The organism is Ruminococcus flavefaciens ND2009 (assembly GCF_000621785.1).
GTDB lineage: Bacteria > Bacillota > Clostridia > Oscillospirales > Ruminococcaceae > Ruminococcus > Ruminococcus flavefaciens_C.
Genome location: NZ_KK211346.1, coordinates 432,439 through 490,109 on the forward strand (window position 1 = coordinate 432,439; position 57,671 = coordinate 490,109).

57 protein-coding genes and 1 other RNA gene (2 of these 58 only partly in view) are annotated in these 57,671 nt (G+C 44.6%); 47 read left to right on the top strand and 11 right to left on the bottom strand.

Features of this window, described 5'->3' with window-relative positions; all coding sequences use genetic code 11:
* Window positions 1-1,029, bottom strand: partial view of an alanine/glycine:cation symporter family protein gene (locus T488_RS0108765; protein WP_028520453.1) — the 5' portion only. 213 nt of this gene lie to the left of the window's left edge; 1,029 of the gene's 1,242 nt are visible here — the first part of the coding sequence; the start codon lies at window positions 1,027-1,029; its stop codon lies beyond the left edge, outside the window.
* A 117-nt stretch (window positions 1,030-1,146) separates the two neighbouring features.
* On the opposite strand from T488_RS0108765, the gene T488_RS0108770 reads away from it, so the two are divergent.
* The 3 genes from T488_RS0108770 (at window position 1,147) to rnpB (ending at window position 3,431) form a co-directional block, all read left to right on the top strand.
* On the top strand, window positions 1,147-1,599 hold the full coding sequence (locus T488_RS0108770) for a PH domain-containing protein (RefSeq protein ID WP_028520454.1): 453 nt from the start codon (window positions 1,147-1,149) through the stop codon (window positions 1,597-1,599).
* Window positions 1,589-3,052 carry a PH domain-containing protein gene (locus tag T488_RS0108775; RefSeq protein ID WP_028520455.1) on the top strand — a complete coding sequence of 488 codons (1,464 nt, stop codon included), beginning with the start codon at window positions 1,589-1,591 and terminating at the stop codon, window positions 3,050-3,052. Before T488_RS0108770 ends, T488_RS0108775 begins: the two co-directional genes overlap by 11 nt.
* Before the next feature lie 32 nt (window positions 3,053-3,084).
* An RNA gene (gene rnpB / locus T488_RS18815) (RNase P RNA component class A) lies at window positions 3,085-3,431 on the top strand.
* Window positions 3,432-3,468: 37 nt separating this feature from the next.
* Here rnpB and T488_RS0108780 read toward each other — a convergent pair.
* The 3 genes from T488_RS0108780 to T488_RS0108790 form a co-directional block, all read right to left on the bottom strand.
* Complete coding sequence (locus tag T488_RS0108780; protein WP_028520456.1) at window positions 3,469-4,332, bottom strand: AraC family transcriptional regulator; 864 nt, start codon at window positions 4,330-4,332, stop codon at window positions 3,469-3,471.
* Window positions 4,333-4,399: 67 nt separating this feature from the next.
* Window positions 4,400-4,654 (bottom strand): hypothetical protein, encoded by a 255-nt coding sequence (locus T488_RS0108785; protein WP_028520457.1) that lies wholly within the window; start codon window positions 4,652-4,654, stop codon window positions 4,400-4,402.
* Window positions 4,655-4,704: 50 nt separating this feature from the next.
* Window positions 4,705-5,526 carry a DNA-3-methyladenine glycosylase family protein gene (locus T488_RS0108790; protein ID WP_028520458.1) on the bottom strand — a complete coding sequence of 274 codons (822 nt, stop codon included), beginning with the start codon at window positions 5,524-5,526 and terminating at the stop codon, window positions 4,705-4,707.
* A gap of 111 nt (window positions 5,527-5,637) precedes the next feature.
* Between T488_RS0108790 and T488_RS0108795 the strand changes: the two genes are divergently transcribed.
* From T488_RS0108795 to T488_RS0108815, 5 genes are all read left to right on the top strand, one after another.
* Window positions 5,638-6,525: a TPM domain-containing protein gene (locus T488_RS0108795; protein ID WP_028520459.1), complete on the top strand. Its 888-nt coding sequence runs from the start codon at window positions 5,638-5,640 to the stop codon at window positions 6,523-6,525.
* 23 nt (window positions 6,526-6,548) lie between these two features.
* Window positions 6,549-8,405, top strand: coding sequence for an ABC transporter ATP-binding protein (locus tag T488_RS0108800; protein ID WP_028520460.1), 1,857 nt, complete (start codon window positions 6,549-6,551; stop codon window positions 8,403-8,405).
* Between the two features lie 39 nt (window positions 8,406-8,444).
* Complete coding sequence (locus T488_RS0108805; RefSeq protein WP_028520461.1) at window positions 8,445-9,137, top strand: GTP pyrophosphokinase; 693 nt, start codon at window positions 8,445-8,447, stop codon at window positions 9,135-9,137.
* Between the two features lie 146 nt (window positions 9,138-9,283).
* Entirely contained in the window at window positions 9,284-9,586 is a 303-nt protein-coding gene (locus T488_RS0108810; RefSeq protein WP_028520462.1) for a hypothetical protein, read from the top strand.
* A 99-nt stretch (window positions 9,587-9,685) separates the two neighbouring features.
* Window positions 9,686-9,919, top strand: coding sequence for a YdbC family protein (locus tag T488_RS0108815; protein ID WP_028520463.1), 234 nt, complete (start codon window positions 9,686-9,688; stop codon window positions 9,917-9,919).
* A 30-nt stretch (window positions 9,920-9,949) separates the two neighbouring features.
* Here the strand turns inward: T488_RS0108815 and T488_RS0108820 are convergent, their stop codons facing one another.
* On the bottom strand, window positions 9,950-10,813 hold the full coding sequence (locus tag T488_RS0108820) for an undecaprenyl-diphosphate phosphatase (RefSeq protein WP_037297621.1): 864 nt from the start codon (window positions 10,811-10,813) through the stop codon (window positions 9,950-9,952).
* Window positions 10,814-10,875: 62 nt separating this feature from the next.
* A complete protein-coding gene (locus T488_RS0108825) occupies window positions 10,876-11,544 on the bottom strand; it encodes a Crp/Fnr family transcriptional regulator (RefSeq protein ID WP_028520465.1) in 669 nt (222 codons plus the stop codon).
* Window positions 11,545-11,647: 103 nt separating this feature from the next.
* Between T488_RS0108825 and nrdD the strand changes: the two genes are divergently transcribed.
* The 11 genes from nrdD to T488_RS0108880 all read left to right on the top strand — a co-directional run bounded on the left by nrdD (window position 11,648) and on the right by T488_RS0108880 (window position 23,745).
* Window positions 11,648-11,914: an anaerobic ribonucleoside-triphosphate reductase gene (nrdD, locus tag T488_RS0108830; RefSeq protein WP_028520466.1), complete on the top strand. Its 267-nt coding sequence runs from the start codon at window positions 11,648-11,650 to the stop codon at window positions 11,912-11,914.
* Between the two features lie 74 nt (window positions 11,915-11,988).
* Window positions 11,989-12,540 carry an NADH peroxidase gene (locus T488_RS0108835; RefSeq protein WP_028520467.1) on the top strand — a complete coding sequence of 184 codons (552 nt, stop codon included), beginning with the start codon at window positions 11,989-11,991 and terminating at the stop codon, window positions 12,538-12,540.
* 163 nt (window positions 12,541-12,703) lie between these two features.
* Entirely contained in the window at window positions 12,704-15,475 is a 2,772-nt protein-coding gene (locus tag T488_RS0108840; RefSeq protein ID WP_037297816.1) for a glycoside hydrolase family 3 protein, read from the top strand.
* 3 nt (window positions 15,476-15,478) lie between these two features.
* A complete protein-coding gene (locus T488_RS0108845) occupies window positions 15,479-15,820 on the top strand; it encodes an arsenate reductase family protein (protein WP_028520469.1) in 342 nt (113 codons plus the stop codon).
* 184 nt (window positions 15,821-16,004) lie between these two features.
* A complete protein-coding gene (locus T488_RS0108850) occupies window positions 16,005-17,342 on the top strand; it encodes an SPFH domain-containing protein (RefSeq protein ID WP_028520470.1) in 1,338 nt (445 codons plus the stop codon).
* 58 nt (window positions 17,343-17,400) lie between these two features.
* Window positions 17,401-18,666, top strand: a complete 1,266-nt coding sequence (locus T488_RS0108855) for a hypothetical protein (RefSeq protein ID WP_196243292.1) — start codon at window positions 17,401-17,403, stop codon at window positions 18,664-18,666.
* Between the two features lie 33 nt (window positions 18,667-18,699).
* A complete protein-coding gene (locus T488_RS0108860) occupies window positions 18,700-19,782 on the top strand; it encodes a hypothetical protein (RefSeq protein ID WP_028520472.1) in 1,083 nt (360 codons plus the stop codon).
* A gap of 12 nt (window positions 19,783-19,794) precedes the next feature.
* The gene (locus T488_RS0108865; protein WP_028520473.1) at window positions 19,795-20,289 is read left to right on the top strand and encodes a hypothetical protein; all 495 of its coding nucleotides are present in this window, start codon (window positions 19,795-19,797) and stop codon (window positions 20,287-20,289) included.
* A gap of 113 nt (window positions 20,290-20,402) precedes the next feature.
* A complete protein-coding gene (glmS, locus tag T488_RS0108870) occupies window positions 20,403-22,241 on the top strand; it encodes a glutamine--fructose-6-phosphate transaminase (isomerizing) (protein ID WP_028520474.1) in 1,839 nt (612 codons plus the stop codon).
* 42 nt (window positions 22,242-22,283) lie between these two features.
* A complete protein-coding gene (locus tag T488_RS0108875) occupies window positions 22,284-23,114 on the top strand; it encodes an HAD-IIB family hydrolase (RefSeq protein ID WP_347496306.1) in 831 nt (276 codons plus the stop codon).
* Window positions 23,107-23,745 (top strand): class I SAM-dependent methyltransferase, encoded by a 639-nt coding sequence (locus tag T488_RS0108880; RefSeq protein WP_028520476.1) that lies wholly within the window; start codon window positions 23,107-23,109, stop codon window positions 23,743-23,745. Before T488_RS0108875 ends, T488_RS0108880 begins: the two co-directional genes overlap by 8 nt.
* Window positions 23,746-23,777: 32 nt before the next feature.
* Here T488_RS0108880 and T488_RS0108885 read toward each other — a convergent pair whose 3' ends face one another.
* Window positions 23,778-24,422 (bottom strand): sporulation protein YunB, encoded by a 645-nt coding sequence (locus tag T488_RS0108885; protein WP_242838320.1) that lies wholly within the window; start codon window positions 24,420-24,422, stop codon window positions 23,778-23,780.
* A 119-nt stretch (window positions 24,423-24,541) separates the two neighbouring features.
* On the opposite strand from T488_RS0108885, the gene T488_RS0108890 reads away from it, so the two are divergent.
* The 15 genes from T488_RS0108890 (at window position 24,542) to T488_RS0108960 (ending at window position 39,011) form a co-directional block, all read left to right on the top strand.
* The gene (locus tag T488_RS0108890; RefSeq protein WP_028520478.1) at window positions 24,542-27,112 is read left to right on the top strand and encodes a translation factor GTPase family protein; all 2,571 of its coding nucleotides are present in this window, start codon (window positions 24,542-24,544) and stop codon (window positions 27,110-27,112) included.
* A gap of 231 nt (window positions 27,113-27,343) precedes the next feature.
* On the top strand, window positions 27,344-28,741 hold the full coding sequence (locus tag T488_RS0108895) for a pyruvate carboxylase subunit B (protein WP_028520479.1): 1,398 nt from the start codon (window positions 27,344-27,346) through the stop codon (window positions 28,739-28,741).
* 12 nt (window positions 28,742-28,753) lie between these two features.
* A complete protein-coding gene (locus T488_RS0108900; RefSeq protein WP_028520480.1) occupies window positions 28,754-29,137 on the top strand; it encodes an OadG family protein in 384 nt (127 codons plus the stop codon).
* 2 nt (window positions 29,138-29,139) lie between these two features.
* A complete protein-coding gene (locus T488_RS0108905) occupies window positions 29,140-29,541 on the top strand; it encodes a biotin/lipoyl-containing protein (protein ID WP_028520481.1) in 402 nt (133 codons plus the stop codon).
* A 12-nt stretch (window positions 29,542-29,553) separates the two neighbouring features.
* A complete protein-coding gene (locus T488_RS0108910; RefSeq protein WP_028520482.1) occupies window positions 29,554-30,774 on the top strand; it encodes a sodium ion-translocating decarboxylase subunit beta in 1,221 nt (406 codons plus the stop codon).
* Between the two features lie 108 nt (window positions 30,775-30,882).
* A complete protein-coding gene (locus tag T488_RS0108915) occupies window positions 30,883-31,644 on the top strand; it encodes an alpha/beta fold hydrolase (protein ID WP_028520483.1) in 762 nt (253 codons plus the stop codon).
* A gap of 174 nt (window positions 31,645-31,818) precedes the next feature.
* Window positions 31,819-33,039, top strand: a complete 1,221-nt coding sequence (locus tag T488_RS0108920; RefSeq protein WP_028520484.1) for a phosphoglycerate kinase — start codon at window positions 31,819-31,821, stop codon at window positions 33,037-33,039.
* A gap of 61 nt (window positions 33,040-33,100) precedes the next feature.
* Complete coding sequence (locus T488_RS0108925; RefSeq protein WP_051536406.1) at window positions 33,101-33,310, top strand: hypothetical protein; 210 nt, start codon at window positions 33,101-33,103, stop codon at window positions 33,308-33,310.
* A 16-nt stretch (window positions 33,311-33,326) separates the two neighbouring features.
* The gene (gene tpiA / locus T488_RS0108930; protein ID WP_028520486.1) at window positions 33,327-34,103 is read left to right on the top strand and encodes a triose-phosphate isomerase; all 777 of its coding nucleotides are present in this window, start codon (window positions 33,327-33,329) and stop codon (window positions 34,101-34,103) included.
* Between the two features lie 192 nt (window positions 34,104-34,295).
* Window positions 34,296-35,066: a hypothetical protein gene (locus tag T488_RS0108935; RefSeq protein WP_028520487.1), complete on the top strand. Its 771-nt coding sequence runs from the start codon at window positions 34,296-34,298 to the stop codon at window positions 35,064-35,066.
* Window positions 35,067-35,180: 114 nt separating this feature from the next.
* Window positions 35,181-36,701 carry a 2,3-bisphosphoglycerate-independent phosphoglycerate mutase gene (gpmI, locus tag T488_RS0108940; RefSeq protein WP_028520488.1) on the top strand — a complete coding sequence of 507 codons (1,521 nt, stop codon included), beginning with the start codon at window positions 35,181-35,183 and terminating at the stop codon, window positions 36,699-36,701.
* A gap of 124 nt (window positions 36,702-36,825) precedes the next feature.
* Window positions 36,826-37,869 carry an FAD:protein FMN transferase gene (locus T488_RS0108945; RefSeq protein ID WP_028520489.1) on the top strand — a complete coding sequence of 348 codons (1,044 nt, stop codon included), beginning with the start codon at window positions 36,826-36,828 and terminating at the stop codon, window positions 37,867-37,869.
* Entirely contained in the window at window positions 37,862-38,221 is a 360-nt protein-coding gene (locus tag T488_RS0108950; RefSeq protein WP_028520490.1) for a NusG domain II-containing protein, read from the top strand. The genes T488_RS0108945 and T488_RS0108950 overlap by 8 nt, the downstream gene beginning before the upstream one ends.
* Window positions 38,221-38,724, top strand: a complete 504-nt coding sequence (locus T488_RS0108955) for a Gx transporter family protein (RefSeq protein ID WP_028520491.1) — start codon at window positions 38,221-38,223, stop codon at window positions 38,722-38,724. The genes T488_RS0108950 and T488_RS0108955 overlap by 1 nt, the downstream gene beginning before the upstream one ends.
* A 65-nt stretch (window positions 38,725-38,789) precedes the next feature.
* Window positions 38,790-39,011, top strand: a complete 222-nt coding sequence (locus T488_RS0108960) for a hypothetical protein (protein WP_028520492.1) — start codon at window positions 38,790-38,792, stop codon at window positions 39,009-39,011.
* 31 nt (window positions 39,012-39,042) lie between these two features.
* Here T488_RS0108960 and T488_RS0108965 read toward each other — a convergent pair whose 3' ends face one another.
* On the bottom strand, window positions 39,043-39,558 hold the full coding sequence (locus tag T488_RS0108965) for a cob(I)yrinic acid a,c-diamide adenosyltransferase (RefSeq protein WP_028520493.1): 516 nt from the start codon (window positions 39,556-39,558) through the stop codon (window positions 39,043-39,045).
* A gap of 102 nt (window positions 39,559-39,660) precedes the next feature.
* Here T488_RS0108965 and T488_RS0108970 point away from each other — a divergent pair, with 102 nt between their 5' ends.
* Both T488_RS0108970 and T488_RS0108975 read left to right on the top strand, forming a co-directional pair.
* Window positions 39,661-40,449, top strand: a complete 789-nt coding sequence (locus tag T488_RS0108970) for an HAD-IIB family hydrolase (RefSeq protein WP_028520494.1) — start codon at window positions 39,661-39,663, stop codon at window positions 40,447-40,449.
* 180 nt (window positions 40,450-40,629) lie between these two features.
* Window positions 40,630-41,847, top strand: a complete 1,218-nt coding sequence (locus tag T488_RS0108975; RefSeq protein ID WP_028520495.1) for a 6-phosphofructokinase — start codon at window positions 40,630-40,632, stop codon at window positions 41,845-41,847.
* A 38-nt stretch (window positions 41,848-41,885) separates the two neighbouring features.
* Here the strand turns inward: T488_RS0108975 and T488_RS0108980 are convergent, their stop codons facing one another.
* Together T488_RS0108980 and T488_RS0108985 are read right to left on the bottom strand one after the other, a co-directional pair.
* Window positions 41,886-44,744, bottom strand: coding sequence for a glycoside hydrolase family 9 protein (locus tag T488_RS0108980; RefSeq protein ID WP_028520496.1), 2,859 nt, complete (start codon window positions 44,742-44,744; stop codon window positions 41,886-41,888).
* Between the two features lie 74 nt (window positions 44,745-44,818).
* Complete coding sequence (locus tag T488_RS0108985; protein ID WP_028520497.1) at window positions 44,819-45,121, bottom strand: YerC/YecD family TrpR-related protein; 303 nt, start codon at window positions 45,119-45,121, stop codon at window positions 44,819-44,821.
* Window positions 45,122-45,565: 444 nt separating this feature from the next.
* On the opposite strand from T488_RS0108985, the gene lon reads away from it, so the two are divergent.
* From lon to lysA, 3 genes are read left to right on the top strand one after another with little or no spacing between them, the layout of a single operon-like run.
* Window positions 45,566-47,908, top strand: a complete 2,343-nt coding sequence (gene lon, locus T488_RS0108990) for an endopeptidase La (protein WP_028520498.1) — start codon at window positions 45,566-45,568, stop codon at window positions 47,906-47,908.
* A 21-nt stretch (window positions 47,909-47,929) separates the two neighbouring features.
* Window positions 47,930-48,538: a ribosome biogenesis GTP-binding protein YihA/YsxC gene (yihA, locus tag T488_RS0108995; RefSeq protein WP_028520499.1), complete on the top strand. Its 609-nt coding sequence runs from the start codon at window positions 47,930-47,932 to the stop codon at window positions 48,536-48,538.
* A gap of 24 nt (window positions 48,539-48,562) precedes the next feature.
* A complete protein-coding gene (gene lysA / locus T488_RS0109000; RefSeq protein WP_028520500.1) occupies window positions 48,563-49,861 on the top strand; it encodes a diaminopimelate decarboxylase in 1,299 nt (432 codons plus the stop codon).
* 34 nt (window positions 49,862-49,895) lie between these two features.
* Here lysA and T488_RS0109005 read toward each other — a convergent pair whose 3' ends face one another.
* Window positions 49,896-50,834: a TIGR01212 family radical SAM protein gene (locus tag T488_RS0109005; protein ID WP_028520501.1), complete on the bottom strand. Its 939-nt coding sequence runs from the start codon at window positions 50,832-50,834 to the stop codon at window positions 49,896-49,898.
* A 160-nt stretch (window positions 50,835-50,994) separates the two neighbouring features.
* Between T488_RS0109005 and T488_RS0109010 the strand changes: the two genes are divergently transcribed.
* The 8 genes from T488_RS0109010 to T488_RS0109045 form a co-directional block, all read left to right on the top strand.
* Window positions 50,995-51,501, top strand: a complete 507-nt coding sequence (locus tag T488_RS0109010) for a shikimate kinase (protein WP_028520502.1) — start codon at window positions 50,995-50,997, stop codon at window positions 51,499-51,501.
* 193 nt (window positions 51,502-51,694) lie between these two features.
* Complete coding sequence (locus tag T488_RS0109015; protein WP_028520503.1) at window positions 51,695-52,432, top strand: AAA family ATPase; 738 nt, start codon at window positions 51,695-51,697, stop codon at window positions 52,430-52,432.
* Between the two features lie 38 nt (window positions 52,433-52,470).
* On the top strand, window positions 52,471-52,872 hold the full coding sequence (locus T488_RS0109020; protein ID WP_009984662.1) for a methylglyoxal synthase: 402 nt from the start codon (window positions 52,471-52,473) through the stop codon (window positions 52,870-52,872).
* Window positions 52,873-52,939: 67 nt separating this feature from the next.
* Window positions 52,940-54,274, top strand: a complete 1,335-nt coding sequence (gene hisS / locus T488_RS17500; RefSeq protein ID WP_037297633.1) for a histidine--tRNA ligase — start codon at window positions 52,940-52,942, stop codon at window positions 54,272-54,274.
* Window position 54,275: 1 nt separating this feature from the next.
* Window positions 54,276-56,057, top strand: a complete 1,782-nt coding sequence (gene aspS / locus T488_RS0109030) for an aspartate--tRNA ligase (RefSeq protein ID WP_028520504.1) — start codon at window positions 54,276-54,278, stop codon at window positions 56,055-56,057.
* Window positions 56,050-56,508 carry an NUDIX domain-containing protein gene (locus T488_RS0109035; protein WP_028520505.1) on the top strand — a complete coding sequence of 153 codons (459 nt, stop codon included), beginning with the start codon at window positions 56,050-56,052 and terminating at the stop codon, window positions 56,506-56,508. The genes aspS and T488_RS0109035 overlap by 8 nt, the downstream gene beginning before the upstream one ends.
* A 231-nt stretch (window positions 56,509-56,739) precedes the next feature.
* Window positions 56,740-57,048, top strand: a complete 309-nt coding sequence (locus tag T488_RS0109040; RefSeq protein WP_028520506.1) for a hypothetical protein — start codon at window positions 56,740-56,742, stop codon at window positions 57,046-57,048.
* A 32-nt stretch (window positions 57,049-57,080) separates the two neighbouring features.
* On the top strand, window positions 57,081-57,671 hold the 5' end (the start) of the coding sequence (locus T488_RS0109045) for a V-type ATP synthase subunit I (RefSeq protein WP_028520507.1). It continues 1,383 nt past the right edge of the window; only the first 591 of its 1,974 coding nucleotides appear in the window; the start codon lies at window positions 57,081-57,083; the stop codon falls past the right edge of the window.

Below are 57,671 nucleotides of genomic sequence, written 5' to 3' on the forward strand. Positions count from 1 at the left end.
AATCACTGTGCAGAAAGCGAATACAGTCATGACAGCAGCGAGTATAGGTTCGGTATTTTTGCCTGTAATTGACGAAAAAGCCTGCGTAATATCGTTTTCTGCACCGCTGCACAGAAGTGTAAGTGCTGTAAGTGTACAGCAGAGCATGGTATCCGTGAAGACCTCCAGCATACTGCACATTCCCTGATTTTTGGCGGATCGGCTGGTTTCAGATGAACTGTGAAGGAGTGGGGAACTCCCGAGACCTGCTTCATTGGAGAAGACACCGCGCCTTACGCCGGCAGAAACAGCAGCAGACATGGTGTATCCTACTGTTCCTCCGACTGTCTGTTTAAAGCCAAAAGCCCCGCCGATGATCTCTGCAAAGGCTTCGGGAAGCCTTTCGGCATTCATAGCTATCACTGCAACACATATGACCGCATAGACTAATGAAACGGCAGGAAGAAGCAGCTGAGCGGCATTCCCTATCCTGGAAGCTCCTCCTCTGACGGTAATAATAACCACAATAAAAATAATAAATCCCAGAACAACGGGAGATATATCTGTACATTTTCTGATACAGCCGCTCATGCTGCTTATCTGTACCATGCCTCCCATACCAAATGACGTCAGAATGCAGCAAACAGAAAAAATGACGGCAAGCAGCCTGCTTCCGAGCCCTTTTCTGAGGTACGCCATGGGACCATGGATTTTATTATCGCTGTATATTGCAGATAGATAGTTCTCCGCATAGACTGTAGCCATTCCCAGGAATGCTGATACCCACATCCAGAATACCGCGCCTGCTCCGCCGATCGCAAGGGCAGATGCTACACCTGTGATATTGCCAGTGCCCATTGCAGCTCCAAGCGCCATACAGGAGGTCTTCAGCTGTGAACGGACTTCTTTTCCGCTTCTGATCTTATCCAATATGTACGGGAACATTCCCAATTGTATAAACCGAAGCTTTACCGTAAAAATTATCCCTGTCAGAATAAGCAGGCATACAGTGGGAGCTCCCCATACCACAGCGTTTATTCTTTCCGCCATATTCGCACTCTTTCCGCGATTTTATCGCAATAAAGTTTACAATTTGTTTTAAAATTATGTTTTACATTAAATAGTATTTGTGTTATAATAAAAATATACTGCGAAAGGGGGCGGAAAATGAAACAATTCTATCCTGACAGGCATTGTCTTACAACTATGAGACTTTTGATAACTGCGGCAGTGGTCATTATTCTGTTTGCCATCAGATACTTCATACCTGTAGATAAGATAGTTATGCTCAGTATCATCGTAATTATTGCTATTGCCTGCTTTGAGATGTTCGTACATCTTCCTATGTTTTTCAATTCCATCAGCTATTCCGCCACCAGTACAGAAGTTACCAAGAGCAGCGGCGTTTTTATAAAAGTACACCAGTCGGTGCGCTATTCCTCAATTCAGTATACGACAGTTATAAGCAGCCCTTTTTCCCAATATACAGGCTTTAACTTTATAATATTCTTTGTTTACGGCGGACAGCTGAGGCTGCTTTTCCTTAAACAGGCAGATGCACAGGAGATAATCAGGCTTTCGGGAAGCGTCAGCGTAAAGGGGGATAAGTATGTGCCGTGAACATCCTCTGAAGATACTCAAATATTCGGTAAAGAATATCTGGCTCCTGATCTTTCCTCTGCTGAGAGGCATATACACCTATCACTTTGACAAGAACTGGTTCTACAGTTGGGTGCAGGGTGCGTGGTTCGATATTGCAGTACTGGGCGTCATTATTATTTTCGGTTTTACACGATGGGCTTTCTCAAGGATCGACTTTACAGCGGACGAGCTGGTACATCGCGACGGCGTTTTTGTGAGAGTCAATACCTATATCCCTTTCAGAAACATAAGCTCCGTTACGGTTGAGAGACCTATATATATGGCTCCATTCGGTGCCATGAGGTTCAGATGTGACACAAGAGCGGGCATTTTCAAGACTGTGGATCTTAAGCTGCTTGTGAGCAACAGGACCCGCAGAAAAATTATGGAGCATATGCTCGATGTGGACGAAAAAAAGAAGATAGAGGGCATACCACAGCCCACTGCGCTTTCAATACTGCTGTTTTCTGTGTTTTTTTCAAGTGGATTTTCGGGGACTGTCTATCTTGCCACATTCTTCTTCAAGGGAGGAGACATCGCCTACAACATCATAAGCCGTTCATTGAACATAATCACTCTTGAAACAGCTAAGATAACGGAAAAGCTGGTACTAAAAATACCGACAGCTGCTATTTTCATAGGCGTATTCTTTATTGCGTCCTGGTTCCTTTCATTTCTTGTCAACCTGTTCAGATATGGAAAATTCAATATTGAGTGCGATAAGAACTGTATGAAGGTTGGCTACGGTATAATCGACCGCAAGGAATACAGGATAAAAAATTCTCATATAAATTATACTGACCTGCGTCAGAACCTTATAATGAAGCTTTTTGGAGCAGTTGCGGTCAACATAAGCTGTGCAGGCTATGGATCGTCAAAAAACAGACTTCCTGTACTGCTTCCTGTCAAGCACGAAAAGAGTCTGGGCAAGAATTTGCAGGTCATAGGCATATACAGCGGCATTGATAACGACTACAGTGCTCAGCCTGCGGGTATCGGCTCTTATCTGCTTATACCCCTGCTTATTGCAGCGCTGATAATCCCGTCCCACGACTGGATCGCGAGGCTGTTCCCGCGCTTTGCAGAGCTTTCCTTCTTCGTTGCTGTCATGCTGGAGATACCTGCGGTGTGGTTCATAATTGTAAAATTTGTGGCGCTGCTCACCAGCGGCGTTGCACTTTATGATGATAAGATAATGATACGCTGCTCCGCCTGGACAAGATTTCACACAGTAGTCTCTGAGAAAAACAAGATAGTAAAAATGGAGCTTGAACAGAATCTGCTTCAGGCTCTCAGCGGACGATGTGCCATGAGCATATGGTTTGAGGGAGAGGAGCACAGACGCTTTAAGATAAAGGCGATGAAGGCTTCGGAGGTTCGTAAGATAGCAGGTAAACTTGGCTATCAGCTGGCAGAAAAGGTCAGAACTTGACTTTTTTTGAGAAAAATGGTATTATATTCAGGTGAGCAGACTATGCGGTAGCGGAAACGATATAGTTTACGAGGAAAGTCCGGGCATCACAGAGCGGGGTAGCTGCTAACGGCAGCCGAGGGCGACCTTAGGGCAAGTGCAACAGAGATATACTGCCGTCTTTATGGCGGTGATGGTGGAAAGGCGAGGTAAGAGCTCACCAGAGCGCTGGAGACAGCGCTGCTATGTAAACCCTATCCGATGCAACGTCTATTGGTGCCTGTTATCTTAACGTCGGCTCGGCGGATAACAGGTAATGACGGCTTCAGCTTGCCGGCGACGGTAAGCGTAGATAAATTACCGCACACGACAGAACCCGGCTTATCGGTCTGGTCATAAAAAAAAGAGAGCTTATGCTCTCTTTTTTTGTTTATATATCAGTCCCTCCACATTTTTCTGTAGGAGAAGCAGGTAAGGTTCTCGGTCTTTTTGAACTGCCTTGCGAAATAGCTTTGATCGTTGAAGCCGCAGAGGTGCGATATTTCCTCAACGGATTTATCCGAGAAACGCAGCAGCTTCTTACCGTAGTTGATACGGGCGGTGATTATATGCTGGAATATGGTCTTTCCGTATATTCTCTTGTACTCACGGGTGAGATAATACTTGCTTATGTAGAACTCGGATGACAGCTTTTCAAGAGACAGATCCTCGTTGAAATGGTCATCTATATAGTTGTGTACAGCCGCCAGCTTCTGCTTTAATGCTGAGTCATACTGCTGAGCTGTATTGTTGACCGTAAGGGAAAGGGTCAGCAGATCTACTATCAGCTTTGAGGTGGTTATCTCAGCATCGGGCAGTTTCTTATCATTTATATCGATTATATCAGTAATGGCTGATACGACTTTATCGAAAAACGGAGGTCTGAAAACATTCTTGGACTGAGAGATGAAGTAGTCGTAGTACTGCTGAGAGGTGCTTCCGTTGAAGTGTACCCACATAAGCTCCCAGGGGTCGTTGGCAGAGCTTTTGTAGAAGTGGGATATACGGCAGTCAAGGAAGAAGCAGTCTCCCTTGCCGAGGGGATATGTCTCGTTGCCGATAGTAACTTCGCCTCTGCCGCTGATAACGGCGGCGATGAGGAAGGAATCAAGATTATGTCTCTGTGTAGCAGCGGCGTCTTCAGTCTTCAGACAGCCTGTTTCCTGAATATAGAAAAAAGTATTTTTGGCAGCAGGGCTGGGCGTGCAGATAAGACGCTTTGACAGCTTGTTCCTGAAGCCGTTGGATCCGTGTATTTCCATAATAAACTCCTTATTGGCAGAGCATATGAAGGGGAGGGGCTCTGCGGCAATACTCAAGTATACCTTTTCAGATGATCTTTATAAAAAGCAGTATCAGCGAAGCAGCTGACGCGGAAATAATGAGTATTTTTCCGGCGCCCAGTTTCCTTGACCTTTTCTTGTTATATGGGGCTATCCTGCTGTAAAGTCTTTCTGCCTCGTCATGCGGGATCATATCGGGAATGATACTGACATTGGGTCTCAGATAGAATACTGCACGTTCAAAATATAAACTGTCAGGATCGTTGATCTCGACTATTCTTTTATTGACACCTTTAAGCATAATACCTCCGCAATAGTTATTTGCAGTAAGTATTGGCACTTTGAGGGCACTTATTCAGACTGAGAGTCAAGATTTCTTATGTAGTGGAAGAGATACTGCTGGGCGATACCGCCTTTTTCAGCTGCAAATGCAGGAAATCCGTCGGGATAATATTCTGCAAGAACTCTTTTTATCCATACATCCTTCGGAAATGCCTCTGTACGGTACATACCAAATAAAAGCACACACTCGGCTACCTTAGGTCCTACTCCTTTTATCTTCATAAGAGCTGAGCGGGCTTCATCAATTGGCATTGCAGCTATTTCACTGAGTTTTGATTCTCCGCTGTAGACTTTAGCCGCAGCGTCGGCAATATACTTTGCTCGGAAGCCGCTTCTGAGGTATGTAAGAGATTCCTCGGTCTCCTGAGAAAGCTTATCAACGTCAGGGAATTTACCGTGATAATGTTCGCAGAGCCTGTCGATTATGCCTTTAATACGGGGAATGTTATTATTCTGGGAAATAATGAAGGAAATAAGGCACTCCCAGCTGTCTTGACGGAGCAGGCGTATGCCGCCCGCAAAGCTTACAGCCTTTGCAAGAGTCGCGTCCTCGGAAAAGCAGCGTTTCAGCTCGGAGTAGTCGGTCTCAAAGTCAAAATAGTTTATCCATTTGGAAATAAAGTCATTTTCGTCGGTGTCATGGAATATAAAGCTTCCCTTGTCGGTCTGGGATACTTTGAGCTTGTCATTCAGGAATGCTCCTTCGTATGTTGAGATATAGTCCGAGGGGATCTTCTTCCAGCGGAATGCCTGTCCGCAGTCGAGGGTCTCATCAAGATCCAGGTCGGGTTCAAAAACTATAATATCATTTCCCTGAACACGATAATCCATATTTTTACTCCTTTTCTGAAAATATTTGATCTGAATGAGGGTTTGCACTTGATTTTTCTATTAAATTATACTAAAATATAATAGTAAATACAAGAGCAAGGAATGATTTTTTTGAAAAAATTCATATCTTTTACAATGGCGGTGCTGGCATTGGGACTGTTTTTGTGCGGTTGTGCCTCAAAAAGCAGTAATGACAGCAATAGTAATACCGAGGCAACAAGTCAGCCCTTCACCGAAAGGGAGGTCGAAACTGCTGAAGGAACATTCATATTTGACAACGCTGGATTGCTCAGTGCAGATGACATAAAAGTCTGCAACGACTACGCGGGCTGGCTGTACTCTCAGAAGCTTATTAATGCCGCTGTAGTTACAACAAACGATCTTGGCGGAAAGTCTCCGTCCGACTATGCTCTGGAGCAGTACAACAAGCTGTATGAGGGTAAGGGCAGCGGTCTGCTTGTGCTTATAAACAATGATACCAATGAGGATTGTATCTGGAGAACCGGCTCTTGTCTTTCAGATATAAGCCAGACCTCCGAGGATAATGCTGTATACTGGGCTACAAAAGAGATAGTCGGCGGCAGCTACAGGCGCGGGATACTTCGGCTTCTCCAGCTCGGTGAGCTCTGCACCGATCATATCGTTGACAACACCCAGCTTTTCAGCTATGACGTCATGACTTCACTGGAAAAAGCGCTTGCTTCATGTAAGTATGATGTTACTCTGCTTGCATCAAGGAACGGTTCATCAACTTCAAACGAAGACGTTCTTAAAAGCTATTACAAGCGTAAATATAAGAGCGGAGAAGGCATTATGCTGATGGCGGACACAAATACCAAGACTATGATCGCTTATTCAGACGAAAAGCTCCCTGTTAAGCTCAATCAGGCATTGATAGAAGCAAATAAGCTGACTGCTAAGGATGACTACTTCGGCGCTGTCAACAAGATAATCGATGCACTTGACGGAAAAACAGCTTCTGTGGACAAGACGGAATAAAAAGATTCAAGGAGTTGATAATTATGCCGCCTATAGGTGGACCAAGAGGAATGGGCTACCTCACGGAAGAAGAAAAAAAGAACCGACCGAAGGTAACAAAGGAGCTTCTTAAAAGGATCTTCTCATATCTCAAGCCCTACTGGAAGCAGATGCTGGTTGTGCTCATAGCAATAATCATTTCATCAACGCTAAACCTTCTGCCCTCGGTACTGACTGGTAAGATAATCGACGAGGGACTTATCGGACGAAGTCTTAAAAAGCTGATAATCTTTATCGTGCTCTCCCTTTGTGTGACTCTGGGTGCAAATCTCATCGGAGTTCTTGAGAGCTACATGAACACCTGGATCGCTCAGCATATCACCTATGATATGCGCAATAAGATGTATGCTCATCTCCAGAAGATGTCCCAGAGGTTCTTTACCTCCAATAATCAGGGAGACATCATAACGAGAATGACCAGCGATATTTCCGGCGTCCAGCAGATAATCACCAACACTCTTACAAGTATACTGTCGAACTCCATCACCCTTATCGTTGCGATGATAGTCATGTTCAGGCAGAACTGGATACTTGCTATAGTGGGCATACTTGTAGTGCCGCTTTTTGCGATACCAACAAGAAGCGCAGGTAAGACCCGATGGTCTATTACAAAGGAGTCCCAGGCTTGCAGCGATGAGATAAATGGTATCCTCAACGAGACCATGTCCGTCAGCGGACAGCTTCTCGTGAAGCTCTTCGGCATGGAGCAGACTGAATACGAAAAATACGAAAAAGTCAATCATAAGATGATAAAGCTGAATATCCGCGAGGGTATGGCAGGACGCTGGTTCAGAGTTGCGCTTACAACCTTTTCCAGCATCGGACCTATGCTCATTTACCTTGCAGGCGGTATACTCATGATGAGGTTCGATTCAAGCCTTACTGTCGGTGACATCACTGTTCTTGTTGCGCTTCTCGGTAAAATGTATGGTCCCGTGAACCAGCTTCTCAATATTCAGGTCGACTGGATACGCTCAATGGCTATGTTTACAAGAATATTCGAGTATTTTGATATGCCTGTCGAGATAGAGAATGCTCCCGATGCTATAACTCCGGACAAAGCTCCCGAGGGAGAGGTGGAGTTCAGAAATGTGGGTTTCTACTATGACAAGGAAAGACAGATACTTGAGGACATAAACTTCAGACTGGACAGCGGCAAATGTATCGCTGTTGTCGGTCCTTCAGGCTCGGGAAAGAGTACACTCGTAAACCTTATCCCCAGACTTTACGATGTCACAGCAGGTACCGTTCTTTTTGATGGTACGGACGTTAGAAAGCTTGACCTTGCGTATCTTAGAAAGCATATCGGTATTGTCAGCCAGGAGACCTACCTGTTTAACGGTACTATCCGCGAAAATCTTCTCTATGCAAAGCCCGACGCCACGGAGCAGGAGCTTATAGAAGCCTGCAAACAGGCTAATATCTATGAATTTATCGAAAAGCAGGAGACAGGTCTTGACACTGTAGTGGGCAACAGGGGTCTGAAGCTCTCAGGCGGCGAAAAGCAGAGAATATCTATTGCGAGAGTTCTGCTAAAGGATCCTGCCCTCATGATATTTGACGAGGCAACATCTGCTCTTGATTCTATCTCCGAGCAGAAGATACAGGACGCCATCGAGCCTCTTATCTCCTCACGAACAAGTATACTTATCGCTCACCGTTTATCGACTATACTTGCGGCGGACGAAATACTCGTTATCAAGGACGGCGTTATCTCGGAGAGAGGTACTCACAGCGAGCTTGTAAATAAGGGCGGTGTCTATTCCGAACTATACAGGACTCAGTTCAGCAAGGCGGAAAGCGGTACAGACCGATTTGAATACACAGAAGGCGAGGACTAAACAGAAATCTCCCGTCGGACAGAAAGGAAGGATATACACATGGATGAAAAGGAATTCTACATGGAGGCATTTGACAACCTGCCTGCACTTACAGACAACAATGAATCGGTAAAGGAGACCTTCTCTCACGTTTTTTATGATTTTTTGCAGTTGTCTCATCTGTATGACTCGGCTATAGAAGTCGTAAAGACTTACCTCAATATACTGGACAACGAGTTCAGCGTAAAATTCCAGCGTAATCCAATACATAATATTGAGAGCAGACTCAAATCTCCGCAGTCTATCATAGGAAAGCTCCAGAAAAAGGGACTTCCGCTGTCAACAGATGCTGCAAGAAAGAATTTACTTGATCTTGCCGGAATACGCGTTACCTGCTATTACATAAGCGACATCTACGCTCTTGTGGATATGCTCGGCAGACGTGATGATTTCACTGTCATCAAGCGAAAGGATTATATAAAAAAACCCAAGCCCAGCGGCTACAGAAGCTATCATATGATACTGAATGTGCCTGTGTATCTCTCGACACACAAGGAGTATGCCCCGGTTGAGATACAGATAAGGACAATTGCTATGGACTTCTGGGCAAGTCTTGAACATCAGCTCAAGTATAAGACCTCTGCGGAACTTACTCCGGATATATCCGAGGAACTGAAACAATGCGCAGAGCGTATAGCTGAGACAGATATTCAGATGCAGCGCATTTATATGCAGATAAATGATATGGAATGAACAAAAGCTCACCTGCGGGTGAGCTTTTTCGTCAAAATATGCCTTTAAGCCTATGGTTTTACAAAAAAATACCCGTTCACAGATATGCTCCTCGGTGATATAATTGACTTACAGAATAAATATCACAGAACAGAAAGGAGCACAAAATGTTCGGGATCGTTAAAAAAGTCAAACATGAGGTAGTGGACAGAACGCTGTATATGGAGATATTCGGCGATAATAAGGTGGCGTATCGTGTACTCAGCGGGAGAATGTCGCTTTTCGGTGACGAGGTCATTACATACGGAGTAGAGGTACTTGACCACAGGAGCGGCGAGAAGGAGTGTATACCTGATTTTTCTCGTAATATCGAGGATGCTGTCTGCTTTGCCGAGTCGCTTATCAGCGAAAGGAGCCGCCCGCGCCAGCTCTACAGCAAAGCTCTCGATTATCTTCGCGTCTCTATATGATAAAAAATTTTTGTCCGGCGGTTGCATTTTCCCTGAATATATGATATAATGTAAACTTGTAACGGCAGATAAGCCGCATATCGAAAGGAGAGGTAGTATATGGCAGAGTTAAAGTATGAGATAACCGAGAAGATCGGTGTGCTGTCCGAAAACGCAAAGGGCTGGACAAAGGAGCTCAATATGGTCAGCTGGAACGAGCATGACCCGAAGTATGATATAAGAGAGTGGTCTCCCGATCATTCAAGAATGGGTAAGGGCGTTACTCTTTCAGCGGACGAGCTTGCTGAGCTCAAGGAGCTTCTTGCAGGCATTGATCTTGATTCATTTGAATAATAAAAAAGCAGCTCGTTGAGCTGCTTTTCTTTATTTTATTAATGCTTTTGCACCAAAGTATATCAGTACCAATATACCAAGAACAATCCGGTACCAGCCGAATACCTTGAAGTCGTGCTTTTTGATGTAGTCCATAAGGAATTTGATAACGACTATGGAAACGAGGAAAGCAACTACCATACCCGTGAGCAGTACGGCGAGCTCGCTTCCCGAGAAGTTGAAGCCGAATTTTACAAGTTTGAGAAGGCTTGCACCGAACATTACAGGGATTGCAAGATAGAAGGTGAATTCTGCTGCAACAGTTCTCGATACTCCGATAAGGAGAGCACCTACGATAGTAGCCCCCGAACGTGAGGTTCCGGGGAATATTGCCGCGATAAGCTGGAACACACCGATTATGAATGCTGTATTGAAGCCAAGCTCTGCAATAGTGTTTATCTTGGGCTTTCTGCCCTTGTTCCAGTTCTCTATGATGATGAAGGCTATACCGAAAACAATAAGTGCAATGGCAACTGTCCATGGATTATAGAGGTGTTCGTCGATCCAGTCATCAAGAACGAGACCGATAACGGCAGCGGGAAGACAGGCTACAAGGACCTTGAACCACATCATGAAGATGTCGGTCTTTATCATTTTGCCGAATGGCGTCTTGTTGAGAGGGTGAGCGTTGTTTTTTCGTCCGAAGGGCCACAGCTTTTTCCAGAAAATGACTACAACAGCCATAATCGCGCCCAGCTGGATAACAACATCAAACATTTCCTTGAACTCATCCGACTTGTTAAGGTTCAGGAATTCTCCTACAAGGATAAGATGTCCTGTGCTGCTTATGGGGAGCCATTCGGTGACTCCTTCCACAATACCGAGGATTATTGTTTTGATTATCTCCCAGATCATATATTGTATTGTTCCTTTCAGTTAAAATACAAGGTCAATTATATCACATTTACAATTGTATGTCAATTGTCAGAATCGTGATTTCTGATGAGTTTGAATTTCCTTTTTGAAATAGTAAGGATACCGGCATTTTTCAGTCTCGTTATCTCACGCTGGAGGGCACTTCTGTTGACACAGAGGTAGTCTGATAGAGCAGTAGTTGAGAATGGTATCTGAGGACTTTTTCCCTCGGGAGTTTTTTCCTCGATTATCCTAAGACAGCTTATCAGCTTATCCTCGATAGAGCGCTGGCTTAGCACTTCGATACGCTCATTGAGCGATATTGCCTTTTCGGACATAAGATCAAGAAGGTTTTCGACGACTTTTGAGTGACACTGACAGGCGTTCTCACACCTTTTGGTGATTTCTGAACGTCTTACGAACATTATATCACAGTCTGTCTCTGCTATTATCTCGATGCCGCTTCTCTGTGAAGCCGTAAATGTGAAGTATACTCCGAAAACGCTCTGTTCGCCGAGAGACTCCATTATGGAGCGGACTCCGTTTACGTCATATCTTACCATAACAGCTGTTCCGCTCAGAACAATCCCAAGTTTATCGGGATTATCCGAATAGTCCATGATCCTGCTTCCAGATTTGAATTTTCTTATATCCGCATTGAAACAGCTTATCATTCTTCGGCAGTCATTCGGATCTATTCCTTTGAAGAGTACGTTATCTTCAGGTAACATAAAAATATCCTCCATTGTTGCAGATGCAACAGATTTTTCTTTTTCTTTATGATACAATATATTCAGACAAAAGTCAATACTATTCTATATGGAGGTCTTCACAATGAATGTAAAAGTTATAGGCGAACAGCTTTCTCAGAACGAGATCGACGCATATATCGACTACGGCAGGAAGAAGTACAGTGACCGAGAGATTATCGGTATGACTGTAAAAACTGACGGCGACTACGTTGATCTCCAGTATGATTTTGCAAAAGATATTCCTTTTGACAGGATCAGAAGGATCACAGGTTATCTTGTAGGTACTCTTGACCGTTTCAATAACGGCAAGCGCGCCGAGGAACGCGACAGAGTAAAGCATTCAGTATGATCGTCCCTTTGCGCGGAGGGAGCACATCTTCCGCAAGGGTTCAATTATAATCAAAACAATGGAGGTATACTATTATGAAGAAATATGTCTGTCCCGTATGCGGATACGTTCACGAAGGAGATGCACCACCTGAGAAATGCCCTCAGTGCGGCGTACCCGGATCTAAGTTTATAGAGAAGGAAGCAGGCGAGAAGCTTGTATTTGCTTGCGAGCATGAGCTCGGCGTTGCAAAGGCTGTTACAGATCCTGAGATCATCGAGGGCCTTCGTTCAAACTTTACGGGCGAGTGTTCAGAGGTAGGTATGTATCTGGCAATGGCAAGAGTTGCTTATCGCGAGGGCTATGCTGAGATCGGCGCTTACTGGGAGAAGGCTGCATTTGAGGAAGCAGAGCACGCTGCAAAGTTTGCTGAGCTTCTCGGTGAAGTTCTTTCATCTTCCACAAAGGAAAATCTCGAAAAGAGAGTGGCTGCCGAGCACGGTGCTACAGAGGGCAAGCTGAAGCTTGCTAAGAGAGCTAAGGAGCTCAACCTTGACGCTATCCATGACACAGTTCACGAGATGGCAAAGGACGAGGCTCGTCACGGCAAGGCTTTCGAGGGACTCCTCAAGAGATACTTCGGTTAATATATACATATATGACTGGCGGGGCAACAGCCTCGTCAGTTTTTTTTATTTTCATAGCTCAATTATTAATATTTTGTGTAAATATGACCAAAAGACTTGAAATCCGGAAGCAAATTTGTTATAATGTATTCATAATGTTCTGAACGGAGGTTATACTGTGAAAATGGTACTTGACTGGAATAAATACATTGAAAAAGCGGTAAACACTGTATCGGAAGGTATAGTTATGCTGAAAAATAACAATGGAGCCCTCCCACTTGATATGAATGAGACGGTTTCTGTTTTCGGTCGTATACAGTTCCACTACTATAAGAGCGGAACAGGCTCGGGCGGTATGGTAAACGTTTCAAAAGTAACAGGAATACTTGACGGTCTTCTTGAGGCAGGCGTGAATATAAACGAGGAACTTCTTGGTATTTACAGGAAATGGGATGAGGAAAATCCTTTTGAGCAGGGGTCAGGCTGGGGCGGTGAGCCCTGGTCACAGAAGGAAATGCCTATTGATGATGACGTTGTAAAAAAAGCGGCTTCTGTCAGCAAGAAAGCTATTGTTATTATCGGACGCACGGCAGGCGAGGAACAGGATCTGCGCCTTGAGGAAGGTTCTTATCTCCTTAGCAAGACCGAGACCGATCTGCTCAGGAAGGTAAGAAAGTTTTTTGATAAAGTTATAGTTCTGCTCAATGTGGGCGGACTTTTGGACCTTACCGATATTGAGGACTGTGCTCCCGATGCGCTGCTCTATGTATGGCAGGGCGGCATGACAGGCGGCACAGGAACGGCTGATGTTCTTACGGGAAAAGTCAGCCCATCAGGTAAGCTTCCCGATACTGCTGCAAAAAAAGTGTCGGACTATCCCTCTGATCCCTATTTCGGCAATAAGATCAGAGAGCCTTATACAGAGGATATTTTTGTCGGCTATCGCTGGTTTGAGACATTTGCAAAGGACAGTGTTCTTTATCCTTTCGGCTTCGGTCTTTCATATACTACATTTGATATTGCTATGACATATGCAAAAAATACCGAGACTGAAACTGTTATAGACGTCAAAGTTACAAATACAGGCAGCTACAAGGGCAAGGAGGTAGTTCAGGTCTACTGTGAGGCACCGCAGGGCAGACTTGGCAAGCCTGTAAGAGTACTCTGCGGCTTTGAGAAGACAAAGGAGCTGGCTCCGGGAGAGTCCCAGTCGCTGAAAATAAAGATCAATCACAGGGACATAGCTTCATATGATGATAATAATAACTCTGATACAGCTTATTCCTGGATACTTGAAAAGGGAAAGTATACTTTCCATATTGGAAGCAATGTAAGAAATTGCACAGATCATTTCCATTTCGAGCTTGATAAGGATGTTGTTATAGAAAAGTGTGAACAGGCGCTTGCTCCTGTAGTTGAATTTGACCGTATAAAGGCAGTTACTTCAGATAACATTCTTACGGCGGTTAAAGAGAAAGCTCCTCTCAGCCTCGTTGATGAAAAGCAGCGCCTTCTCGCAAGTATACCTGCTGAGATAGAATACACAGGTGACAAGGGGCTCAAGCTTGCTGATGTCAAGAACGGCAAGTGCTCCATGAATGAGTTTATTGCACAGCTCTCCGATCATGACCTTTCCTGTATAATAAGAGGAGAAGGTATGGGAAGTCCGAGAGTTACAGCGGGAACGGCTTCTGCTTTCGGCGGAGTTTCCGATGCGCTTACAGCATTTGGCGTACCTGCGGGCTGCTGCGACGACGGTCCCTCGGGTATGAGGCTTGACTGCGGCACCAAGGCGTTCAGTCTTCCTAATGGAACACTTATAGCTTCTACATTCAATAAAGAACTTATCGAGGAGCTGTTTACCCTCGTAGGAATGGAAATGGTCGCTAATAAAGTCGATTGCCTTCTCGGGCCCGGCATGAATATTCATCGGCATCCCCTCAACGGAAGAAATTTTGAATATTTCTCGGAAGATCCTTTCCTCACAGGAAAAATGGCTTCTGCCGAGCTGAAAGGACTTCACAGCGTCGGTGTTACGGGTACAATAAAGCACTTCTGTGCTAACAATCAGGAAACTAACAGACATACAGTTGACTCGGTGGTTTCTGAACGTGCTCTCAGAGAGATCTACCTCAAGGGATTTGAGATAGCTGTCAAGGAGGGCGGCGCAAAGACTATAATGACCACGTACGGTTCACTGAACGGCGTATGGACAGCAGGAAACTTTGATCTTAACACAACAGTTCTCAGAAAACAGTGGGGCTTCAGGGGCTTTACCATGACAGACTGGTGGGCGAATGTAAACTTCCGCGGGGAAGAACCCAAAAGAAGCTATTATGTCCCAATGGCAAAGGCTCAGAATGATGTGTATATGGTCTGCTCAGACAGCTCCTGCGTGGATGAAGATATAGAAAAGGCTGTTGCAGACGGCGTTCTGACGAGAGCTGAGCTTCAGAGAAATGCTGCAAATGTTCTTGGAGTGCTTCTCGATACTCACGCAATGAAGCGTATTATGGGCGAAAAAGATGCAGTTGAGATCATCAACAGGTATGACAGTGAAGGAGATGGCGATGAGCCTGTAACTTTCTATGAGCTTAACGAAAGATTCACTCTTGATCTTAATGGTGTTAAGAGCGTCAAGGGTGAGAATTACTCATTTGCTATAATTGTAAATCAGCCTGGTTTTTATAATGTAACTGTTACCGCTTCGTCGACACAGAGCAGTCTTGCTCAGATCCCCATGACATTCTTTGCAATGGGCACACCCTGCGGTACGTTTACCTGGAACGGTACGGACGGCAAGCCTGTTTCCTACACCAAAGAGATACCGTTTTTCTCAAAATTCACAGCCGTAAGGCTCTATTTTGCTCAGAGCGGACTCGATCTTCACAGCATTGATTTTGAGCTTGTGAGAACAGTTGATAATATGGATATAGCATTTGCTTCGGAGGATTAACAGATGAATATACAGATTTTCGGTACCAAAAAATGCTTTGACAGCAAAAAAGCAGAGCGTTACTTCAAAGAACGCGGCATAAAGTACCAGTTCATCGACATGAAGGAAAAAGGAATGAGCCGAGGCGAATTCAATAATGTGAAGCAGGCTTTGGGAGGTACCGACGCTCTTATTGACTCCTCCTGCAAAGATAAGGATCTGCTTGCACTTGTAAATTATCTTTCAGATGAGGATAAAGAGGAAAAGATCCTGGAAAATCCTAAGCTGATCCGTACTCCTGTTGTGAGAAACGGAAAAAAAGCGACTATAGGTTACTGCCCCGAAGTCTGGAAAGACTGGGAATAATATAGTTAAAAAATAAAAATATATCAAAAAGCATAAAAAATTGACAAAAGGGTAGTGCATTTCCCTTCAAAATATGTTATAATTCTATTATGTTAGTTTTTAATACTGACAGATAACGGAAAATCTTTGTTTTTCCGCTAAATATTATTTTTATAGGGATTATTTCCCGAAAGGAGCTAAAATTATGGGACTTATCAAGGCAGCTCTCGTTGGAGCAAGTCAGACACTGGCTGATTCATGGCTGGAATTCTTCGTTTGTGAGTCAATTCCTACAGATTGCCTCGTTGTAAGAGGTAAGAAGCAGCTTGGTAAACATTCTTCCAATACAAAGGGTAATGATAATGTTATCACTGACGGAAGCGGCATTGTTGTACACGAAGGTCAGGCTATGATCATGGTCGATCAGGGCGTTGTAACTGAGATCGCTACTGAGCCCGGCGTTTACAAGTACGAAACAGGTACGGCACCCAGTATTTTCTCAAGCACTTTCGGTGCAGGTCTTAAGGCTACATTCAAGGAAATGTGGGAGCGTATCAAGTACGGCGGATCTGCTGCTAAGGATCAGAGAGTTTACTTCTTCAACATGAAGGAGATCCTTGACAACAAGTTCGGTACTCAGAATCCCGTTCCTTTCAGAATGACATATCAGGATCTTGGAAGAAGCTTCACCGTAGGTGTTCGCTGCAATGGTATCTACTCATACAAGATCGCTGATCCTGTTCTTTTCTATGTAAATGTCTGCGGCAACGTAACAGACCGCTATATGCGTTCAGAGCTTGATAATCAGCTCAAGAGCGAGTTCCTCGATTCACTTCAGCCTGCATTCGCTGCTATATCAGCTTCAGGCATCAGATATGACGAGCTTCCCGGAAGACAGCGCGAGGTAAAGGCTGCTATCGAGACAGAGGTAAATCCTATCTGGAACGAGAAAAGAGGTCTCAAGATCTGGACAGTTAATATCAACTCTGCTACTATCTCCGAGGAAGACACCAAGAGGATCCAGGAGTTTGAAGACAGAGCTTGGAACCGTGATCCCGGTAATGCAGCTGCTACTCTGGTCGAGGCACAGGCTCAGGCTATGCAGAATGCAGCTAATAACCCCAACGGAGCAGCTATGGGTCTCTTCGGCATGGGCATGGCTCAGCAGATGGGCGGCGCAAATGCTCAGGGTCTCTTTGGCATGGCACAGCAGCCTCAGCAGCCGGTACAGCCCACACCTCCCACCGGCGGAGCACCGGCAGCTGAGTCATGGAAGTGTGAGTGCGGTGCTACAAATACAGGAAAGTTCTGCCCGACCTGCGGCAAGCCCAAGCCTGTACAGCTCACTGCAGACGGCTGGGTATGTGAGTGTGGTGCTGTAAATAAGGGCAAGTTCTGCTCAGAGTGCGGAAAGAAGAAGCCCGAGGGTGCGCCTCTCTACAAGTGCGATAAGTGCGGCTGGGAGCCTGAGGATCCGTTCAATCCTCCTAAGTTCTGCGCTGAGTGCGGCGATCCTTTCACTGATGACGATATAGTGAAGTAAAATAATACATAACGGGCGGACCTTAGCGTCCGCCTGTTTCAGATTTTAGGAGCGAGAAATGGAAGAAACCCGAGTTTATTCGTGCCCGTCCTGCGGAGCTCCGATGAAGTATAGCATTTCAAACGAAAAACTCAAGTGCCGCTTTTGCAGCAATACATATGATCTGGAGTATATACGCACTCATTTTACTGAGGTTACTGATGAAAAACTTTCGGATTTTAACTGGATAGACAGAACGAAATATGTCTGGGAGCCTTATGATCAGGAATATCTCGAAGAATTTGACTGTCCTTCCTGCGGAGGAAAAATATCAACAAAAGCTTATTACGGAACAGCTAAGTGTCCGTTCTGTAAGCATGATGTTGTGATCACATCGGATTTTGACGGCGACATCCGTCCCGATAAGGTCATTCCGTTTAAAGTTACAAAAGCAGAATTCATTGAAAAGTATCAGGAATATATCTCGCGGATAAGAAAAGTTCCGAAGCCGTTTAAAGACATTGATGCAGTGAAGGAGGTTGTCGGCTGTTATATTCCTGTGTGGCTCTACAGCTGTCTGTGCGGCGAGGGAAATACCGATCCTTCGTACAAACCTCTCTGGACTAAGGATTACCCTATCCTTGCAAACGATACGGATATAAGCAGGGAAGTATTTTATACTATTCTGCCTTATAAATTCGATGAAGCGGAGAAGTTTACGGAATCATGTCTTGCGGGATTTCCTGCCAGCAGATATATCATTGGTGCGGAAAATGCAATGAAAACTGCTGATAAAGAGATTAAGGATATCTATTATTCTCAGAAAAAAGTCGATTATAAATTCAAATCTGATAAGAAAAAGCCAAAAGTTTCCACAACAGAGGATCTTATTGACAGTCTCGAAGGTGTTAAGCTTGACTTTGAAAATACAAGCTACAGGAAGCTCTCGTATTATGTTGTCCCTGTCTGGTTACTGACCGTAACATATAATTTAGAGGACTATATCTTTGCCATGAACGGGCAGACAGGAAAAATGCGTGTTGACGGTATACCGAAGAAAAGGCGAGTGCTTTTTCCATGCCTTCTGATCGCTGTTCTGATACAAGCGTTGATTTTTGCATGCTTTTTCATTCCATTTGCCAAAGCAGCAGGTGAGTGGAGAATGACTTTAAAAATAATGTCGCTCTTTCAATTCACATGGCTGCCGCTGAGCATTGATTTTGCATCTATGTTTGGAAAAAATCTTAAAAAGATAAAAAAATACTGTAACTCAAAGGAGCTTAAAGATCAGAAGATATGGAGCGTAAGGGACTTTATCAGTTGGGAAAAGCGTACTGAGAAGTAAAAAATGATATATGTAATAACAGAGGTGAAATGAATGTCTGATATTATAGAATACAAATGCCCTGCCTGTGCAGGAAAACTTGAATTTGACAGCGGTGCTCAGAAGATGAAGTGTCCATTCTGTGAATCTGAATTTGACGTAGAGTCACTGAAGGATCATGACACTGCTCTTGAAAATACCAAGCCAGATGAAATGAACTGGGATACTACAGCAGGCAGCGACTGGCAGGATGGAGAAACAGAAGGTATGCGTATATATACCTGCAAGTCCTGCGGCGGCGAGATAATCACCGACTCTACAACAGCCGCATCAAAGTGTCCGTACTGTGATAATCCCGTTGTAATGTCAGGTAATTTTTCGGGGGATCTGAAGCCTGACTATGTAATTCCATTCAAATTTGACAAGGAAGCGGCTAAAAAAGCTCTTAACAAACACCTTGAGGGCAGAAAGCTCCTCCCAAAGGTTTTCAAGGATCAGAACCATATCGACGAGATAAAGGGACTTTATGTTCCTGTCTGGCTCTTTGACGCAGAGGCAGACGGAAGTATGCTATATAAGGCTGAGAAGATCCGTAGATGGAGCGATAACAATTTCAACTATATCGAAAGAAAGTATTACTCCGTAAAGCGTGAAGGTAATGTCGCCTTTGAGCTTGTGCCTGTTGACGGCTCTACGAAAATGCAGGATGAGCTTATGGAGTCTATCGAGCCTTTCAACTTTAAAGACGCAGTGGACTTCCAGACCGCTTATCTTTCCGGATACCTGGCTGACAGATACGACGTTTCCGCCGAGGACAGCGTTGCTCGCGCCAACGAGCGTATAAAGAAGACTACACAGCAGATATTCGACAGTACAGTTCAGGGCTATGACTCATTTACAAGGGAGAGCAGCAATATCAAGCTCAGTAACGGAAAGGCTAAATATGCTCTGTATCCCGTTTGGCTGCTGAATACCACATGGAACGGAAATAAGTATACATTCGCAATGAACGGACAGACAGGTAAATTCGTTGGAGATCTTCCTGTAGACTCGGGAGCAGCGACAAAATGGTTCTTCGCCATTGCAGCTGGTGTGACCGCTGTTTGCTTCGGATTATCGTTTCTGCTCGGACTGTAAGGAGGAAATTGTATGAATTTGAAGAAAATCGCTGCATCAGCAGCATCTGCACTCCTTCTTTTGGCAGCTCCCTTGGCTTTCAGCGAACAGAAGATCGTATTAAAGCCTGCTCTGACAGCCTACGCAGACTATGATTTTGAATTTGTGGACGAAGATGTTGACATTGATGATATAGACATAGACTCCGATTACGATATTGAATATGATGACGACGATGTCTATTACAACTCATCACATGATTCAAGATCATCAGACAGGGCATATAATCCTGTGAAGTCATTTATAATTTGCCTGATCATCGGACTTGTTGTTGCTTTTATAGCAGTATCTATCATGAAGTCAAGCATGAAGTCTGTCCGCAAACAGACAGGTGCAGCAGATTATCGAAAAGAAAACGGCATAAGACTCAGAGTCAATGATGACACTTATCTCGGCGTCAAGACGGAAAAGAGTCCTATCGCAAGAGCAAATCCTGTTCCGCCTCAAAATCATAATGTCAGGAAATAATTCGGTTGACAAACATCTTATATTGTAGTATAATAGATGTAATATGGCGTTTGAACCCGTCATACATATAGGTTGGAACTAATCAATAGAAGATAAATTTGGAGGAACAGATTATGTGCGGAATAGTCGGCTTTACAGGAAGCAAACAGGCAGCTCCCATACTGCTTGACGGACTTTCAAAGCTTGAATACAGAGGATATGACTCGGCTGGTATCGCAGTCCGTGACGGAGAGAATGAGACAGAGATCGTAAAAGCAAAGGGTAAGCTCAAGGCTCTGAAGGAAATGACCAACAACGGCGACGCTGTAAAGGGAAGCTGCGGAATCGGTCACACCCGCTGGGCAACTCACGGTGAGCCTTCCACTGTAAATGCACACCCCCACAGCAGTGACGATGAGAATGTTATAGCTGTTCACAATGGTATTATCGAAAACTATCAGGAACTTCGTGAGAAGCTCACAAAGAGCGGATATGAGTTCTATTCACAGACTGATACAGAGGTAGCTGTTAAGCTTATCGACTACTACTTCAAGAAGTATGGTCTTGGTCCTGTTGACTCTATCGCAAGAGCAATGATCCGTATCAGAGGTTCCTATGCTCTCTGTGTTATGTTCAAGGACTATCCCGGCGAGATCTATACAGCACGTAAGGACAGCCCCATGATCATCGGTATTGCTGACGGCGAGACTTATGTTGCTTCTGATGTTCCTGCAATTCTCAAGTATACAAGAAATGTTTACTATATCGGCAATATGGAGATCGCTAAGCTTGTCAAGGGCGGCGTTACATTCTATAATATCGACCGTGAGGAGATCGAGAAGTCTCTCACAGAGATAAAGTGGGATGCAGAGGCAGCTGAAAAGGGCGGCTATGAGCACTTCATGCTCAAGGAGATCCACGAGCAGCCCAAGGTAGTACGCGATACTATCCATTCCGTTGTCAAGGACGGAAAGATCGACTTTTCGGGTATCGGTCTCACGGACGAGGAAATGCAGAAGATCAGCCAGATATATATCGTTGCCTGCGGAAGCGCATATCACGTTGGTATGGCTGTACAGTACGTTATCGAGGACTTTACATCTATACCTGTCAGAGTTGAGCTTGCTTCTGAATTCAGATACAGAAAAATGACACTTGTCAAGGACAGCCTTGTAATAATCATCAGCCAGTCAGGCGAGACCGCAGACAGCCTTGCTGCTCTCAGAGAAGCAAAGGACAAGGGTATCAAGACACTGGGTATCGTTAACGTAGTCGGTTCATCAATTGCCCGCGAAGCTGACAACGTATTCTATACACTGGCAGGTCCCGAGATCTCAGTTGCAACTACAAAGGCATACAGCACACAGCTTATCGCAGGCTACCTGCTTGCTATGCAGTTTGCCGTTGCACGCGGAGAAATGACCGAGGAGAAGTGCGGAGAGCTTCTTGAGGAGCTTTACACGATCCCCGATAAGATCGAAAAGATCCTTGAGGATAAGGAGCGTATCCAGTGGTACGCTAACAAGCTTGCAGGTGCCAAGGACGCATTCTTCATCGGACGCGGTATCGACTATGCTATTGGTCTTGAGGGAAGCCTCAAGATGAAGGAGATCAGCTATATCCACTCTGAGGCATACGCTGCTGGTGAGCTCAAACACGGTCCTATCAGCCTTATAGAGGAAGGTATCCCCGTTATCGGTGTTCTTACTCAGCAGGAACTTTATGAGAAGACCGTAAGCAATATGGTCGAGGTAAAGAGCCGAGGCGCTTCACTTATGGGGCTTACAACATACGGAAATTACAGCATGGAGGATCTGGCTGATTTCACAGTATACATTCCCCAGACTGATTCACATTTTGCAGGAAGTCTCTCTGTAATCCCGCTCCAGCTTCTGGGATATTATGTATCCGTTGCTAAGGGTTATGACGTGGATAAGCCGAGAAATCTTGCAAAGAGCGTAACTGTTGAATAATTGATCACAAAAAGGCTGTCGCTATCCGTCAGCCTTTTTGTATTGGAGGAAGCAGAATTGAAAACACTGTATCTGTCAGATCTGGACGGTACACTTCTGAACAGCAGTCAGAAGACATCGCAATTTACTAATAAGACAATAAATAAGCTTGTAAGTGAAGGAATGATCTTTTCTTATGCAACCGCCCGCTCCTGGAGTACCGCTTCAAAGGTTACTTCGGGAATAAACGTATCTATCCCTGCGATCGTATATAATGGTGCCTTTGTAGTTGACAGTGTAACTAACAGAAAAATTATGAGCAATTATTTCGGTGACGAAGCCGGTGAAATTATTGATCGTATGGTCAATAACGGGATTTATCCCAATGTTTACTCGGTACGTGACGATGAAGAAAAGTTTTCGTTTGTCGCTGATAAAATGACAAGAGGTATGGCAGACTTTGTGGAGTCCAGAAAAGGTGACAGTCGAACAAATCCTGTTAATTCGGCTTCTGAGCTATACAAAGGCGACATATTTTACATTGCCTGTATAGACGAATATGAGCGTTTGCTGCCGTTATACGAAAAGTACAAGGCTGATCTTCACTGTATTTTCCAGAGGGATATATATTCAAAAGAACAGTGGCTGGAGATAATGCCGAAGTCAACATCAAAATCTGCTGCGGCGATACGTCTGAAAAAACAGCTTGGCTGTGACAGACTTGTTGTCTTCGGGGATGCTCTAAATGATAAGGATCTTTTTGAATGTGCTGATGAGTCGTATGCAGTTTCAAATGCAGCGGCTGAATTAAAAGAGGCAGCAACCGCAGTCATTGGCAGTAATGACGATGACGGAGTTGCAAAATGGCTTTTAAGGAGAATAAAAAATGAATGAGAAAAAGGTATCTGTAACAGAACTTGGAAATCCTCGTAAGCCTCATGGCGAAGCGGGAATTGAAATGCTTGATGGCATGAATAAGCGTCACTACGCAGTAACAGGCTGGGCTCTGGATTTTTTCAGCTTTAACGCTAATGACAATGTTCTGGATATAGGCTGCGGCGGTGGAGAAACTATCCACAGGATAGCAGAAAATATCATCGGCGGTAAGGTTATCGGAGTTGATTACTCGCCGCTGTCGGTGGAATTATCAATAAAACGCAATTCAGAGTTTATTGAATGCGGAAAAGTCAGTATTACAGAGGCTTCAGTCGAAAAACTGCCTTTTGACGATAACAGCTTTGACAAGATAATAACCGTAGAGAGCTTTTACTTCTGGCCCGATCCTCAGGAGAATCTGAAAGAGGTATACAGAGTCCTTAAGGAGGACGGAAAATTTCTCATAGTTGCCGACATAAACGGTGACGCAGATCTCGATGAAGCTGATCTGGAGGGGATAAAGAAATACGATCTCTTCAATCCTACCCTTGAGCAGTTCAGAGAGCTTCTCGAAAATTCGGGATTCAAGGAAGTCAATGTACATACCAAGCCGGGTGAAAAATGGGTCTGTGCCGAGGGAAACAAATAATTATTTATTGCCGTGTCAGCTGACGCGGCTTTTTATTTTGACGGTAGAAAAGGGCTTAGCTGTGGAACTTCTCCCACTATAACATTTTCCGCGAGTATAAACTCAAATTCTGAATCAATATCGAAGCTGTACATCGGCACCGACGATGTCATGTGAACTTCCACCACAGCTGAGATACGGTGACAAGTCTGATTGAGTCCCGCATCGGAAAAATTGCTTTTTATTTTAACGTCTGCCGCTCCGGCAGGACAGATCCTTATTCGTATCGATGGTCCCTTCCCATTCAGTAAAGTTGAGTCCGAGAGGGATCCGATAGGGATCTTTGCTGCCTTTACTGTTGAGCTTTCAAGCTTTTCGTTAATTGCAAGCACCAGCTCTGACTGCACTTTGTTTATTGTAAACGGCATCATTTCAACAGAAACAGGTATTTTTTTATCATCATACAGTACAGCTGCAAAATCTTCATATGTAAATCTGTTTTGTTCAAGATATTCCGATACAGCTTCGGAGATCACTTCGCTTGCTGTTCTCTCCGCGAAATGTTCTGCACGGAGTTCAGCCACAGGCCTGAGCGCATTTTCTGTTTTTCTCATTATAATAATGGCAAGCAAGACAGCCATAGCAATAAGACATTGTGATATGAAACGGGTGTTTTTTCTTTTGATCTTTCTTCTCATGATGCACCTCCGCTGTCATATTATATTCCGGTTTATATTTTTATGTGTTTTTCTCTTTTCTATGGACAAAACTCAGATTCTGTGTTAAAATTAAGTGATAATGATTTTGGAGCGTAAAAATGAAAAATGTAATTATTGGTATAACCGCTCATGTTGACTCCGGTAAGACCACACTTGCTGAGGCTATGCTTTATTCCTCAGGAGCCATAAGAAGTCTCGGCAGAGTTGACAGCGGTAACTCCACTCTTGATACAAATTCAATAGAACGTGAACGCGGTATCACTATTTTTTCTGCACAAGCTGAATTTTCTGCTGAAAATACCCATTTTACCCTTCTGGATACCCCCGGACACGTTGACTTTTCATCGGAGACCGAGCGCACTATGCAGGTGCTCGATTACGCTGTTCTTGTTATAAGCGGGACAGATGGTGTACAGAGCCATACTTCTACACTGTGGAAGCTTCTCCGAAAATACGATATACCGGTTTTTATCTTTGTGAATAAGATGGATCTTATCGGAGCTGACAAAAAGTTCCTTACCGAAAGGCTTCGCAAGGAGCTTTCGGACAGATGTGTGGATTTTACGGGAGTTTCCGACAGTGTCGCCGAGGACTGTGCCTCATGCTGCGAGGAACTTATGGATCAGTATCTTGAAAACGGCTCTCTTGACAACGAAACTATAGCTTCCTGTATTGCACAGCGTCAGATCTTTCCTTGTTTCTTTGGTTCAGCACTGAAAATGCAGGGAGTAGAGGAATTTATCACACTTCTTGATAAATATACCAGGAGCCGAAGCTACAGCGACAGCTTTGCAGCAAAAGTTTATAAGATCTCATATGACGCGAAGGGAAGCCGTCTGACTCATCTTAAAGTTACAGGTGGTACCCTCAGGATGCGTGACGATCTCAGGTACAAGGATCAGGACGGAAATGACATCAGTGCAAAGGTGAGCTCAGTCAGGTTCTATACCGGTGAAAAGTTCCGCACAGCTGATCTGGTCAATGCCGGTGAAGTCTGTGCAGTTACAGGACTTACAGGTACCTATGCAGGACAGGGGCTTGGCGCGGAAAAGGACTCTGATGAAGCGACTCTGGAACCGGTAATGACATACCGTGTATCACTTCCGAAGGAAAAGAATGTACATGAAGCTCTGAAAGAACTGCGAATTCTTGAGGATCAGGACCCTCAGCTCCATATTCTCTGGAACGAGCAGAACCGAGAGATCCATATCCAGCTTATGGGAGCAGTACAGACTGAGGTGCTTACTAAGCTTGTTTCTGATAAATTCGGTTTTGACATCGCATTTCTTGACGGTGCAGTTACCTACAGGGAGACTATACGAACCACCGTTGAAGGTGTGGGACACTACGAACCGCTGCGTCATTACGCTGAAACACATATCCTTATGGAGCCTCTCCCGCGGGGAAGCGGAATAGTCATTGATACAGTCTGTCCCGAGGATGAGCTGGACAGGAACTGGCAGCGTCTTATTCTTACTCATATCAAGGAAAAAGCTCATGTTGGCGTACTTACAGGCTCTCCTGTTACCGATATTAAGTTTACACTGGTGAAGGGCAAAGCTCACCTCAAACATACCGAAGGAGGAGACTTCAGACAGGCTACTTATCGTGCTGTCAGACAGGGGCTAAGACTTGCAGAGTCTGTTCTGCTTGAGCCTTATTATGAATACGAACTTGAGGTTCCTGTGGAAAACGTAGGAAGAGCGATAGCCGATCTTCAGCGTATGTGTGCGGAATTTGACACTCCTGAAACAGTAGGGGAGAATTCTGTAATAAGAGGAAGTGCACCTGTATCGGAGATGAACAGCTATCAGGCTGAAATGATCGCATATACGCATGGCAGAGGCAGACTTTCTCTTTCTCTGGAAGGCTATAAGGAATGCCATAACGCAGATGATGTAATAACCGCTTTCGCATACTCTGCTGATAATGATACTGAAAACAGCGCCGATTCGGTATTCTGTTCTCATGGTGCGGGTTATCTTGTTAAGTGGGATGAGGTATATGATCATATGCACCTTCCGCTTTATCTCAGTGAAAACGATGAGACTGATGAAGCTCCCGAAGAGAGGCGTAACAAGGCTCAGAAATTCCTTGAAAAAGCTGTCAGTGATGAAGAACTCATGGAAATTTTCGAGCGGACATATGGCAAGATAAAACGTGACCCACATAAAGCATTCAAGAAGACAAAGGCGGTCTCTATAGACGATAAGAAAGTACGGCTGCCTAAATTTGATGGACCTGACTATTTGCTGGTGGACGGCTACAACATTATTTTCGCCTGGGAGGATCTGAAAAAAATAGCCGAGGACAACCTTGATGCCGCAAGGGGAGAACTCATCAACCGAATGTGCAACTATCAAGGTTATGCGGGATGTGAGCTTATTCTTGTTTTTGATGCCTATCGTGTCAAAGGAAAACACCGAGAGGTTGAGAAATACTGCAACATTAATATCGTATATACCAAGGAGTCAGAGACGGCGGATTCCTATATAGAGAGAGTGACCCATGAGCTTTCAAAGAAACACAGGGTAAGAGTAGCTACCTCCGATGGTCTTGAACAGATGATAATTCTCGGAAATGGAGCGATGAGGATCTCTGCCACGGAATTCAGAAAGAGATACGAAGCTGCCGAGCGCTCTATAAAAGAGTTCATTGATTCAATGTGAAATAAAAGCAGATCTGAAAAGGTCTGCTTTTTTGTTATTCAGTATATCATATTTGGATAAAATAAAAAAATAATTATAATTTCCGAAAAAATAGTGGAAATTCATTCAGTAATATGTTATAATTAGTTTTGATTGGGATTTTTTTAAGGAATGCTGAAAAAGCTTCTTATGACCGATCACATTTCAGTATATTTTTTCTGCAATGCAGATTTATTTTGAGGAGGCTTGTACATGAAAAAAGTGCAACTGACAGAAACCGTATTGCGTGACGCCAATCAGTCACTGATGGCTACGCGTCTGCCATATTCCGACTATGAGGGCATACTCTCAGATATGGACAAGGCAGGCTACTATTCTATCGAGTGCTGGGGCGGAGCAACATTTGACTCCTGTCTTCGTTATCTCGGTGAGGATCCCTGGGAGAGACTCCGCAATCTGAGGAAAAATCTTCCCAACAGCAGACTTCAGATGCTTCTCAGAGGTCAGAACCTTCTGGGGTATAAGCACTATCACGATGATGTAGTTGAGAAGTTCATCGAACTTTCGATCAAGAACGGTATTGACGTTATCCGTATTTTCGACGCTCTCAACGATTTCAGAAATATTGAGACAGCTCTCAATGCTACAAAGAAGTATGCAACAGAGAAGACTATCGCTTCCGGATGTATCTCATATACACAGAGCCCTGTACATACAGTAGACAAGTACATCGAGATGTGTAAAGATCTCCAGAAGATGGGCTTTGACACTATTTGCCTTAAGGATATGGCTGGCACAATGTCTCCCTATGAAGCTGAGCACCTCATCAAGGGAATCAAGGACGCTATAGGCGATATGACGCTCATTCTCCATACTCACTGCACAACAGGTATGGCTTATATGACACTGACAAAGGCTATCGAGTCTGGTATCGACGTTATCGACTGCGCAACATCATGCTTCTCAGGCGGTACCTCACAGCCCGCTACCGAGAGTATGTTCTACGCTCTCAGCCAGTACGGCATCGAGACAGGTCTTAACGAGGACATCATCAATAAGGTAAATGACTACTTCAAGCCTATCAAGCAGAAGTACATCGACAATGGTCAGCTCAACCCCAAGAGCCTTGGTACAGACGCTCAGGCTTTGGTTTACAAGGTTCCCGGCGGTATGCTCTCAAACATGATCGCTAACCTTACAGATATGCACGCAATGGATAAGTTTGACGAGGCTCTCGCAGAGATCCCGAAGGTAAGAGCTGACATGGGTTATCCTCCGCTGGTTACACCTCTCTCTCAGATGGTAGGAAATCAGGCTGTTACAAACGTGCTCGTTGGTGAAAGATACAAGAACATCTCCAAGGAGATCAAGAACTATATAAAGGGTGAATACGGTAATCCTCCTGCACCTATCGCACAGGATCTCGTAGAAAAGGTTCTCGGCGACGGCGAGGCTGTTGACTGCCGTATCGAAGACCAGAAGAGAACAGGTGAGGAGTTCACAGCTGCAAGAGAAGCTCTCGGCGATCTCTGCCGCAGCGAGGAGGATGTAATGAGCTATATCTGCTATCCCGATCAGACTCTCAATTTCCTCAAGGACCGCAAGGCTAAGGAAGAAAACGAAGCTGTTTACACCATTGAGGAAATGTAAGGAGGCAGAGTTATGTTTGATTCAAACTTTTTTACTGCTGCTGCCGAAAACGTAAAGGAAATGTCTATCGGTGACGCAGCGATCACCGCTGTGTTTGGTTACTGCGTTGTTTTCTGCGGACTTATTTTCCTGATGATCGTTCTCTACTGCACAGGTGCTTACTTCAAGTCAAAGAACGAAAAGGAAAGCACCATTGCAGAAGCTAAAAAGAAGATCGCTCCCGAGGCTGCTCCCGAAGCTGAAAAGGAGCTTCCTCTTGCTCCCGGTTCAGCAGGTCATGTTAAGCTCTTTGACGTTCCTGATAAGGAAGCTGCTATGATAATGGCTATCGTTGCCGATAAAATGCAGAAGCCGCTCAATGAGCTGCACTTTATTTCCATTAAGGAGGTCAAATAATCATGAAGTATAAAGTAACTCTTAACGGCAAAACCTATGAAGTTGAGGTAGAACAGGGTAAAGCTGTTCTGCTTGATGAATACGAGGCACTTGCACCCGCTCCCGCAGCTGCCGCTGCTCCTGTTGCAGCTGCACCCGCTGCCGCAGCGGCTCCCGCTCCTGCACCTGCAGCACCTGTTGATCTTGCAGCAGGCGAGACTGTAACAGCTCCTATGCCCGGAAACATCATCAGAGTTGATGTTGCTAAGGGCGACGCTGTAAAGGCTGGTCAGATCCTCGTTATCCTCGAGGCTATGAAGATGGAAAATGAGATAGTAGCTCCTAAGGACGGTACAGTTGCTCAGGTAGTTACAAGCAAGGGTTCTGTTGTAGATACAGGCGCTCCTCTGGTTGTTATCGCATAAGGAGGACTTGAAATGGATATACTTGAAACCCTTAAAACTCTTTGGGAAAGCTCCGGTTTTCACAGCTTTCTCATTGACGGAGGCTGGAAAAATCTTATAATGATCCTTATTTCCTGCGTCCTCCTTTATCTTGGTATCAAAAAGAAGTTTGAACCTCTTCTTCTTGTTGGTATCGCATTCGGCTGTCTCCTTGTAAATCTTTCCTACTTCACAGCAGGAGACACATCTGACGCGCTTTACCACATGAATCTCTGGGATAACTTCCTTGATCCTACTCACGAAGACTATCACAGCTACGGAGCAATCATGGCTCACGGTGGACTTCTTGATATCCTCTACATAGGCGTCAAGGCAGGTATCTATCCTTCACTCATATTCATGGGCGTTGGTGCAATGACTGACTTCGGTCCCCTTATTTCAAATCCTAAGAGCCTTCTCCTTGGTGCAGCTGCTCAGATGGGTGTATTCCTTGCATTCTTCGGCGCTGTATGCCTCGGATTCAGCGGAAATCAGGCTGCATCAATCGGTATCATCGGCGGCGCTGATGGTCCTACAGCTATCTTCCTTACAACAAAGCTGGCACCAGAGCTCCTCGGACCTATAGCTATCGCAGCTTACTCCTACATGGCTCTTATCCCTATGATACAGCCTCCGCTCATGAGACTTCTCACCACAAAGAAGGAAAGAGAAGTAAAGATGGAGCAGACTCGTGTCGTAACAAAGACAGAGAAGATCATCTTCCCTATAATCGTTGCTATGTTCGTAATCCTTCTTCTCCCTTCAACAGCTCCTCTTGTAGGCTGCCTTATGCTCGGTAACCTCTGGAGAGAGTGTGGAGTTACAGAAAGACTTTCAGACACAGTTCAGAATGCTCTTATGAACATCGTAACTGTATTCCTTGGAATTTCCGTTGGTGCTACAACAGCTGCAGACAGATTCCTCTCACTTGAGACCATCAAGATCATCGTTCTTGGCCTTACAGCATTTGCATTCTCTACAATCGGCGGACTCCTCGTTGGTAAGATCATGTATAAGCTTTCAGGCGGCAAGATCAATCCTCTTATCGGTTCTGCAGGTGTTTCAGCCGTTCCTATGGCTGCCCGTGTATCGCAGATGGAAGGTCAGAAGGCTAATCCTTCAAACTTCCTGCTCATGCACGCTATGGGACCAAACGTTGCAGGTGTTATCGGTTCTGCTATCGCAGCAGGATTCCTCCTGGCTGTATTCAAGTGATATAAACTGAACACATTGCATATAAAGTCACGGCATTCAGGTGCCGTGACTTTTTTGTTGACAGCCGATCATAAATCCATTATAATTATGTCATAACGGAGGTGTGATATGAGTTATTTTACATTTGATAATAAAAAGATATATTATGAGGAGAATGGCAGCGGAACACCACTGTTATTCCTTCATGGCAACACAGCTTCTTCTAAAATGTTCACAGATTTCAGCAAACGATACACGGACAGTTACAAAGTTATACTCATAGACTTCCTCGGACACGGAAGATCGGAAAGGTTATCGGAATTACCTGCAGATTTATGGTTTTATGAGGCTCAGCAGGTAATTGCGTTTCTCAGGCATAAACATTATGACAAGGTTAACATTATAGGTAGCAGCGGGGGAGCAATTGTTGCTCTGAATGTAGCACTTGAGGCGTCCGAATGTGTGGACAAAGTCATTGCTGACAGTTTTGAGGGTGAGAAAGCTGATGAAGCTTTTGTAAAAAATCTGCTTTCCGACCGCAGTTCTTCGCTGGAAGATACAAATGCAAGGGGATTTTACTCCTATATGCACGGTGATGACTGGGAGCAGATCGTTCATAATGACACATCGGCTATAATCAGACACTCAAAAGAAGTTGTGAATTTCTTCCACAGACCTATCAGTGATCTTAAAGCTAAGGTGCTGCTCACAGGAAGTAAAGGCGATAATTTTATGTACAGCGTTGCACCTGACTACTACGAAAAAGTGTACGGTAATATGCTGGAAAAGTTGCCCAATGGAAGTATGTATCTCTTTGAAAGCGGAGATCACCCTGCCATGATGACGAATCAGGATGAGTTCTACAGGCTAAGCGTTGAATTCTTAGCGTAGAACAGGGCAATTTCAATATATATACAGTCGTCACAAAAAGTTTTCATGTTTAAGATGAAAAATATTGAGGAAATACTTGCAAAATATCATGAAATGGTGTAAAATAGTAATGTACGTTGTTAATAATATAACAACAGCGATCAATGTATCTTATTACGAAAGGATGTCATACCCATGGCAGGATTAAACAAGGTTACTGTAGAAGACATTAACGTTAAGGGCAGAAAGGTACTCGTAAGAGTAGATTTCAACGTTCCCATGAAGGACGGCGTTATCACAAACGATAACAGGATCCAGGCTGCTCTTCCCACTATCAATAAGCTCGTTGAGAACGGTGCAAAGGTTGTTCTTTGCTCACATCTCGGCAAGCCCAAGAATGGTCCCGAGGCTAAGTTCTCACTGGCTCCCGCAGCAGCAAGACTTGCTGAGCTGGTAAACACAAAGGTTACATTCGCAGCTGATGATACAGTTGTCGGCGACAACGCTAAGAAGGCTGTTGCTGCTATGAAGGACGGCGAGATCGTTGTTCTCGAGAACACACGTTTCCGCGGCAACGAGGAGACAAAGAACGGTGAGGAGTTCTCTAAGGAGCTCGCTGACCTCGTTGACGACGAAGTTTTCGTTATGGACGCTTTCGGTTCTGCTCACAGAGCTCACGCTTCAACAGCAGGCGTTACAAAGTTCGTTAAGGAGACAGCTGTTGGTTACCTCATGCAGAAGGAGATCCAGTATCTCGGCAATGCAGTAGAGGTTCCCGAGAGACCCTTCGTTGCTATCCTCGGCGGTGCTAAGGTAGCTGATAAGCTCAACGTTATCTCTAACCTCCTTGAGAAGTGTGATACTCTTATCATCGGCGGCGGTATGGCTTATACATTCATCAAGGCACAGGGCGGCTCTATCGGTATGTCACTTGTTGACGAAGAGAAGCTTGATTACTGTAAGGAAATGCTGGCTAAGGCTGAAAAGCTCGGCAAGAAGATCCTTCTCCCTGTTGATACAGCTATCGCAGCTTCATTCCCTGATCCTATTGATGCAGAGATCAGCGTAGAGTACGTTGACGCTGACAAGATCCCTGCTGACAAGATGGGTCTTGATATCGGTCCTAAGACAGCTGCTATCTTTGCAGAGGCTGCTAAGACTGCAAAGACTGTTGTTTGGAACGGACCTATGGGCGTTTTCGAGAACCCCACACTCAAGAAGGGTACAGTAGCAGTTTGCGAGGCACTTGCTGAGGCTGACGCTACTACTATCATCGGCGGCGGCGATTCTGCTACAGCTGCTATTCAGCTCGGTTTCGCTGACAAGATGAGCCACATCTCAACAGGCGGCGGTGCTTCTCTCGAATACCTCGAGGGTAAGGTGCTCCCCGGCGTTGCAGCTATCGCTGAAAAGTAATAATATGATCAATAGGGCGGATAGAGATATTCGCCCTTATTGTGGTAAATGAGGTGTTATTATGAAACTCATTACAAGAGCACAGGAGGATAAGATTACTCTTATTCTTCTTTCAGTCGTTTGCTTTCTTCTCGGAGTTGTTTTAGGCTTTGTTCTTTCTCCTATAAAGAAGGGCATTGCTATCGGAAACAACAGCGGAAACAATTTCGGTGACAAAGATGCAGATATGTTCCCTTACGATGATGATGACGACGACGAAATAAAATTCTGATAAAGGAGTTAATATCATGAACAAGTCATTAAGAAAGGCAATTATTGCCGGAAACTGGAAAATGAACAAGACTCGTCCCGAGGCTAAGGAGCTTCTCGAGGCTATCAAGCCTCTCGTTGCAAATGCAGAGGGCAAGATCGAGGTTATTGCTTGTGTTCCTTTCACAAACCTTGAGACAGCTATCAACACAACAGCCGGAAGCAACGTTAAGATCGGTGCTGAGAACGTTCACTTTGAGAAGAGCGGTGCTTTCACAGGCGAGATCTCAGCTGATATGCTCACAGAGCTCGGTGTTGAGTACGTTGTGATCGGTCACAGCGAAAGAAGGCAGTACTTCGGTGAGACAGATGAGACAGTTAACAAGAGAACTATTGCTGCTCTCGAGGCTGGTCTCAAGCCTATCGTATGTGTTGGTGAGCTCAAGTGGGAGCGCGAGTGCAACATCACTGAAGAAGTTATCGCTCGTCAGATCAAGCTTGATCTCTGGTCACTTACAGCAGAGCAGGTAAAGAATGTAGTTATCGCATACGAGCCTGTATGGGCTATCGGTACAGGTCTTACAGCTACTCCTGATCAGGCTGAGGAAGTATGCGGCTTTATCCGTGCTCAGCTTGCTAAGCTCTTCGATCAGGCTACAGCAGACGCTGTAACGATCCAGTACGGCGGATCTATGAACGCAAAGAACGCTGCAGAGCTTCTTGCTAAGCCCAATATCGACGGTGGTCTCATCGGCGGTGCTTCACTGAAGGCTGAAGACTTCAACGTTATCGTTCAGGCAGCTGTAAACGGCTGATTAAACTGATATCTCTTATTCTCCCGACTGAACAAGACAGTCGGGAGAATAAATATTATAGTTTTTGATAATCAATATAAAAATATCGAAAAACGATAATTTTGCGTTGACAAATAATGTTTGCTGTGCTATACTATTGTCATAGAAGGACAAAGTGTTTTCCTTTGTCCAATCTTTTAGAAGGGTGATTCTATGACTAATAATAAAGCAAGAGCAAAAAGATCGGTATATTTCTATATTAATGTTTTATTCGTGCTTTTCTTCTTCCTTGGCGGCTGTTTCCTTTTGTTTGCTGCTAATGGAATAACAGCAATACTTTTATTACCATTCCTTGCGGCTAATTTCTTTCTTGTCATCTTATTTCGTAAGAATCGTAAGGACGGTACTTTCAGAGCACCTCTTATAATCGTTCGCATTATCACTATATTATTTGCTGTTATCATTTTTGCAGCTCCGATATTAGGAGTATCGTTCAAGAATAATAAGCTTTTTTATCCCGTAAAGAGAGCAATTTTCGGATATGGGATAAGATCAGACATTGAATGGAAAAAGATCCTTCCGAAGCATCTTCCGGATAACTGTGACGAATACTTCTTTCGTACTGAAATGTCATTTCCCGCACAGGATTACCACCCATATGCATATCTGATATTTCGCACTGATGATCAGCAGATAAAAGAGTATATAATTGAAGCAGAAAATAAAGGTCTTGAGCATATAAAGAATGAAAAGACTTTTAGTGAACATATTTTTGAAAACAAAACAGACATAGAGCTTTATGAGCAGGACATTGATTATCATGTTACTGTTAATTCAGATTATCTGAGTATTCCGCGTCATGTTTTTATCTGGCTCAGTGATGAACAAAAACTTGAACTGAGCACAGAAGCTGTTGTTTTTGTAAACGGCAGTTACGGCTGTGCATTTGATGAAAGCTCGGGACTGTGTTTATTCTGGTCATGAGCACTATAACTAACGGCAGAAATCGTATTTTCCATGAGGGGAGTACGTTTATTGCGTGACCGACTAAAGTCGGCACATATAGATATTTTAACTTATCTTTAAAGGAGAATTTTTATGTCAAAGAAACCCGTTGCACTTATTATCATGGACGGCTTCGGCTATAACCCCGATACATACGGCAATGCTATTGCCGCAGCAAAGAAGCCTAATCTTGACAAATACATGGCTGAGTGCCCTAACACTATCATCGGCGCAAGCGGTCTTGATGTTGGTCTTCCCGACGGACAGATGGGCAATTCCGAGGTAGGCCACACCAATATCGGCGCAGGTCGTATCGTTTATCAGATGCTCGTTAAGATCTCCAAGGACATCAAGGACGGCACTTTCTTCAACAACAAGGCTATACTCGACGCTATGAACAACTGCAAGGAAAAGAACAGTGCTCTTCACCTTATGGGACTTCTTTCTCCCGGCGGCGTACACAGCCACATGGAGCATATGTACGGTATCGTAGAGATGGCAAAGAAGAACGGCCTCGACAAGGTGTATATCCACGCATTCCTCGATGGCAGAGACGTTCCTCCCTCATCAGCTGCTGAGTTTATGGAGGAGGCTGTTGCTGAGCTTAACAAGATAGGTCTTGGTAAGATCGCTACTATTTCAGGACGTTTCTATGCAATGGACAGAGACAACGCCTGGGACAGAGTTGAGAAGGCTTATGCTGCTCTTGTTTACGGCGAGGGTGTTAAGGAGTCTGATCCTGTACAGGCTATAAAGAATTCCTACGCTAATGAGGTAACAGACGAGTTCATGCTTCCTACTGTAATTGATGGCGGTGCACAGATCAAGGCTGATGACAGCATTATCTTCTTCAACTTCCGTCCTGACCGTGCAAGACAGATCACACGTTCATTCGTTGATCCCGATTTCACCGGATTTGAGAGAAAGAACGGATTCTTCCATGTAAATTTCGTGTGCATGGCTCAGTATGACGCTACAATGCCTAATGTTTCAGTAGCATATCCTCCCGAGCAGCTTACAATGACTATGGGAGAGTATCTCTCAAAGCTCGGCAAGACACAGCTCCGTATTGCCGAAACTCAGAAGTATGCTCACGTTACATTCTTCTTCAACGGCGGCGAGGAGAAGCAGTTTGAAGGTGAGGATCGTATCCTTATCAAGTCACCTGATGTTCCTACATTTGATCTCAAGCCTGAGATGAGCGCATATGAAGTTTGCGATGCTGTTTGCGAAGCTATTGACTCTGACAAGTATGACGTTATCATTCTTAACTATGCTAACTGCGACATGGTAGGTCACACAGGTATTTTCGATGCTGCTGTAAAAGCTGTTGAGGCTACTGATACCTGCGTAGGCAGAATGGTCGACAAGATACTGGCTAAGGGCGGCGCTGCTCTTATCACTGCCGATCACGGTAACGCTGATAAGATGATGGAGCCTGACGGAAGTCCATTCACAGCTCACACCACAAATCCTGTTCCTCTTATCGCCGTTGGCGTTGAGGGTCAGCTTATCGAAGGCGGCGTACTCGCTGATCTTGCACCTACAATGCTTGATATTATGGGCGTTCCTCAGCCTGCCGAAATGACAGGTAAGAGCCTGCTCAAGAAGTAATAAATGCTATAAAAGCCACACAGTTCAGTCTGTTGTGGCTTTTTTGTTGCCCTTAGTAAATAATGGTTGCAAATACTAACATCTTATGATATAATAATAACAAGTATGTTTTAGGAGCTGTTTTATGTTAAAGAAAGTATTGGCAGTCACTTTATTTTTATCGGGACTTATGTTTTCAGGCGGCTGCTCTGAAGAAAAAGCTGTTTCGGAAGCTGATATGTCATCAAGTTCAAGAGATGTATTTGCTATGGATACATTTATGAACATGAAAGCATACGGCAGCAATGCGGATATTGCCCTCAGTGAAGCAGAAGAGCGTATTCTTCAGCTTGAAGAAGAGCTTTCCGTTACAAGTGAGACCAGCGACATATGGGCTGTTGATCACAGCAGCGGAGCAGTTGTGGATGTCAGTGAAGATACTGCGCTTATCATAAACAAAGCCATAGAAATGGGCAATAAAACAAACGGCGCACTGGATATAACTCTTTATCCGGTTCTAAAGGAATGGGGATTTACCACAGGGGATTATAAAGTCCCTGATGATAATACTCTTATCAGCCTTCTAAAAAATGTAGATTATAGCAAAGTACATATTGCTGAAAATACAGTAACCCTTCCAAAAGAAACAGAAATAGACCTCGGTGCCCTGGCGAAAGGATATACAGGCGACGAAATAATGAAGATTATGGAAGATAACGGCGTCAGCTCAGCTATTGTAAGCCTTGGCGGCAATGTCCAGGCACTTGGTTCAAAGCCCGACGGAAGCAACTGGAAGGTCTCTGTCCGTGATCCATTTGCTCCGGATACAGATATGTGCATAATTGAAGTAGCTGATAAGGCTGTTATCACATCCGGCAACTATGAACGATACTTTACAGCTGAGGACGGAACAGTTTACTGGCATATTCTTGATCCTAAGGACGGCTATCCTGCCGATAACGGACTTGTTTCCGTTACAGTCATAGGCGACTGCGGACTTGACTGTGATGCACTGTCAACCGCTCTGTTTGTTGAAGGTTATGATGGAGCTGTTGATTTTCTGAGATCCGATCCCTCATTTGATCTTATCCTTGTAACTGATGACAGGAAGATATACTATTCGAGCGGCATTGCCGACTGCTTTACCAACATAAGCAGCATGGAAGCAGAGGTGATCTCACTTGACTAAAGGCGTAAAGCTTCTCATCGGGATAGTGGTTCTCATATTTTCTGCTGCTGTGGTTTTTGCAGTTATAGGCTTGAAGAAATCGGAAAGCACCTGGGTGGAGATAGTTCAGAATAATAAAGTTATCTATAAGCTGGATCTTTCCGAGGAAAAAGACAGGACCTTCCGAATCGAATATCCAGACGGCGGCTGGAACGATGTACAGATCAGGGATGGGCATATTTGTATTTCTGATGCTGATTGTCCGGATCATACCTGCATAAAGACCGGAGAGCTCCGCTCTGAGAATATTCCTATAGTTTGCCTGCCTCATAAGCTGGTAATTCGTTTTTCAGATGAGGGGGCAGGAAAGTGATGAGGGCGCAGAAGATAGCAAGGCTTGCACTTCTGACTGCACTGGCGCTAATAATTTTTATAATCGAACTGCGAATAGATATTATCCCCATTCCCGGTGCAAAGCTTGGTCTTGCCAATATCATAACAGTTTATGCTGTATATAAATACTCTGCTAAAGAAACAGCTATGATAGTATTTGCACGTGTCCTTCTGGGAGCGATCTTCGGAGGAAATATATCTGCCATAATATACAGCATGGCAGGAGCTGTTTTCTGCCTGACAGGTATGCTGTTAGTCAAAAGGATAGTTCCTCTTAAATATATCTGGCTCAGCAGTATCATCGGCGCTATACTACATAATACGGGACAGATAATCGTCGCAGTGATCGTAATGCGTTCACTTGCAGTGCTTTCCGTTTATCCGTTTCTGATAATCACAGGCTGTGTCGCAGGAGCATTTACGGGGCTGTGCGCACAGTTCCTGATCAGAAGGAACCTTCCCGAAAAAGAAAATAAAAACTGAACATAATAACTGTGACTCTTGCCATTTCCGACCTTTTGTGATATAATAATCAAGAGGTGAATCAAATGAATCCAATGAACGCATTTAAGCTCAAATCCCTTCTTGAGAGATTTCTGGTAAACCATCCTAAGCTTTCGCCTTTTTTCAAGGCAGCTGTAGGAACGATAGGCGAGGGAACAGTCATCGAAGTAAAGGTTATTTCTCCCGATAACAAGACCATAATTTCCAATATCAAGATCAACGAAGAGGATATGGCGATACTGAACGAGCTGAAAGAACTGAAATAAAAAAGCTGCCGCAGCTTTTTCTGCGGCAGTTTTAATATTCTATGCCTTTTCTGGCAGTTATACCATTATCAAACGGATGCTTTACAGCATTCATTTCCGTGAGATAGTCGGCGCGCTTTTTTAGTTTATCTGAGGGATTTCTTCCGGTCATAACGATCTCTCCCACGGAGAGATAATTATTAATAAAGTTATCAGCGAGCTCAGTATCAATGAGCTTTTTATTATATGCGTCGATGAATTCGTCAAGGACCACGAGCTGAACAGAACCATTATCAAGAAGCTCGGATGCTTTTCTGAGCATATCGTTATGACAGAGTGTTACTTCACTTTTTTCGAGGTCATTCATTGCAAATGTAAATTTATTGCATTCCTCGCAGCATATCACAGTAACATTTTCAAGGCTTCTCAGAACGGATATTTCCGAGGAAGAACCGTTTTTCAGGAACTGAAAAAAAGCAGCTTTCATTCCCGAGCCTGCTGCACGGATCGTCAGACCGACGGCTGCGGTGGTTTTTCCCTTGCCATTTCCGTAATAAATATGTAACATATCATATCACCTCACAGTTGTATTATAACATATCGTGCGAAGATAATCAACACATTTTTTGCTTTTTTAAGAAAAGCTTATCATAATTTAAGGAGTGTTTTAATGAGTTCCATAATTTTCTTCGACATTGACGGAACTATCGTTACCGAAGATGAAAGAGCCATAATCCCGAACAGTACCCGCGAGGCTATTGCTGAGACAAGAAGAAAGGGAAATCTTACGTTTATCAATTCAGGCAGAACTGCCTTTAACATCAGTCCAAAGGTAAAGGGGCTTGGTTTTGACGGATATATCTGCGGCTGCGGTACATATATCGAATACGGCGGAAAGGTGCAGTTATGGCGTACAGTTCCGAAGGATGAGTGTATTCGCGTTGCCAGACTGCTCAGAGAATGTAATGTAACGCCGGTATATGAGCATACAAGAGGTTATTTCTTTGATGATAAAGCTCCGATGACAGAAGGACTCAGATATTTTATGGAGGTCTTCGTAGACAGCGGCATTGATGTAAGCGGCAGAGTAGAAGACAGCAGCTTCGGATTTGACAAGTTTGTTATATGGGAGAATGAGCACAGCGACATGGAGCGTTTCAGAACTGAAATAAGCAAGAATTATTCCATAATCGACAGGGGAGGCGGTTTTTTTGAAAATGTTCCCCTCGGCTATTCCAAAGCAACAGGTATCGAAGCTATACTCAAGCTTCTTGACATTCCTATGGATAGAGCATACGCTATCGGCGACAGTATGAATGACCTGCCCATGCTTCAGGCAGTACCTAACAGCATCGCCATGGGAGGCGCAGAAAATATTTATCCTTACGTTTCATATATTACTACACCGATCGAGGAAGACGGAATAGCAAATGCACTTAAACATTTTGGACTGATTTAATAATTTCTTCATTTAATAGGCGATTATTGCTTTTATTATCAAATATTGCGATTTTTTGTGTTGCTTTTTTGTAAGTTCTCATTCTTGAAATGCTTATAGGGCTATGTTATAATATAATTGATGCCTATGGCAAATAAAATGAGAGGAAATGTCCGTTTTTTACCGGACAGAGAAGAGATCATGAATATAGCAGTTGCTCAGTCAGGCGGTCCGACCTGCGCTATCAACGCTTCACTGGCGGGAGTTTTCAGCGCAGCTCAGAAATCAGGGGAAATTGAAAAGATCTATGGCGTAATAAACGGTATTGAAGGAATTATCAACGATGAGATGGTAGATCTCGGCGAAAAGATAAACAGTGATGTAAGCTATCAGCTCTTACTCAGAACTCCTTCAGCTGTTTTAGGTTCATGCAGAAAGAAGCTTCCCGATCACAGAGAAAAACCAGATGTGTATGAGCGTATCACAGAGGTTCTCCATAGTCACAATATAGGAATATTTTTCTATATCGGCGGAAACGACTCAATGGATACAGTTGCAAAGTATTCAGCATACCTTTCTGATAAAAAAATAGATGATATTAAAATAATCGGTATCCCCAAAACCATCGACAACGATCTGTGTGAGACAGATCACTCGCCGGGGTTTGGCTCGGCTGCTAAATATGTTGCAGCTACGGTTCAGGAGATCACCAGAGACAGCAACGTTTACAGTATCCCGTCGGTTACCATAATCGAGACCATGGGACGTCATGCCGGCTGGCTCGCAGCAGCAGCCTGCTGCATACGTGCAAACGGAGAATCCGCTCCTCATCTTATCTATCTTCCGGAGACAACATTCAGTATTGAGAGATTTCTTGCCGATGTAAAGGATCAGATGACAAAGCACAGAGCAGTTATTGTAGTAGTTTCCGAAGGAGTTAAGACCGCGGAAGGTAAGTTTGCGGCTGAGGAGTTCCAGTCAGGACAGACCGATGTATTTGGTCACGTTTATCTTGCAGGTATAGGTAAATTCCTTGAAAAACTGGTCGCTGCGGAGATAGGCTGTAAGGTTCGTTCGATCGAGCTTAATGTAATGCAGAGATGCAGCTCTCATATTGCTTCACTTGAGGATATACAGTCTTCAGAGGCGATCGGTATGGCAGCAGTTGATGCAGGTCTGAAAGGAAAGTCCGGTTGCATGATGACATTCGTCCGTGAATCGGATATGCCTTACAGCTACAGGATCGATACAGTAGAAGCTTCAAAGGCTGCTAACTCAGAGAAATTCTTCCCCAGGGAGTGGATAAACGAAGCAGGCAACAATGTTCTGCCGCCTGCTTATGATTACCTTATGCCGCTTATCCAGGGCGAGCTTCACGCTATAATGAAAAACGGAATGCCGCTGAATTTCGTAATATAAATAAAAAAAGGAGGACTTTTAAGTCCTCCTTAATTTTTTTACTTTGCTGCCTTTATCGGGAGAGTAGCAAGCTTTAACAGTGATCTCTGAATTGCAAGAGCATCATTGGAAGTAAGACCTTCCTGAGTAAGATCACAGTCACCGTTGATACGGCCCTGTTCTGTAAGGTGCTTGGAATATGTTCCCTTTAAGCCATACTTATCAGGGTTAGCTATTGACTGCATGATAAGAACAGCGTCTGCAAGCTCTACAACCTTATCACAGTTTGTATCGCCGTAAAGAACCTTTGTCTTATCAGGCTCAGGATCTGTAGCTGTGGTATTCTTTTCACTTTCACCAGGCTTTGTACCGTCAGGCTCAACACCCCAGATAAGCTCGCCGTCAGCGTAAAGTGTGATCTTGTCTGTTATAGCAGCTGCTTCGTTCTCATCTGCGAAGGAAACAAGATCAGCATAGCTGTAGTCATTTGTAGAATCCCAGTGAGGATATACACACTTCTCTTCGTCCATCTTTGTAGTAAGAGCGAACTGGAATACACGGCTTCCGTAGAAGTCGCAGTTCTTCCACTGAATATCTACATAGTAGTTGCCCTTATCGTCATACTTGAAGGGACCTGTGAACTTAGCCTCATTCTTGCCGTTTGAGTAGCTCTTTTCCTGGTCATAGTCGATTCTGGGAACGATATAATCTACATCATAGCCCGCCTCTGTGAGCTCAGAAACATTGAAGTAATATCTTGCCCTCAGATCACTTTCAAATCTCGGAGGATCGATAGTTCTGTTGTAGATTACGACCTTAAGCTGAACGCTGCTGTCCTGCTCCTGGTTCTTTCCGCCTGCAGCATAGATGCCGACAGGAAGGGGATTGCCCTTTTCATCTACCTGATCGTAGCCGATAGCGTTTGCTGACATATCAAAATCAGGATTGATGTGATTTTCCTTTTCAAGCTCCTTGCCCTTTGAACCGTAGAAGTGGTACAGACCTGCAAGATCGCCGCAGAAGCCTGCGTTATAGTCATCTGTAACTTCGTTATAGATGTAATCCTTTGTTATGTCATTGTGGAAGTCCTTAAGATCGGGACCGCCTACAAGAGCACCCCAGAGGGTGTGTACCTGTACTGTAGGATCTTCCATGCTCTGCTTGCCTGAGCAGTGTGATGAACGGTGGTGAGGCTGTGAAGCAAAATTATTGCCGTAGCCTACCTCGTAAGCATAACCCATGGGGTTTTTACCGAGGATGTATTCCATCTGAGCCTTTGCCCAGGGGAGGAATGTTTCGTCGCCTGTTGTCTTAGCATATACACAAGCACAGAGACCTGCTGCTGTATTGTAACGAGCTGAACCGTAGCCTGAAACAACTGCCCAGCCATAAGGTGACTTAGCAATGAAGTCGCTGCTTGTATCACTATCGGGGAGATCAGGGATCTGATCGCAGGTCATGGGAGTGTTCCAGAGGTAGTCATCCATACCGAAGTACTTATGACCTCTTACAGGCTCATAGCCCCACTTCGAAGTATCAACATCTGCGTTGCAGCCTGACCAGAACTCAAGATTGTAACGGAAGATGTACCAGTCACGAGCTGTGTTTGTAATAGGAGCAAGCTTTGCAAAAACTCCGCCCCAAACTGTATCCCAGCAGTGTACCCAGATGTTCTGCCAGCAGTTACCTGTATCAGTGATGATGCGCTTCATGTAACCGGTGTAAGGATGAGCGCCCTTGTCGTTTGTTGTAGTTTCATCAACATCAATGATAGCCTTGATGTACTTGTCGTAAGCAGCGTCCTTCTGAGTCTCATCCTCAGCAACAGCTGCGTAATAGAGCCATACGGCTGCCCATGAGAGCTCATCATAGTCATAGCTTGAGTGGTAGAAACCTCCGTCATAGCCGAGAACCAGTGAACTTGGTGTTGAACCGGGCTGCCATGATTCCTCATGAGTCGCAACAGCAAGCTCATAAAGAGCTCTTGCATACTTGAGGTTCTCAGCAGCGTACTCAGGATCTGTATCCTTGAAGTTAAGATAATTGATAGCCAGTGAAGCAGAAGCGCCTGCGCACTGATCGGGAGCGGGCATTTCTGTTGTTGCAAAGTAAGCAGGTCTCTTAACAGCACAGCTTGAAGAAGCAACTACCGTATCATCGACCTGAAGCTCGGGAGCACACCAGTAGTTATGGTCGTTGTTACCCTCTCCGACCTGATAGCAGTAAGCGATAGCATTTCCGTCATCATCGAGGAAGGTAGCCTTCATGTAATAATCATTGATCCAGCGCATTTCGTCCTCAACGTGCTTATCGAGGCCCATTTCCTTGTATGCGTCTCTGAATTCATAGTAACCCCAGCCTACTGTGGAAGCTGAGAAGCTTCCGGGGAGTCCGAACTTTACATGGTCGCCTGCGTCATGCCAGCCGCCTGTAAGATCCAGCTTTCCGTCGCCGTCGGGATCCAGGTACTTGCGGTTTGCCTCGATGAACTTGGAAGACATATTAACGCCTTCATAGAGACCCTTAGCAGCACTGAGGCCACCGTCGCCGTCGCCCTCGCCCTTGGGCTGCTCGTCCTCTTTCTTTTCCTGTTCCTTACCGTTCTGTGAACCGTCATTCTTAGCCTCGCCGTAGAGCTCAGGCATAGGATTCATAGGCTGGAGCGGTATCTCAGCATCCTTAACGTGACAATTTCCTCTCCATGAGTAATAGCCGTCATCAGCTACCTCATCGCCGCACTTGTTTGCGTCATAGAAGCATAACGCAAGCTGGAGCGCCTCAGCAAAATTGTCATAGTTGTTTGGTTTGCCTTTCGTGATTACAGCGGCATTTACATTTGTCACCATGCTACATGACAAAAGAGTTGCAGCTGCTGAAAGGCAGGCTAACGATCGTTTGAACATCTTCGCCTTTTTCATTCAGATCTTCCTTTCAGGTTGTAATTTTTATCTAATGGACTGCTTCCGCCTTGAAGCTGTCCAATATAGCCGTATCACTTAAGCAGATTTTTCTTCTTGAGTCTGTCGAAAACGATATTGTAGCCGTCGTTTCCGTCTTTCAGCGAGCGATTTACTCTGCTTATCGTCGCTGTACTTGCGCCTGTTTCTGTAACGATACTGTTATATACTCTGTGCTCATCGAGAAGCTTTGCAACGTGAAGTCTCTGTGCAAAGGACTTCAGCTCGATGCTGGTACAGAGGTCATCAAAGAACTTATAGCAATCGTCTACCGAGTCAAGAGTAAGTATTGCTTCAAAGAGCAGATCCATGCTTTCTGATTTGATTTTGTCGATCATAGTAATTCTCCAATCTGCCGTAAAGGCGTATGTAACAATTTCTTACTTTACATTTTAACACATTATTATGTAAAAGTAAAGTCCTTTTTTAGAAAGAAGAAGTCCATGTCATACTGAACTAATTTACATTACACCTTTGAGTATATGATAACATATTCTCAACAAAAAGTAAAGATTATTTCTTAAAGTTCGCAAAAAATGGAGATAATAACCAAACTACCGCAAATTTTCGTATATCAAATAGCAGATTTCAGCTTAAATCATCTATTAAATAATTAACAATATTCAATTATTTAATACGCATTGATAAATGATATACCTCCACTTGACCACAGTGTAAGTAAAGGGGTTGAATTTTTTTTATTTTTATTGTATAATATAAAGAAACCGACATCATCGGTTTTTCAGGATGAATATGATACCATACAGAAACGCGGTGAATTTATGGAACAGACAATAAAGAGCGATAAAAACATCGAAGAGGCTAATATCCTCTACACTGTTGCAATGAGGGGGCTTGTTGCCTTTCCGAAAATGGTCATGCACTTTGATGTATCGAGAAGCAGATCAATGGCTGCTGTTGAGAGATCTTTAAAAGAAGGCGGCAAGCTGTTTCTTGTTACTCAGCATGAAGCATATATTGAAAATCCCAAAGCTTCCGACCTGTACAAGGTCGGCGTAGTCGCAGAAATAAAGCAGGTCCTCAAACTGCCCGATAATATAATGAAGGTGCTTGTAGAGGGCGTGTACAAAGCAAATCTTGTTCGTCTCATAGATGACGGAGAGGTGCTTAAGGCAGAAGTTAAGAGAACGCCCACTTACTCAAGAGCGAAAGTAGACGAGGTAGAGGCTGAAGCACTTATGCGTTCCGTTAAGGACGTATTTGAGCGTTACGCTTCATTCTTTCCGAGAATGCCCAAGGAGCTTCTTACATCTATCATGACTCAGGATTCTCCCATTAAGCTTTTTGAGACCGTTACCTTCAACTGTAACCTGAACTACAGGGACAAGCAGACTCTTCTTGAAGAGACAAATGTTATCAATAAGCTTTCGGTACTGTTTGCCTGCCTCACATCTGAGGTGGAGATACTGGAGCTTGAAAACCTCATAAACGAACAGACGAAGAACAGCATAGACAAGGGGCAGCGTGAATTCTACCTCCGCGAGCAGCTCAGAGTTATCCAGGAGCAGCTTGGCGAAGACGAAGGGGAAGAGGCTTTCGGCTATATCAACGATATTATGGAGCTGAAACTGGACGAAAAGAGTAAGGAAAAGCTCCTTAAAGAGGCTGACAAGCTGACAAAACTGCCGCCGTCGTCGCAGGAAGCTTTTGTTATAAAGAATTATCTTGACACGGTTCTTGATCTTCCTTGGGGAAAGTATACAAAAGCCAAGCTGTCAATGGAAAAGGCAGAAGCCGTTCTTGAAAAAGATCACTATGGTCTGAAGAAGGTCAAGGAGCGTATCCTTGAGTTTCTCGCCGTACATATGCTCAACCCCGAGATAAAGGGACAGATAATCTGTCTGGCAGGCCCTCCCGGTATCGGTAAGACCTCTATAGCGAAATCTATCGCAAAGGCTATGGGCAGAAAGTATGCAAGAGTATCTCTCGGCGGCGTTCGTGACGAAGCTGATATAAGAGGTCACAGAAAGACCTATGTTGGTGCAATGCCGGGCCGCATTATCACAGCTATTTCCCAGGCAGGCTCTGCAAATCCGCTGATTCTTTTTGATGAGATAGATAAGCTTTGCAGTGATATAAAAGGCGATCCTTCATCTGCGATGCTGGAGGTGCTTGACGCTGAACAGAACAACGCTTTTCGCGATCACTTCATAGAAGTGCCCTTCGACCTCAGCAAGGCTGTATTCATCACAACTGCCAATAACGTAGGAGCTATTCCTGCCCCTCTCCTTGACAGAATGGAGGTTATAGAGCTCCCCAGCTACACAGCAGAGGAGAAGTTCCATATCGCAAAGGAACATCTTATCCCCAAACAGCTCAAGGAGCACGGTCTCAAGGCTTCGCAGCTCAAGATAAGCGATGATGCTATAGATGAACTCATTCAGTACTACACCAAGGAAGCGGGAGTTCGTTCACTTGAAAGAAGCATTGCTTCTCTGTGCAGAAAGACTGCAAAACGCATAGCCGCCAATGAAGTCAAGCGTGTAACTATCAAAGCCAAGGACATAACAGGGTATCTCGGTATCCGCAAATATCTCGGCGATCTCTCCTCAAAGGAAGACCAGGTCGGAGTAGTAAACGGTCTTGCATGGACATCTGTAGGCGGAGTTCTTATGCCTATCGAAGTATTAACCATGAAGGGAACAGGCAAGATAGAGCTTACGGGCTCACTGGGAGAGGTCATGAAGGAAAGCTCAAAGATCGCGGTAAGCTATGTCCGCAGTATTGCCGATAAATACGGCATAGACCCTGATTTCTACAAGAATGAAGATCTTCACATACACGCTCCCGAGGGAGCTGTTCCCAAGGACGGTCCTTCCGCAGGTGTTACTATGACAACTGCTCTTGTTTCGGCTTTGTCAGGACATAAGGTCAGATCAGATGTTGCTATGACAGGTGAGGTCACACTCCACGGCAAAGTGCTTCCTATAGGCGGACTTCGTGAAAAGACCATGGCTGCATACAAGTCAGGGATCAAGACTGTGATTATACCTGTGGCAAACAAGCCTGATCTCGAGGAAGTTGACGATGCTGTCAAGAACGCCATCACCTTTGTATTTGCAGAGGAACTTACAGACGTTCTTGACACAGCTCTTATCAAATAAACACCACAAGGAGGTAACGCCGTGAAACTTAATTACAACAAAGCGGAGTTTACCGCCGCATACGGCAAATTTTCGCAGATCCCGGCTCCCGAAAGGATAGAGATAGCCTTTGCAGGGCACTCTAACGTGGGGAAATCTACGCTCATAAATAAGCTGTTTAACCGCAAAAACCTCGCCAGAGTAAGCTCGGTGCCGGGAAAGACTGCTACTATTAATTTCTACGGACTTGAAAATATCTTCTTTGTAGATCTTCCCGGATACGGATACGCAAAGGTCTCAAAGTCGGAAAAAGAGCGCTGGTCGGGACTTATCGAGGGGTATCTCAGCTCTGACAGGGATATACGTCTTGTATTCATGCTTGTGGATATACGCCATGCTCCCACGAAGGACGATATACAGATGATAAATTACCTCATTGATACAGAAATGCCATTTGTTCTCGTACTTACAAAAGCCGACAAGCTCAACAAGTCTGAGCGTGCAAAAAGGCTGGAGGCATTCAAGGACGAGATACCATGCTTTGAGGATATACATACTATCCCGTTTTCTTCTCAGACATTCGAGGGAGTCGAAGAACTCAGACAGATCGTCGAGGAAATCGCAGACGACAATGACGTCGCTGACGAATAAATTTTACCCGAAAGGATGTTAAAAATGTTTGTATCCGAAAATCTCAATGTCACCTCAGAGGGACATCTCACCATCGGCGGAGCAGACACCGTTGAACTTGTAAAAGAATACGGTACACCGCTCTATGTCATGGACGAGCAGATGATAAGAAAAAGCCTTCGCCGTTTTCACGACAGCATGAATAAGTATTACAACGGTCAGGGTGAGGTGCATTACGCAAGCAAGGCTTTTTCCTGCATGGAGATGTGCAGGATAGTAGCCAGTGAGGGCGACGGACTTGACGCAGTTTCCATCGGAGAGCTCTACACCGCTCTGAAAGCGGGTTTCCCCATGGAAAAAGTAGGCTTCCACGGCAATAACAAAACCGATGAGGAGCTTCGCTTCGCAGTACAGAATAAGGTCGGACATATTATCGTTGACAATATAAGCGAGCTTCACAGACTTGAAAAAATAGCAGAGGATCTCGGTGTTCGTCCCAACATAATGTTCAGAATAAAGCCGGGAATCGACGCACATACCCATGACTTCGTAAAGACAGGTCAGATCGACAGCAAATTCGGTTTCGCACTTGAAACAGGTGAGGCTTTTGAAGCTGTCAAGGAAGCAGTGAGCTGCAAAAATGTAAATCTTTACGGACTCCACTGCCATATCGGGTCACAGATATTCGATATTGCTCCTTTTGAGGAAGCTGCAAAGGTAATGCTCGGCTTTATTGCAAAGATCAGGAACGAGCTCGGATATGAGATCGAAGGACTAAATCTTGGCGGCGGTTTTGGCATAATGTATACAGACAAGGACGATCCCTCGCCTTTCGAGACATACCTCGAAAGAGTATCTCAGGTAGTAAAGAGCGAGTGTGAGAACCTTGGTATAAAGCTTCCCAGAATGTTTATCGAGCCCGGACGCTCTATAGCCGCTCCTGCCGGTATTACACTTTACACTGTAGGCGCACGAAAAGAGATCCCCGATATAAGGACATATATTTCCGTTGACGGAGGTATGGCTGACAGTCCGAGATATATCCTCTATGGCTCGGAATATACAGCAATAGTCGCTAACAAGGCAGATCAGGAAAAGACAGAAAAGGTGACTATCGCAGGAAAATGCTGCGAAAGCGGAGACCTTATCGGTGAGAATATGCCCCTCCAGCACGCTGAATCGGGCGATATTATCGCGGTTTGTGCAACAGGCGCTTATAATTACTCTATGTCTTCAAACTACAACAGACTCCAGAAGCCTGCGGTAGTATTCGTAAACGAAGGTAGATCGCGTATTGCAGTCAAGAGAGAAACTCTTGATGACATTATCAGAAACGATATATAAAAACAGCGGGCAGAGAAAAACTCTGCCCGTTATATTATTTATATAGTCTGCCCTGCCAGGTATCGAGTTCGGCAAGTCTTTTGTCGATGCCACCGAGAACGGCTATCTTGTCTCTTGTCCAGTCCGGTGCTATAAGCTTGCGTTTGTCGCCGTCGCCTGTAATGCGCTCAACGACTGTACCGGGCGGAATGAGCTCCAGCTGCTTCACAACAATATCGATATATTCTTCTCGTCCAAGAAGATGGAATTTGTCGCCGGCAAACCATTTTTCAAGCTCTGTGCCTCTGATCACATGGAGCATTTGTATTTTTACCGCTTCGGGATCAAGCCTTGCCAGTTCTTCAGCTGTTTCCAGCATCATCTCTTCATTTTCAAACGGAAGTCCGTTTATGATATGCAGACATATACGAATACCAGCACTTTTCAGCCTATAGTAGCCCTCAAGAAACTCTTCGTGGGTGCAGCACCTGTTGATCAAATTTATCGTTGAGTTATGGCATGACTGCATTCCAAGCTCAACCGTCAGGACTGTACGTTGGTTTATTCCCTTGAGAAGCTCAATAACATCATCAGAAAGGCAGTCTCCTCGTGTACCGATTGAAATTCCACATACATCAGGAAAGGAAATAGCAGTCTCAAAGTGCTCTCTGAGCGTGTCAACCGGAGCGTAAGTGTTGGTGTTTGCTTGAAAATAGGCTATAAACCGAGCGCCTTCACCGTATTTGCGTGTTATTCGTTTATGCTCAAGCTCAAGCTGACCTGTAATGTCCGTATCTGAATGAGTAAAATAACCGCTGCCGCCGTCACAGAAAATACAGCCTCCGCTGCCTTTTGTACCGTCTATGTTGGGACAGGTAAAACCGCAGTCTATAACTGCCTTATATATTTTTTCTCCGAATTTGACTCTGTTATAATAATTAAGCGTGTGATAGCGCTTATTATCGCAGGAAAATGCGAATGGGCTTCTGCTCATATGACCACTCCTTGTGAAAATATGTTATCACATAAGCTCAATTTTGTCAATAATCAGTATATAAAAAAATAATATCGCAATATATGGCTGAATTATCTATTGACATTTTGCACAATGTGAGTTAAAATAATAATATATCAAATATGCTGGAGAGTATAAAGTGCATAAAAATATTATACTTATAGGTATGCCCGGAGTCGGTAAAAGCACAGTAGGCGTTATTCTTGCGAAAATACTCGGATACAGCTTCGTGGACACCGATCTTGTCATACAAAATAAAGAAAAAATGCTTCTGAAAGACATCATCTCGCAGAAGGGGATAGATGGCTTTATAGACACAGAAAACAGGATACTCAGCAGGTTTTCTGCCGAAAGATCTGTTATAGCAACAGGCGGAAGCGTTGTCTACGGCAAGGACGCAATGGCTAACCTCTCAAAAGACAGCGTTGTTGTGTACCTTAAGCTCGACTACAATAAGCTTAAATACCGTCTGGGCAACATAAAAAACAGGGGAGTTGTTATCCGCAAGGGTCAGTCTCTGAGTGCATTATATAAAGAGAGGGTACCACTCTATGAAAAGTATGCCGATGTCATCATTGATGAGAATGGCTGCAACATAGAAAAGACCGTAAATAAAATCATGGCTGAACTGAAGAATTCTTTGTGAGAATTCTACAATTGTAAGCCTAAAAAAAAGCATATTTGCACAATTTTATCTTTTGTTTCAAAAAGTTCTTTGACATTTAGGTAATTATGTGTTATAATGTACAGTAGGATTATTATTATTAATAATTATCAGAGTCCGGTGCCGTTTATGCAGCAAAACTGCTTTGGCTTGCGGATATCGGAAAGGAAACGAAATGTCTAAAATTATTGCTATTACCTCAGGAAAGGGCGGTACCGGAAAGTCTACCGTCTGTGCTGGTCTTGGTTACACTCTTGCAAAGCAGGGGCACAGGACACTCATTATTGAACTGGACTTCGGTCTCAGATGTCTCGATATCATTTTCGGAGTTGAGGATAATATCAAGTATGACCTGGGAGACGTTCTCAGCGGCAAGAAGACCGCTCTGGAGGCTGTTGCTCAGATTCCTATGGCTTCAAATCTGAATATCCTTTGTGCACCTAAGACTCTGACCGCAGTTGACGCCGACCAGATAGTTGAGATCTGCCGTTCGGTAAAGAAATACTTTGAATACATCATCATCGATACAGGTGCGGGTATTAATTCTCACGTTTTTGATATTGTTGAGCAGGCAAACCTGATACTCGTAATATCTACCCCCGATCCAGTCTGCATTAGAGACGCGAGCCTCATGTCTGATGAATTCTATAACAGAGGCAACAAGAGCCAGCGTCTTATCATAAACAAGATCAGCAAAAAGATCATCGGAAGTGAGCTCATCACTAACCTCGACGAGATCATCGATAAGGTCGGCGTTCAGCTAATCGGCGTTATCCCTGATGACTTCAAGATGACTGTTGCTACCGGAAAGGGAACTCCGATCCCTACAGACAGCGAGGCTCTCAGAGCATTCGATGCTATCTCAAAGCGTCTCGGCGGAGAGTTCGTTCCGCTTACAGTTAAGACTGTATAAAAGTATAATTTACCGCTTTGCGGGGAAAGGACATATATATGAAGATCGCAATTATTGCGCATGACGCTAAAAAGGAACTTATGGTTCAGTTCTGCAGCGCTTACTGCGGAATATTATCAAAGCATACTCTGATCGCTACAAATACTACCGGCAAGCAGGTAAGCGAAGCTACGGGACTCCCGATAAAGAGATATCTCAGCGGACAGGGCGGAGCAGAACAGATCCTTGCACTTCTTTCGTGCAACGAGGTCGATGTCCTCCTTTTCTTCAGAGATCCTATCAATCCTAAGGCAGCAGATGTTCACGGTATGAACCTCCTGAGACTCTGTGACGTTCATAACGTTCCTGTTGCAACAAATATCGCTACCGCTGAAGCGCTGATACTCGCCCTTGAAAGAGGAGACCTTGATTGGCGTGAGGTCGGTAATCCGAGCATCTGATATTTAATTGTCCCTTCATCAAGGGACAATTTTCATGTTAAAACACACAAGGAAAGGCTTGAAATATATGGCTATTAATATCAAACGCCCTAACGGTACCGAAGACGTTCTTCCAAAGGATATCCATAAGTGGTATACAATTGAGAAGATAGCACGTGAAACTGCTGAGAGCTACGGCTTCGGTGAGCTGCGTTTCCCAACTTTTGAGAATACAGATCTCTTTCTGCGTTCTGTCGGCGAAACTACCGACGTCGTTCAGAAGGAGATGTATACAGTAAAGGCGAAGGAGACCGAATTCACGCTCCGCCCCGAGGGAACAGCAGGTGCTATCCGCGCAATGCTCCAGAACGGACTCCTCAACGAGGCTATGCCCCAGAGGATATTCTACATCATTTCATGCTTCCGTCATGAAAGGCCCCAGGCCGGCAGACTTCGTGAATTTCACCAGTTCGGACTGGAAATGGCAGGAAGCTCATCACCTGCGGCAGACGCTGAGGTCATAAGTCTTGCTAAGAATATTCTTGACAGACTCGGTCTGAAGAAGATAGAGCTCCACATCAACTCTATCGGCTGTCCTGCCTGCCGTGCCAAGTATCATGAAGCTCTGAGGGCTTATTTTGAGCCCCGCAAGGACGAGCTCTGTGACACCTGCAAGGAGCGTCTCGTAAAGAATCCTATGAGACTTCTCGACTGCAAGAGCCCTGAGGATCGCGAAATAGCCAAGGATGCTCCGGTTATTCTCGATTATCTCTGTGAGGAGTGCAGCGACCACTTCGCTAAGCTGAAAAAGTACCTGGATAATGCTAAGATCTCCTATATCGTTGACCCCAAGATCGTGCGCGGACTTGATTACTACACCAAAACTGTTTTTGAGTTCATAACAACTGAAATCGGAGCTCAGGGAACAGTCTGCGGCGGCGGACGCTATGACGGACTTATTGAACAGTTAGGCGGACAGCCTACTCCCGCTCTCGGCTTCGGTATGGGCATCGAGCGACTCCTTCTTGTTATGGACAAGCAGCAATGCGATTACCTTGCTCCGAAGAAGTGTGACATTTACTTCGCTACAATGGGCGATGCTGCTCTTGAAAAGGCTATGGAACTGGTAAAGGATCTCCGTGAATTCGGCTATCGTGCTGAATATGACCTCATGGGCAGAGGAATAAAGGCTCAGATGAAGTACGCCAACAAGATAGGCGCGGTATATACTATGGTCATCGGCGATAATGAGCTCAATGAAGGAAAAGCCCGCCTCAAGGAAATGGAGAGCGGCGAGGAGAAGGAAATGCTTCTCAACGAAAAATTCACTGCAAATTTTGAAAACGAGTATTTCAACAAGGTACTCGATGTCATAGACGAGGAAAATCATTCTATGTTCGCATTCACAGGGGAGGATAAGTAAAATGGCAGACAGTATGAAAGGACTGAAGCGCACACACTACTGCGGAGAGGTCACTGAGATCGGCAAGGAAGTAGTAGTCGGCGGCTTCGTTGACAGAATAAGAAACAAGGGCGGAGTTATCTTTATAGTTCTCCGCGACAGAACAGGCGTTGTTCAGCTTCTCTTCAATGATGAGACCGACAAGGAGCTTTTTGAAAAGGCTGCATCATGCAGAAGTGAATATGTTCTCATGGCAAAGGGCGAAGTCCGTGAGCGTGAGAGCAAAAACGACAAGCTCAAGACAGGTCATGTTGAGATCTTTGTAACCGACCTCAGGATACTTGCAAAGGCTCAGACAACACCTTTTGAGATCACCGACGAGACAAAGGTAAATGATGAGCTTCGTCTGAAGTACCGTTACCTTGACCTGAGACGTGCTCCTCTCCAGGAGAACATCATCAAACGCCATCAGATCGCAAAGGTTACCCGCGAATACTTCTATGAGAACGGATTCCTCGAAATAGAAACTCCTATGATGATGAAGTCTACTCCCGAGGGAGCAAGAGACTACCTTATCCCATCAAGAGTACATCAGGGCAAATTCTATGCACTTCCTCAGTCTCCTCAGATCTATAAGCAGCTTCTTATGGTAGCGGGCTTTGACCGCTATATCCAGCTTGCACGCTGCTTCCGCGATGAGGATCTGAGAGCAGACAGACAGCCTGAGTTCACACAGGTGGATCTTGAAATGTCTTTCGTGGACGCTGATGATATTCAGCAGTGTGTTGAAGGCTATATCCAGCGCCTTTTCAAGGAAGTTCTCGGTGTTGATATTCCTACGCCGCTTCCTCGTCTGACATTTGCGGACGCTATGAACCGCTACGGTTCTGACAAGCCTGATACTCGTTTCGGATTTGAGATCCAGGATATAACAGATACTGTCAAGGATATAGATTTCGTAGTATTTAAGAATGCAATCGAAGACGGCGGCTCTGTACGTGCGATAAACGTAAAGAACGGTGCTTCTGTTTACACCCGCAAGGAGATTGACAAGCTTGTTGAGCACGCAAAGGGCATCGGCGCAAAGGGACTTGCTTATATTCGCTGGGCGGATGAACCTAACTGCTCATTCAAAAAATTCCTGGCTGACGGAGAGCTTGAAAAGATCTGCACGGCAGTTGACGCACATGAGGGTGATCTGGTCCTTATCTGCGCTGACAAGACCAAAACTGTTCTTGCTACACTCGGTGCAATAAGACTTATCTGTGCAAAGAAGCTGGACGTTATTCCCGAAGATCAGTATAACTTCCTCTGGATAACAGAAATGCCATTCTTTGAGCACGACGATGAAAACAACACCTGGGTAGCAGCACATCATCCCTTCACAATGCCTATGGAGGAGTGCCTTGAGTATCTCGATACAGACCCCGCAAATGTCCGCGCAAAGGCGTGGGATCTGGTACTTAACGGTACAGAGCTTTCAAGTGGATCAATGCGTATAACCGATTTTGAGCTTCAGCAGAAAATGTTTGAAGCGCTTGGCATGACTGATGAAGAAATACAGGCAAAATTCGGCTTCCTTGTTGACGCTTACAGATACGGTGCACCGCCTCACGGTGGTATGGGTATCGGTCTTGACCGTATCGCAATGATAATGTGCAAGGCTGACAGTCTCCGTGATGTAACAGCATTCCCGAAGGTTCAGAATGCAAGTGAGCTTATGTCTGAGTGTCCTTCAACTGTTGACGACGAGAGCCTTGATGTCCTCGGTATCACAGTTGTAAAGAAGGAAGACGATGAGTAATCGCTATTACGCTGTATGCGGAATACTTGACATAGATGGCAGGATACTCTTTGTCAGGCACACTTATGGTGCAGCTAAAGAGAGGATACTTATTCCCGGCGGATATGTCAAGGAAGGGGAGCTCCCTTCCGAAGCCGTAAAACGTGAGCTTATGGAAGAAACTGGCGTTGATTCCGAAGCAGAATCAGTATTTGCGGTTCAGTTCAGAAAAGAGCAATGGATAATCGTTTTCAGGCTGAAATACATTTCGGGCGAGCCTAAGTCCGATGGCTATGAAAACAGTGAAGTACTGCTGCTCACACCTGAGGAAGCGGTGAAGCGCAGCGACATAACGAATATGAGCCGCGCTATCCTTAACTCATACATAAAGCAGAAGGATAACTCGCTTGAAAAAGGAAGTTATAACTCCATTTCTCTTAAAGATGAGGTTTTCGAGATATTTGGTGTATAAAACCTGAAAAAACACAAAAAAACATAGGATTTTTTATTGACTTTTTATTCAAAAAAAGGTATAATAATAAATGTGATTTGAATAATCTGATTAGGGAGCTGTCTGTAGGGTTAGCTCCCTTTCTGTTTTTTGTTAGAGTTTATTAACAAAAAATCTATTGACTATCAAATTAATAAGTGTTATACTAAAATCACTGAATGACTGTTGGTCATTTTTAGAGGAGGTATTGAAATGGCATCGGAAGCTGTAAAAAAGATCCTCGAAGCCGAAGCACTCTCGGACAAGAAAAATGCCGAAGCAAGACGTCAGCGCGAGGACATAATCAGTTCTGCCTCGGGAAGTTCCTCGCTTGCTATTCAGAAGAAAATAAGTGAAGCTACTTCCGAAGCATCAAAGCTAAGACAGTCTTACGATTCAAAGCTCGAAAGCTACCGCAAAAAGGCGGCGGCTGAGTGCGATGAAAAGATAGGCGAAATAAAAAAACTTGCAGGCGCAAATACCGATAAAGCAGTTGCTGAGATAATCAGCAGGTTTTTCTGATGTTTGTTCCTGAAAGGAGAGTGATGTAAAATATGGCGAAGCTCAGAATGAAAAAGATCGAGCTTATTGCTATGCTTACCGACAGTAAAAAGATCATAGAGCTTCTGCAAAGAAGAGGAGTAGTCGAAATTTCTCAGAATACCGATGAGGAGCTGGAAAATACAAATGTAACGGCTGTAGTTGGGGAATTTGAAAAGTTCCGAAGCACTGCTGCTCAGGCGCTTGAGATAATCGATACTCATGCTCCTGAAAAGGCAAGCATTGCCGATATGTTCAGCGGCAAGACCGAGGTCGAAAAGCACGATTTCGGCAGGGAAGCCATGCAGATGGAAAAGGTTATGGGCGCTGCCAATGACATCATACGTAATCAGAAGCTCATAAATGAGTCTGCTGCGGCAGTATCTCAGCTTGAGATAAAGTGTGATATGCTGGACAGATGGCTGCCTCTCGATGTTCCGCTCAACTTCAGGGGAACTGCGACAACATCTGCCTTCATAGGTACGCTTCCGTATCAGATCTCCGCTGAGGAGCTTGAAGCGCAGCTGCCCGATATGTGCAGCGTTGAGATCATCAGCGGCTCAAAGGAACAGACGAACCTGTTTATTCTTTGCAGCAAGGAAAAC

Coding starts and splice junctions, on each gene's coding strand:
- T488_RS0108770 (WP_028520454.1), top strand. CDS start 1,147: ATGAAACAATTCTATCCTGACAGGCATTGTCTTACAACTATGAGACTT.
- T488_RS0108775 (WP_028520455.1), top strand. CDS start 1,589: ATGTGCCGTGAACATCCTCTGAAGATACTCAAATATTCGGTAAAGAAT.
- T488_RS0108780 (WP_028520456.1), bottom strand. CDS start 4,332: ATGGAAATACACGGATCCAACGGCTTCAGGAACAAGCTGTCAAAGCGT.
- T488_RS0108785 (WP_028520457.1), bottom strand. CDS start 4,654: ATGCTTAAAGGTGTCAATAAAAGAATAGTCGAGATCAACGATCCTGAC.
- T488_RS0108790 (WP_028520458.1), bottom strand. CDS start 5,526: ATGGATTATCGTGTTCAGGGAAATGATATTATAGTTTTTGAACCCGAC.
- T488_RS0108800 (WP_028520460.1), top strand. CDS start 6,549: ATGCCGCCTATAGGTGGACCAAGAGGAATGGGCTACCTCACGGAAGAA.
- T488_RS0108805 (WP_028520461.1), top strand. CDS start 8,445: ATGGATGAAAAGGAATTCTACATGGAGGCATTTGACAACCTGCCTGCA.
- T488_RS0108810 (WP_028520462.1), top strand. CDS start 9,284: ATGTTCGGGATCGTTAAAAAAGTCAAACATGAGGTAGTGGACAGAACG.
- T488_RS0108815 (WP_028520463.1), top strand. CDS start 9,686: ATGGCAGAGTTAAAGTATGAGATAACCGAGAAGATCGGTGTGCTGTCC.
- T488_RS0108820 (WP_037297621.1), bottom strand. CDS start 10,813: ATGATCTGGGAGATAATCAAAACAATAATCCTCGGTATTGTGGAAGGA.
- T488_RS0108825 (WP_028520465.1), bottom strand. CDS start 11,544: ATGTTACCTGAAGATAACGTACTCTTCAAAGGAATAGATCCGAATGAC.
- nrdD (WP_028520466.1), top strand. CDS start 11,648: ATGAATGTAAAAGTTATAGGCGAACAGCTTTCTCAGAACGAGATCGAC.
- T488_RS0108835 (WP_028520467.1), top strand. CDS start 11,989: ATGAAGAAATATGTCTGTCCCGTATGCGGATACGTTCACGAAGGAGAT.
- T488_RS0108840 (WP_037297816.1), top strand. CDS start 12,704: ATGGTACTTGACTGGAATAAATACATTGAAAAAGCGGTAAACACTGTA.
- T488_RS0108845 (WP_028520469.1), top strand. CDS start 15,479: ATGAATATACAGATTTTCGGTACCAAAAAATGCTTTGACAGCAAAAAA.
- T488_RS0108850 (WP_028520470.1), top strand. CDS start 16,005: ATGGGACTTATCAAGGCAGCTCTCGTTGGAGCAAGTCAGACACTGGCT.
- T488_RS0108855 (WP_196243292.1), top strand. CDS start 17,401: ATGGAAGAAACCCGAGTTTATTCGTGCCCGTCCTGCGGAGCTCCGATG.
- T488_RS0108860 (WP_028520472.1), top strand. CDS start 18,700: ATGTCTGATATTATAGAATACAAATGCCCTGCCTGTGCAGGAAAACTT.
- T488_RS0108865 (WP_028520473.1), top strand. CDS start 19,795: ATGAATTTGAAGAAAATCGCTGCATCAGCAGCATCTGCACTCCTTCTT.
- glmS (WP_028520474.1), top strand. CDS start 20,403: ATGTGCGGAATAGTCGGCTTTACAGGAAGCAAACAGGCAGCTCCCATA.
- T488_RS0108880 (WP_028520476.1), top strand. CDS start 23,107: ATGAATGAGAAAAAGGTATCTGTAACAGAACTTGGAAATCCTCGTAAG.
- T488_RS0108885 (WP_242838320.1), bottom strand. CDS start 24,422: ATGAGAAGAAAGATCAAAAGAAAAAACACCCGTTTCATATCACAATGT.
- T488_RS0108890 (WP_028520478.1), top strand. CDS start 24,542: ATGAAAAATGTAATTATTGGTATAACCGCTCATGTTGACTCCGGTAAG.
- T488_RS0108895 (WP_028520479.1), top strand. CDS start 27,344: ATGAAAAAAGTGCAACTGACAGAAACCGTATTGCGTGACGCCAATCAG.
- T488_RS0108900 (WP_028520480.1), top strand. CDS start 28,754: ATGTTTGATTCAAACTTTTTTACTGCTGCTGCCGAAAACGTAAAGGAA.
- T488_RS0108905 (WP_028520481.1), top strand. CDS start 29,140: ATGAAGTATAAAGTAACTCTTAACGGCAAAACCTATGAAGTTGAGGTA.
- T488_RS0108910 (WP_028520482.1), top strand. CDS start 29,554: ATGGATATACTTGAAACCCTTAAAACTCTTTGGGAAAGCTCCGGTTTT.
- T488_RS0108915 (WP_028520483.1), top strand. CDS start 30,883: ATGAGTTATTTTACATTTGATAATAAAAAGATATATTATGAGGAGAAT.
- T488_RS0108920 (WP_028520484.1), top strand. CDS start 31,819: ATGGCAGGATTAAACAAGGTTACTGTAGAAGACATTAACGTTAAGGGC.
- T488_RS0108925 (WP_051536406.1), top strand. CDS start 33,101: ATGAAACTCATTACAAGAGCACAGGAGGATAAGATTACTCTTATTCTT.
- tpiA (WP_028520486.1), top strand. CDS start 33,327: ATGAACAAGTCATTAAGAAAGGCAATTATTGCCGGAAACTGGAAAATG.
- T488_RS0108935 (WP_028520487.1), top strand. CDS start 34,296: ATGACTAATAATAAAGCAAGAGCAAAAAGATCGGTATATTTCTATATT.
- gpmI (WP_028520488.1), top strand. CDS start 35,181: ATGTCAAAGAAACCCGTTGCACTTATTATCATGGACGGCTTCGGCTAT.
- T488_RS0108945 (WP_028520489.1), top strand. CDS start 36,826: ATGTTAAAGAAAGTATTGGCAGTCACTTTATTTTTATCGGGACTTATG.
- T488_RS0108955 (WP_028520491.1), top strand. CDS start 38,221: ATGAGGGCGCAGAAGATAGCAAGGCTTGCACTTCTGACTGCACTGGCG.
- T488_RS0108960 (WP_028520492.1), top strand. CDS start 38,790: ATGAATCCAATGAACGCATTTAAGCTCAAATCCCTTCTTGAGAGATTT.
- T488_RS0108965 (WP_028520493.1), bottom strand. CDS start 39,558: ATGTTACATATTTATTACGGAAATGGCAAGGGAAAAACCACCGCAGCC.
- T488_RS0108970 (WP_028520494.1), top strand. CDS start 39,661: ATGAGTTCCATAATTTTCTTCGACATTGACGGAACTATCGTTACCGAA.
- T488_RS0108975 (WP_028520495.1), top strand. CDS start 40,630: ATGAATATAGCAGTTGCTCAGTCAGGCGGTCCGACCTGCGCTATCAAC.
- T488_RS0108980 (WP_028520496.1), bottom strand. CDS start 44,744: ATGAAAAAGGCGAAGATGTTCAAACGATCGTTAGCCTGCCTTTCAGCA.
- T488_RS0108985 (WP_028520497.1), bottom strand. CDS start 45,121: ATGATCGACAAAATCAAATCAGAAAGCATGGATCTGCTCTTTGAAGCA.
- lon (WP_028520498.1), top strand. CDS start 45,566: ATGGAACAGACAATAAAGAGCGATAAAAACATCGAAGAGGCTAATATC.
- lysA (WP_028520500.1), top strand. CDS start 48,563: ATGTTTGTATCCGAAAATCTCAATGTCACCTCAGAGGGACATCTCACC.
- T488_RS0109005 (WP_028520501.1), bottom strand. CDS start 50,834: ATGAGCAGAAGCCCATTCGCATTTTCCTGCGATAATAAGCGCTATCAC.
- T488_RS0109015 (WP_028520503.1), top strand. CDS start 51,695: ATGTCTAAAATTATTGCTATTACCTCAGGAAAGGGCGGTACCGGAAAG.
- T488_RS0109020 (WP_009984662.1), top strand. CDS start 52,471: ATGAAGATCGCAATTATTGCGCATGACGCTAAAAAGGAACTTATGGTT.
- hisS (WP_037297633.1), top strand. CDS start 52,940: ATGGCTATTAATATCAAACGCCCTAACGGTACCGAAGACGTTCTTCCA.
- aspS (WP_028520504.1), top strand. CDS start 54,276: ATGGCAGACAGTATGAAAGGACTGAAGCGCACACACTACTGCGGAGAG.
- T488_RS0109035 (WP_028520505.1), top strand. CDS start 56,050: ATGAGTAATCGCTATTACGCTGTATGCGGAATACTTGACATAGATGGC.
- T488_RS0109040 (WP_028520506.1), top strand. CDS start 56,740: ATGGCATCGGAAGCTGTAAAAAAGATCCTCGAAGCCGAAGCACTCTCG.